Origin of the sequence: Paenibacillus sp. FSL P4-0081 (genome assembly GCF_000758565.1) — a bacterium.
Lineage (GTDB): Bacteria > Bacillota > Bacilli > Paenibacillales > Paenibacillaceae > Paenibacillus_AQ > Paenibacillus_AQ phytohabitans.
On sequence record NZ_CP009280.1, the window covers coordinates 1,730,146 to 1,787,816 of the forward strand.

General features: G+C 52.2%; 47 protein-coding genes and 1 tRNA gene (1 of these 48 running past the window's edge). 36 read left to right on the forward strand and 12 right to left on the reverse strand.

The genetic code is table 11. The annotated features are described in order from the left end of the window. The 5 genes from ilvB to P40081_RS07535 form a co-directional block, all read left to right on the forward strand. Window positions 1–1,305, forward strand: partial view of a biosynthetic-type acetolactate synthase large subunit gene (gene ilvB / locus P40081_RS07515; RefSeq protein WP_042134486.1) — the 3' portion only. It extends 447 nt beyond the left edge of the window; only the last 1,305 of its 1,752 coding nucleotides appear in the window; the start codon falls outside the window, past its left edge; the stop codon is at window positions 1,303–1,305. A 5-nt stretch (window positions 1,306–1,310) separates the two neighbouring features. Then, a complete protein-coding gene (gene ilvN / locus P40081_RS07520) occupies window positions 1,311–1,790 on the forward strand; it encodes an acetolactate synthase small subunit (protein ID WP_039301592.1) in 480 nt (159 codons plus the stop codon). A gap of 182 nt (window positions 1,791–1,972) precedes the next feature. Then, window positions 1,973–2,965: a ketol-acid reductoisomerase gene (ilvC, locus tag P40081_RS07525; RefSeq protein ID WP_039301500.1), complete on the forward strand. Its 993-nt coding sequence runs from the start codon at window positions 1,973–1,975 to the stop codon at window positions 2,963–2,965. Window positions 2,966–3,070: 105 nt separating this feature from the next. Beyond that, entirely contained in the window at window positions 3,071–4,612 is a 1,542-nt protein-coding gene (locus P40081_RS07530) for a 2-isopropylmalate synthase (protein WP_039301498.1), read from the forward strand. 358 nt (window positions 4,613–4,970) lie between these two features. Beyond that, window positions 4,971–11,324, forward strand: a complete 6,354-nt coding sequence (locus tag P40081_RS07535) for a SpaA isopeptide-forming pilin-related protein (RefSeq protein WP_042134487.1) — start codon at window positions 4,971–4,973, stop codon at window positions 11,322–11,324. A 108-nt stretch (window positions 11,325–11,432) separates the two neighbouring features. Here P40081_RS07535 and P40081_RS07540 read toward each other — a convergent pair whose 3' ends face one another. Continuing rightward, window positions 11,433–12,578, reverse strand: a complete 1,146-nt coding sequence (locus P40081_RS07540) for a response regulator (RefSeq protein WP_081969863.1) — start codon at window positions 12,576–12,578, stop codon at window positions 11,433–11,435. A gap of 272 nt (window positions 12,579–12,850) precedes the next feature. On the opposite strand from P40081_RS07540, the gene P40081_RS07545 reads away from it, so the two are divergent. The 4 genes from P40081_RS07545 to P40081_RS07560 all read left to right on the forward strand — a co-directional run bounded on the left by P40081_RS07545 (window position 12,851) and on the right by P40081_RS07560 (window position 15,655). Continuing rightward, entirely contained in the window at window positions 12,851–13,393 is a 543-nt protein-coding gene (locus tag P40081_RS07545) for an RNA polymerase sigma factor (RefSeq protein ID WP_042134488.1), read from the forward strand. Continuing rightward, window positions 13,390–13,854 (forward strand): zf-HC2 domain-containing protein, encoded by a 465-nt coding sequence (locus tag P40081_RS07550; protein ID WP_042134489.1) that lies wholly within the window; start codon window positions 13,390–13,392, stop codon window positions 13,852–13,854. Before P40081_RS07545 ends, P40081_RS07550 begins: the two co-directional genes overlap by 4 nt. A gap of 195 nt (window positions 13,855–14,049) precedes the next feature. Continuing rightward, the gene (locus P40081_RS07555; RefSeq protein ID WP_039301491.1) at window positions 14,050–14,547 is read left to right on the forward strand and encodes a hypothetical protein; all 498 of its coding nucleotides are present in this window, start codon (window positions 14,050–14,052) and stop codon (window positions 14,545–14,547) included. Between the two features lie 19 nt (window positions 14,548–14,566). Beyond that, window positions 14,567–15,655, forward strand: coding sequence for a DUF4097 family beta strand repeat-containing protein (locus P40081_RS07560; protein WP_042134490.1), 1,089 nt, complete (start codon window positions 14,567–14,569; stop codon window positions 15,653–15,655). Window positions 15,656–15,757: 102 nt separating this feature from the next. Here the strand turns inward: P40081_RS07560 and P40081_RS07565 are convergent, their stop codons facing one another. Then, window positions 15,758–16,738, reverse strand: a complete 981-nt coding sequence (locus P40081_RS07565; RefSeq protein ID WP_042134491.1) for an aldo/keto reductase — start codon at window positions 16,736–16,738, stop codon at window positions 15,758–15,760. A 255-nt stretch (window positions 16,739–16,993) separates the two neighbouring features. Here P40081_RS07565 and leuB point away from each other — a divergent pair, with 255 nt between their 5' ends. From leuB to P40081_RS07590, 5 genes are all read left to right on the forward strand, one after another. Further along, window positions 16,994–18,076 carry a 3-isopropylmalate dehydrogenase gene (gene leuB, locus P40081_RS07570; protein WP_042134492.1) on the forward strand — a complete coding sequence of 361 codons (1,083 nt, stop codon included), beginning with the start codon at window positions 16,994–16,996 and terminating at the stop codon, window positions 18,074–18,076. A gap of 238 nt (window positions 18,077–18,314) precedes the next feature. Then, window positions 18,315–18,854 (forward strand): peroxiredoxin, encoded by a 540-nt coding sequence (locus P40081_RS07575; RefSeq protein WP_039301479.1) that lies wholly within the window; start codon window positions 18,315–18,317, stop codon window positions 18,852–18,854. A 229-nt stretch (window positions 18,855–19,083) separates the two neighbouring features. Next, the gene (locus tag P40081_RS07580; protein ID WP_039301477.1) at window positions 19,084–19,491 is read left to right on the forward strand and encodes a hypothetical protein; all 408 of its coding nucleotides are present in this window, start codon (window positions 19,084–19,086) and stop codon (window positions 19,489–19,491) included. A gap of 332 nt (window positions 19,492–19,823) precedes the next feature. Beyond that, a complete protein-coding gene (locus P40081_RS07585; RefSeq protein WP_042134493.1) occupies window positions 19,824–20,927 on the forward strand; it encodes an ATP-binding protein in 1,104 nt (367 codons plus the stop codon). Window positions 20,928–21,071: 144 nt separating this feature from the next. Beyond that, window positions 21,072–22,616 carry a leucyl aminopeptidase gene (locus P40081_RS07590; protein WP_042134494.1) on the forward strand — a complete coding sequence of 515 codons (1,545 nt, stop codon included), beginning with the start codon at window positions 21,072–21,074 and terminating at the stop codon, window positions 22,614–22,616. 112 nt (window positions 22,617–22,728) lie between these two features. Here P40081_RS07590 and P40081_RS39730 read toward each other — a convergent pair whose 3' ends face one another. The 4 genes from P40081_RS39730 to P40081_RS07605 all read right to left on the reverse strand — a co-directional run bounded on the left by P40081_RS39730 (window position 22,729) and on the right by P40081_RS07605 (window position 25,446). Beyond that, a complete protein-coding gene (locus P40081_RS39730; protein ID WP_256704057.1) occupies window positions 22,729–22,860 on the reverse strand; it encodes a hypothetical protein in 132 nt (43 codons plus the stop codon). A gap of 108 nt (window positions 22,861–22,968) precedes the next feature. Then, window positions 22,969–23,151: a FeoB-associated Cys-rich membrane protein gene (locus tag P40081_RS07595; protein ID WP_039301473.1), complete on the reverse strand. Its 183-nt coding sequence runs from the start codon at window positions 23,149–23,151 to the stop codon at window positions 22,969–22,971. 43 nt (window positions 23,152–23,194) lie between these two features. Then, window positions 23,195–25,207 carry a ferrous iron transport protein B gene (gene feoB / locus P40081_RS07600; protein ID WP_042134496.1) on the reverse strand — a complete coding sequence of 671 codons (2,013 nt, stop codon included), beginning with the start codon at window positions 25,205–25,207 and terminating at the stop codon, window positions 23,195–23,197. Continuing rightward, a complete protein-coding gene (locus P40081_RS07605) occupies window positions 25,204–25,446 on the reverse strand; it encodes a FeoA family protein (RefSeq protein ID WP_042134498.1) in 243 nt (80 codons plus the stop codon). The genes feoB and P40081_RS07605 overlap by 4 nt, the downstream gene beginning before the upstream one ends. A gap of 250 nt (window positions 25,447–25,696) precedes the next feature. Here P40081_RS07605 and P40081_RS07610 point away from each other — a divergent pair, with 250 nt between their 5' ends. From P40081_RS07610 to P40081_RS07620, 3 genes are all read left to right on the forward strand, one after another. After that, window positions 25,697–26,656 (forward strand): aldolase catalytic domain-containing protein, encoded by a 960-nt coding sequence (locus P40081_RS07610; protein ID WP_179093653.1) that lies wholly within the window; start codon window positions 25,697–25,699, stop codon window positions 26,654–26,656. Between the two features lie 189 nt (window positions 26,657–26,845). Beyond that, on the forward strand, window positions 26,846–28,969 hold the full coding sequence (locus P40081_RS07615; protein ID WP_042134501.1) for a putative bifunctional diguanylate cyclase/phosphodiesterase: 2,124 nt from the start codon (window positions 26,846–26,848) through the stop codon (window positions 28,967–28,969). A gap of 77 nt (window positions 28,970–29,046) precedes the next feature. Then, window positions 29,047–29,120 (forward strand) — tRNA-Gly (locus P40081_RS07620). A gap of 196 nt (window positions 29,121–29,316) precedes the next feature. Here the strand turns inward: P40081_RS07620 and P40081_RS07625 are convergent. Together P40081_RS07625 and P40081_RS07630 are read right to left on the reverse strand one after the other, a co-directional pair. Further along, the gene (locus tag P40081_RS07625) at window positions 29,317–30,672 is read right to left on the reverse strand and encodes a dipeptidase (RefSeq protein WP_042134502.1); all 1,356 of its coding nucleotides are present in this window, start codon (window positions 30,670–30,672) and stop codon (window positions 29,317–29,319) included. Window positions 30,673–30,829: 157 nt separating this feature from the next. After that, the gene (locus P40081_RS07630; RefSeq protein WP_042134503.1) at window positions 30,830–31,510 is read right to left on the reverse strand and encodes an SDR family NAD(P)-dependent oxidoreductase; all 681 of its coding nucleotides are present in this window, start codon (window positions 31,508–31,510) and stop codon (window positions 30,830–30,832) included. A 114-nt stretch (window positions 31,511–31,624) separates the two neighbouring features. Between P40081_RS07630 and P40081_RS07635 the strand changes: the two genes are divergently transcribed. The 4 genes from P40081_RS07635 (at window position 31,625) to P40081_RS38935 (ending at window position 34,160) form a co-directional block, all read left to right on the forward strand. Beyond that, the gene (locus tag P40081_RS07635; RefSeq protein WP_063779784.1) at window positions 31,625–32,107 is read left to right on the forward strand and encodes a winged helix-turn-helix transcriptional regulator; all 483 of its coding nucleotides are present in this window, start codon (window positions 31,625–31,627) and stop codon (window positions 32,105–32,107) included. Window positions 32,108–32,151: 44 nt separating this feature from the next. Beyond that, window positions 32,152–33,102, forward strand: a complete 951-nt coding sequence (locus P40081_RS07640) for a TRM11 family SAM-dependent methyltransferase (RefSeq protein WP_042140844.1) — start codon at window positions 32,152–32,154, stop codon at window positions 33,100–33,102. A gap of 84 nt (window positions 33,103–33,186) precedes the next feature. Then, window positions 33,187–33,804, forward strand: a complete 618-nt coding sequence (locus P40081_RS07645; protein WP_042134504.1) for an NUDIX hydrolase — start codon at window positions 33,187–33,189, stop codon at window positions 33,802–33,804. Window positions 33,805–34,004: 200 nt separating this feature from the next. After that, on the forward strand, window positions 34,005–34,160 hold the full coding sequence (locus P40081_RS38935; protein WP_179093652.1) for a hypothetical protein: 156 nt from the start codon (window positions 34,005–34,007) through the stop codon (window positions 34,158–34,160). A gap of 98 nt (window positions 34,161–34,258) precedes the next feature. On the opposite strand, the gene P40081_RS07650 is transcribed toward P40081_RS38935, so the two are convergent. After that, window positions 34,259–34,732, reverse strand: coding sequence for an ASCH domain-containing protein (locus P40081_RS07650; RefSeq protein ID WP_231575303.1), 474 nt, complete (start codon window positions 34,730–34,732; stop codon window positions 34,259–34,261). A 70-nt stretch (window positions 34,733–34,802) separates the two neighbouring features. Further along, on the reverse strand, window positions 34,803–36,740 hold the full coding sequence (gene abc-f / locus P40081_RS07655; protein WP_042134505.1) for a ribosomal protection-like ABC-F family protein: 1,938 nt from the start codon (window positions 36,738–36,740) through the stop codon (window positions 34,803–34,805). A 427-nt stretch (window positions 36,741–37,167) separates the two neighbouring features. On the opposite strand from abc-f, the gene P40081_RS07660 reads away from it, so the two are divergent. After that, window positions 37,168–37,545, forward strand: coding sequence for a PH domain-containing protein (locus P40081_RS07660; RefSeq protein ID WP_039301572.1), 378 nt, complete (start codon window positions 37,168–37,170; stop codon window positions 37,543–37,545). A 48-nt stretch (window positions 37,546–37,593) separates the two neighbouring features. On the opposite strand, the gene P40081_RS07665 is transcribed toward P40081_RS07660, so the two are convergent. Together P40081_RS07665 and P40081_RS07670 are read right to left on the reverse strand one after the other, a co-directional pair. After that, window positions 37,594–38,133: a chromate efflux transporter ChrA gene (locus P40081_RS07665; protein ID WP_039301448.1), complete on the reverse strand. Its 540-nt coding sequence runs from the start codon at window positions 38,131–38,133 to the stop codon at window positions 37,594–37,596. Then, the gene (locus tag P40081_RS07670; RefSeq protein ID WP_039301445.1) at window positions 38,133–38,711 is read right to left on the reverse strand and encodes a chromate efflux transporter ChrB; all 579 of its coding nucleotides are present in this window, start codon (window positions 38,709–38,711) and stop codon (window positions 38,133–38,135) included. The genes P40081_RS07665 and P40081_RS07670 overlap by 1 nt, the downstream gene beginning before the upstream one ends. A gap of 239 nt (window positions 38,712–38,950) precedes the next feature. Between P40081_RS07670 and ggt the strand changes: the two genes are divergently transcribed. The 14 genes from ggt to P40081_RS07740 all read left to right on the forward strand — a co-directional run bounded on the left by ggt (window position 38,951) and on the right by P40081_RS07740 (window position 57,528). Beyond that, window positions 38,951–40,537 carry a gamma-glutamyltransferase gene (gene ggt / locus P40081_RS07675; protein WP_042134507.1) on the forward strand — a complete coding sequence of 529 codons (1,587 nt, stop codon included), beginning with the start codon at window positions 38,951–38,953 and terminating at the stop codon, window positions 40,535–40,537. Window positions 40,538–40,603: 66 nt separating this feature from the next. After that, window positions 40,604–41,971, forward strand: coding sequence for an amidase family protein (locus tag P40081_RS39240; protein ID WP_042134509.1), 1,368 nt, complete (start codon window positions 40,604–40,606; stop codon window positions 41,969–41,971). A 696-nt stretch (window positions 41,972–42,667) separates the two neighbouring features. After that, a complete protein-coding gene (locus tag P40081_RS07685; RefSeq protein ID WP_042134510.1) occupies window positions 42,668–44,242 on the forward strand; it encodes a PucR family transcriptional regulator in 1,575 nt (524 codons plus the stop codon). A gap of 41 nt (window positions 44,243–44,283) precedes the next feature. Next, window positions 44,284–44,904 carry an NTP transferase domain-containing protein gene (locus P40081_RS36240; protein WP_052421713.1) on the forward strand — a complete coding sequence of 207 codons (621 nt, stop codon included), beginning with the start codon at window positions 44,284–44,286 and terminating at the stop codon, window positions 44,902–44,904. A 218-nt stretch (window positions 44,905–45,122) separates the two neighbouring features. Then, window positions 45,123–46,298, forward strand: coding sequence for a BMP family ABC transporter substrate-binding protein (locus P40081_RS07695; RefSeq protein WP_042134512.1), 1,176 nt, complete (start codon window positions 45,123–45,125; stop codon window positions 46,296–46,298). Window positions 46,299–46,405: 107 nt separating this feature from the next. Continuing rightward, window positions 46,406–47,938 (forward strand): ABC transporter ATP-binding protein, encoded by a 1,533-nt coding sequence (locus P40081_RS07700; protein ID WP_042134514.1) that lies wholly within the window; start codon window positions 46,406–46,408, stop codon window positions 47,936–47,938. After that, complete coding sequence (locus tag P40081_RS07705; RefSeq protein ID WP_144026223.1) at window positions 47,935–49,050, forward strand: ABC transporter permease; 1,116 nt, start codon at window positions 47,935–47,937, stop codon at window positions 49,048–49,050. The genes P40081_RS07700 and P40081_RS07705 overlap by 4 nt, the downstream gene beginning before the upstream one ends. A 30-nt stretch (window positions 49,051–49,080) precedes the next feature. Next, on the forward strand, window positions 49,081–50,010 hold the full coding sequence (locus tag P40081_RS07710; RefSeq protein WP_042134515.1) for an ABC transporter permease: 930 nt from the start codon (window positions 49,081–49,083) through the stop codon (window positions 50,008–50,010). A gap of 259 nt (window positions 50,011–50,269) precedes the next feature. Then, entirely contained in the window at window positions 50,270–50,788 is a 519-nt protein-coding gene (gene uraD, locus P40081_RS07715) for a 2-oxo-4-hydroxy-4-carboxy-5-ureidoimidazoline decarboxylase (RefSeq protein WP_231575304.1), read from the forward strand. Window positions 50,789–51,029: 241 nt separating this feature from the next. Then, a complete protein-coding gene (gene uraH / locus P40081_RS07720) occupies window positions 51,030–51,404 on the forward strand; it encodes a hydroxyisourate hydrolase (RefSeq protein WP_042134519.1) in 375 nt (124 codons plus the stop codon). Between the two features lie 60 nt (window positions 51,405–51,464). Continuing rightward, entirely contained in the window at window positions 51,465–52,859 is a 1,395-nt protein-coding gene (locus P40081_RS07725) for an allantoinase (RefSeq protein WP_042134520.1), read from the forward strand. Further along, complete coding sequence (locus tag P40081_RS07730; RefSeq protein ID WP_042134521.1) at window positions 52,823–54,157, forward strand: Zn-dependent hydrolase; 1,335 nt, start codon at window positions 52,823–52,825, stop codon at window positions 54,155–54,157. Before P40081_RS07725 ends, P40081_RS07730 begins: the two co-directional genes overlap by 37 nt. Window positions 54,158–54,240: 83 nt before the next feature. Beyond that, window positions 54,241–55,473, forward strand: coding sequence for a pyridoxal-phosphate-dependent aminotransferase family protein (locus P40081_RS07735; RefSeq protein WP_042134523.1), 1,233 nt, complete (start codon window positions 54,241–54,243; stop codon window positions 55,471–55,473). Between the two features lie 246 nt (window positions 55,474–55,719). Next, on the forward strand, window positions 55,720–57,528 hold the full coding sequence (locus tag P40081_RS07740) for an adenine deaminase (RefSeq protein ID WP_042134525.1): 1,809 nt from the start codon (window positions 55,720–55,722) through the stop codon (window positions 57,526–57,528). The last annotated feature ends 143 nt before the right edge of the window (window positions 57,529–57,671 follow it).

Below are 57,671 nucleotides of genomic sequence, written 5' to 3' on the forward strand. Positions count from 1 at the left end.
AGCTATCTGGTACGGGATGTTGAAGACCTGCCGCGAATTATTCATGAGGCCTTCCATATCGCGAATACGGGGCGCAAGGGTCCGGTACTGATTGATATTCCGAAGGATGTATCTGCTGCTAAGACATTGTTCACGCCGGTTCAGCAGCAAGGCGTTAACCTTCGCGGCTACAACCCGCGCACTGTGCCTAACAAGCTTCAGCTTGATAAGCTGGTGAAGGCCATTGCTGCTGCAGAGCGTCCGATCATTATTGCAGGCGGCGGGGTCATTTACTCCGGAGCGCATGAAGCGATGTATGAATTCGTGAAGCGTACAGAAATTCCTATTACTACAACACTGCTGGGTCTGGGCTGTTATCCGAGTGCGGAGGATCTGTGGATGGGAATGCCGGGCATGCACGGTACCTATACAGCGAACAATGCGATTCAACAATGCGATCTGCTAATTAATATTGGTGCCCGGTTTGATGACCGTGTAACCGGTAAGCTGGATGGTTTCGCTCCCAAAGCCAAGATTGTTCATATCGACATCGATCCGGCGGAGATCGGCAAGAATGTATCGCCTGATATTCCAATCGTTGGCGATGTCAAAACCGTGCTGGAAATGCTGAATCCTGATGTTAAGCGGGCCGCGAATGCGGATGCCTGGAGAACGCAAATCGCCCAGTGGAAGCTGGATCAGCCGCTGCGTTATAAAGATTCAGAGTCAGAGCTGAAACCGCAATGGGTAATTCAAATGATTAATGACACCACTAAAGGCGAGGCAATTGTTACTACTGACGTAGGACAGCACCAGATGTGGGCTGCACAATATTACAAATTCAATCACCCGCGCGCATGGATTACTTCAGGTGGTCTTGGTACAATGGGCTTCGGCTTCCCTGCGGCAATCGGAGCGCAAATGGCACATCCGGAGCGGCTGGTAGTCTCCATTAATGGTGACGGCGGCATGCAGATGTGTTCACAGGAACTTGCGATTTGTGCGATTAATAAGATTCCGGTCAAAATCGTTGTAATCAACAATCAGGTACTGGGAATGGTCCGGCAATGGCAGAATCTCATCTATGAGAAGCGTTACAGCTATACCGATCTTGCCGGCAGTCCGGATTTTGTGAAATTGGCTGAAGCTTACGGAGTTAAGGGTCTGCGGGCTACGAATAAAGAGGAAGCCGGAGCTGCGTGGAAAGAAGCCCTGGAAACACCTGGACCCGTCCTGGTAGAATTCGTTGTCCCTAAAGACGAGAATGTCTACCCGATGGTAACCCAAGGGTCAACCATTGATCAAATGCTGATGGGGGATGAATAGCGGTGATGAGACATACGATTTCCGTGCTTGTAAATGACCAGCCAGGTGTGCTGCAGCGGGTATCCGGACTGTTCGGCCGCCGGGGGTTCAATATTGAGAGTATAACTGTAGGCCAGTCTGAAGAGATTGGGCTGTCCCGGATGGTTATCGTTACTCTTGGAGACCAGCATACGCTTGAGCAGATTGAGAAGCAGCTCTACAAGCTGATCGATGTCATCAAGGTTATTGATCTTGGCTCCAAGCCCATGGTTGCCCGTGAGCTGGCGTTGATTAAGGTCAAGGCTGATCCGGCTGAACGGCCTGAGATTATGGGTGTTGTCGAAACCTTCCGGGCCTCGGTAGTGGATATCGGAACAACAAGCTTACTAGTACAGGTGGTTGGAGAGACCCAGAAAATTGATGCTATGATTGAGCTGCTGAAGCCTTATGGCATTAAGGAACTGTCACGAACAGGTGTAACGGCGATGATCCGCGGTAATGCGTGATCGTCACAATTTACAGCTTTAACGAATTACTGCTTGCTTGCATTAATTTATTAAGATATGGTTAGGCTTTCCCGCGAAAGAGCGGGGGCTTGAGGAGCACGGCAATGCATAGGTAAGGAAACACCGCGCTCTTGAAGCACCCGCTCTTTACGATGGGTCCAAATTAAAGGAGGATATTGACAATGGCAGTTACAACGTACTATGAACAGGATGCAGAACTTAGCGTATTAAAAGGAAAGACAATTGCAGTAATCGGGTACGGAAGCCAAGGGCATGCTCAGGCACAGAACTTGCGTGACAGTGGACTTCAGGTTGTCATCGGCCTGCGTGAAGGCAAATCTTTTGAAACTGCCAAGAATGACGGTTTTGAAGTATTGTCTGTAGCAGAAGCAGTATCCCGTGCAGATGTAGTGCAGATTCTCATGCCGGACGAAACACAGGCATCCGTATATAAGAATGAAATTGAACCGAACCTGAAGAACGGCGCGGCTCTGATGTTCTCCCATGGCTTTAACGTACATTTTGGTCAAATCGTTGCTCCTAAGGATGCAGACGTGCTGCTGGTAGCACCTAAGTCTCCGGGCCACATGGTTCGCCGTACTTATGTTGAAGGCTTCGGAGTTCCCGGCCTGATCGCCATTGAACAGGACGCAACCGGTAATGCCAAGGCGATCGGACTTGCATATGCCAAAGGTATCGGCTGTACCCGTGCAGGAGTTATCGAAACTTCCTTCCGCGAAGAAACAGAAACAGATTTGTTCGGTGAACAAGCTGTCCTCTGCGGCGGTGTATCTGCACTGATCAAAGCCGGATTCGAAACACTGACAGAAGCCGGTTATGCTCCTGAGATGGCTTACTTCGAGTGTCTGCATGAAATGAAATTGATCGTGGACCTGGTGTATGAAGGCGGACTTGCCACTATGCGCGATTCCATCAGTAACACAGCTGAATACGGTGATTATGTAACCGGACCACGCATCATCACGGATGAAACCAAAAAAGCAATGAAAGAAGTGCTGTCCGATATTCAACAAGGTAAATTCGCCCGCGACTTTATCCTTGAGAACCAATCCGGCCGTGCCTTCCTGACAGCTACCCGCCGCAACGAAGCCGCTCATCCGGTAGAAGTGGTAGGAAGCCAGCTGCGTGAAATGATGCACTGGATTAAGAAATAGGACATATACTTAAGACTACATGAACCATAGGTGATTCTCAGATGCGGCCGTAATTTTGCGAGCCGCATTTGGGGATTTATGGACAATTTGCAGGAGGTGCTCAGCATGCGGAAAATATATGTGTTCGACACGACGCTGCGTGACGGAGAGCAGTCACCGGGTGTGAACCTCAACACGCGCGAGAAGGTGGAAATCGCCTATCAGCTGGAGAAGCTGGGAATTGACCGGATGGAAGCCGGATTCCCTGCGGCATCGCCCGGAGATCTGGCTGCGGTTAACGCAGTGGCCAGAGCCGTGAAGAACGTCACTTTGATTGGCCTCTCCCGTTCCAGAGAGAGTGATATCGATGCGGTTAAGGAAGCGCTGCAGGGAGCACAGGATCCTTGTATTCATATTTTCCTTGCTACATCACCGATTCACCGCCAGCACAAGCTCCGTATGGATAAAGCACAGGTACTGGAAACTGCGCAGTCGGCTATCCGTTATGCCAAGAAATATTTCCCCAAGCTGGAGTTCTCTTTGGAGGATGCCGGCCGGACAGAACGTGACTTCATGGCTGAAATGGTGTCGATGGCGATCCGTGAAGGGGCCAATGTGGTGAACATTCCTGATACTGTGGGCTATCTGAATCCTTCGGAATACGGAGCGATTTTCAAATTCCTGAAGGATACGGTGCCGGATATCGAACGGGTACAGCTCAGTGCACATTGTCATAATGATCTGGGGATGGCTACCGCCAATACGCTTGCTGCCATTCAGAATGGCGCGGATCAGATCGAAGGGACCATTAACGGCATTGGTGAGCGGGCAGGAAATACGGCTATTGAAGAGGTAGCGCTGGCGCTGGAGACCCGCAGCGAATTTTTTGACGCCAAAACTTCACTGGTCCTGTCGGAAATATCCCGTACCAGCCGCTTGGTCAGCAAGCTGACCGGGATGGTAGTGCCCGGGAATAAGGCCATCGTCGGGGCCAACGCCTTCGCGCATGAATCTGGTATTCATCAGGATGGCATGCTGAAGGAGAAGACCACCTACGAGATCATGACACCTGAAACGATCGGCCTCAAAGAAAGTAAGCTGGTGCTGGGCAAGCACTCCGGACGCCATGCCTTCCGCGACAAGCTCAGTGATCTGGGCTATGACGTCCCGGAGGAAGAGCTGAATGCCGCTTTTGCCAAGTTCAAGGATCTGGCGGACAAGAAGAAGGAAGTCTCGGATGAGGATATTCTGGCTCTTCTGGAAGAGAAGCTGATCGATACACCGGAGACCTTCAGCCTGCAGACAATATATGTGACTTATGGTAATGAAGCTACGCCAACGGCCAAAGTTATTATTAACGGGCAGGAGCCGCAGCCGATTGTGGCAGTTGCCGAGGGTAATGGTTCCGTAGACGCGATCTATAACGCCATTGATCAGGCTACTGGTGAGGAAGTCACCTTGGGCGACTATTCGATTAAGGCAGTCAGCAGAGGTAAAGACGCACAGGGTGAGGTTCATGTTGTGCTGTCCCAAGGCGAGATCGCAGCGCAGGGCCGCGGACTCAGTACCGATATCCTGGAAGCGAGTGCCAGAGCCTATCTGGATGCACTGAACAAGCTGATTGAGAAGCGTAAGACGCTGCTCCCGGCCGACCAAGCCAGCCTGTAAAACGGTATATATAGAAGCTTTCCACTAAAGTAAAACCTGAGTTTAAGCCATTGGGCCAGCAGAACATTCTGCTGGCCCAATGGCTTTTTTGTTTTTCTTAGGGGGATTTATGAGTTTATCAGCCGTTTGTCAGTGATTTATCAGTGACTTTAGTTACAATTTATCTTGTCATAATCACACCTTTTGGCACTTTCTTTGTCAATACTAAGCGGTTTATAGGAAATTGGAGTGAGAAATGGAGAAATTACTTAGCTGTTCAGAAATTGTTCATGTCACTGCTCTAATGTCTTATCTGATCATTCCACGACTGATGTAAGAACAAATTATACATATGAAAGAGGGAGAGGTCTTGAGATTAATGAAAAAGAAAAAATGGGCACTGGGGCTTGGAATAATACTGTTCGTAACATCATTCGCTAATGCAATGGGTTTCTTCACCAATGTCAATGCGGATGCAATGAACACAGAAATTACCGAAGATATTGTTAAAACTGTAACACTCTCGGTATACGAAAATGGGACGCAGGTTACGGATAGTGTGTACAAGCTGGATTCTATGGTTAAGCTGAATTTGACTTATGAGCTTCCGGATGCAAAGTATGACGAAGGCGCTACGTACACGTACACCCTTCCTTCCCAATTAAAAATTAATCAAACGTACTCCGGTACGCTGGTTAATAGTGAATTCGCTAATGGAATTGGTACTTATACTGTAGGTGCAGATAATAAAGTCGTATTTGTTTTTAATGAAAATATTGAAGGGCTAATGGATATAAAAGGCACTTTTTGGGTTGAATCCACCCTAAGCTCAACTACAGTTACCGGCAGCACAACGCAGGTGCTCCATTTTCCGATAGCGGGAAATGCCAATAACTCAATTACACTCCAGGTTCAACCCAGTAACGGCAAAGCTATCACCAAAACCGGAACACCCATGCCGCAAAAATATAATGCCAGCAGTATTGACTGGACGGTTGATGTAAATACGCTTTTGAACAAACTTGATAATGCTGTAATTACGGACCCCATGCAGACAGGCTTGGAGCTGGACCCGGCTTCTATTGCTGTATATGCCTTGACGGTGGATGTTAAAGGAAACTTAACCCTTGGCGGGCAGGTCAGTTCTGCACTCTATGACACGACCGCAAGCGATCTGACCAAATTGGATCTGAGATTCAATAATTCAATAAATGAAGCCTACCGGATAAAGTTTACTACCAAGAACATAAGTACTACAGAGCAAACAAAGTTTAATAATACAGCTACACTGACTGCTAATGGCTCACCTCAAACTGCCTCTGCAGAGGTTAATATTAACTTGGGCAAAACGCTGGAAAAATCATCTTTGGGTTATAATTCAACTTCAGAGGAAATTACTTGGCAAATCAAATATAACTATAATGAAAAGGTAATAACAGCGGATAAAGCTGTTCTAACCGATACTTTCGACATCACTCAGGATTATGTTGCCGGATCAATGGAAATTTATAAAGTAAAGCTGGATCAAAACGGAAACGGTACGGATGATGGCGCAAAGTTGATATTAGGTACGGACTATACCGTAACCCAACTGGCTGACACTACTTCCAAAGCTGGGTTTGAGCTTAAATTCATTAACGACATACAGTCTGCCTACCGGATTGTATACAAAACAAAGGTAGCAGACCGCGTCTATACTACCGGGAATGTTACGAATACAGTCACCTATAACGGGGTGCCCGTAACAGCTACGACTTCGCTTACCCAACGTGTTTTAACTAAACAATCACCGTCAAACATAGATTATTGGAACAAAACCGTTAAATGGACGATTAAAATTAATGAAGACAAAAAAACAATGACCAATCTGGTATTGACTGATAAATTCGGAAATGCCGGATTGCAGCTGATCGGGAAGCCGGTTATTTCTCCTGCGCTGGTTGAGGGTACCGATTATGAGATTACCAATCTGGGAAATAGTGACTTCAAAACAAATGATGGTTTCGAAATTAAATTTTTAAAACCCATCACTCAGGCGTATACGATCACTTACAGTACCAATTTCGATTATTACAAGCTGAAAACTAACGCAACTACTTTCACTAACACTGCCTCGGTTGTATGGCAAGAGAAGGCTGTTGGCACACCAGCACAGACGTCCTCAGCTACTTTTGATCCGAACGTTAAAGTCAAGAATAATGGATTCAAGGAAGGCTCGTACGATACAGCCAGCAAGAGAACCACCTGGAAAGTTGGAGCCAATTATAACAAAAGAGAACTGGCTGCAGGTGCAGAACTAGTTGACACGTTTCCGGCAAGCCAACAGATGGCTGGAGGAGATACTGGGACTGTAGAGGTATATGAGTTAAATTACAATGCAAGTGGAAATCCTGAACAGGGAGATCCTGTGAGTCCTGCTGATTATGATGCAAGTGTAACTGCCGATGGACTTCAGCTGAAGGTTAAATTTAAGAAAGCTATTAATTATGCCTTTTATGTAGTTTTCAAAACAGAATTTATAGCAGGAGATGTTAGCGAGGGGACTCTCACCAATAAAGCCACCTTGTATAATGCGCAGGGCACGGCAGTCTCGGGAGTGCTCCAGAATTCCCCCCTCACTATACCGAATGGTGGACAATATGTAACTAAAACAGGTGTGGTTGATAGTTCAGATCAAACGTTAATAAATTGGACGATGACCATTAACGCTAACCAATCCGCAGTGAGCAATGCAGAGATTGTAGATACTCCGAGTACCAATCAGGTGTTATTGCCTGCAAGTTTTCAGGTCTTTAATACTACAGTTAACGCGGCTGGAACAGTTGCTGAGACTGGCACGAAATTAGTTCAGGGTACAGATTATACGCTCCAATTCACCACAAACCCAAGCGGGGTAGACATCTTTAAGCTGGCGTTTACGAACTCCATTACCAAACCCTATATTCTCAAGTATCAGTCTGTTATTACAGCAGTAGGAACTGTAGCTGTAACCAATAATGTTGCATTTAGCGGAATGGGTGCCAAGCAGGTAAGTAAACCTTTTCCATTCACCCAAAGCTTCACCATTGTTGATACCGGAGGTACGGGCAGCGGTGTGAAAGGCTCGCTTAAGGTGCTGAAAACAAATGCAGACCAAACTAAAAATCTCCAGGGTGCTGAGTTCTCCCTGGGTCGTATTGTAGGTACAGAACTGAAGGATACAGTGAAAGCAACCAGTGATTCAGCTGGCAATCTGGAGTTCACTAATTTGCGGGCCGGTAAATATGTTCTAAAGGAAACAAAGGCACCCACCGGATATGCACTGGATACTACAGCGCGGACAGTAACCATTAATTCTTCTACACCTGTTCTGCTGACCGTTACGAATGATTATAACGGCTCGCTCAAGCTGACTAAGGTTGCCCAGGATGATTCGTCCAAAAAACTTGCAGGTGCAGAGTTTGAACTGTATGATGCAGCAAATAAATTGGTAGGAACGGGAACTACCGATGCAAACGGCGTAGTGATTTTTACGAAATTAATGGGAGGAAGCTACACATACAAAGAAACTAAAGCACCGGCTGGATATAAGCTTAATGGTAATAGTGTTCCCGTAACTATTGATCCGGCTCAACAAAATGCTGTGACGGTTACTAATGAAGCACTTCAAGGTTCGCTTAAACTAATAAAGGTAGATAAAGATGATGCAACGAAGAAGCTTGCAGGAGCAAAGTTTGAGTTATACAATTCCAGCAATACTCTAGTGGCAACATCTACTACCAATGCCAGCGGGGAAATTGTATTCAGTAATTTGAAGTTCGGAACCTACTCCTATCAGGAAACTGCTGCTCCGGCCGGATATGAACTGGATTCAACAAAGCAGAGCGTTACGATCGACTCGGATGTGCAGAAGGCTCTGGAACCGATCAAGAATACAGCAACTCTGGGCTCGCTCAAGCTGGTTAAGGTAGATGCAGCTGACAGTACGAAGAAGCTTGCCGGAGCGAAGTTCGAGTTGTACAATTCCAGCAATGCCATGGTGGCAGCGGCAACTACTAACGCCAGTGGTGAAATTATATTCGATAATCTAAAGGTTGGAGCATATACCCTGGAGGAAACCAAGGCTCCGGCCGGATATGATTTGGATTCCACGGTGCGCAACATCACAATTAGTTCGAAAGTACAGCAGGTGCTGGCTCCAATTACGAATAAAGAAACCTTGGGTTCGCTCAAGCTTGTTAAGGTAGATGCGGCGGACGGAACGAAGAAGCTTGCCGGAGCGAAGTTCGAGCTGTACGATTCCAGCGATGCTCTGGTGGCAACGGCGACTACCAGTGCCAATGGTGAAATAGTATTCAATGATTTGAAGCTTGGAGACTATACACTGAAGGAGACCGGAGCTCCAACCGGGTATGAATTGGATGGAACGGTGCGTAATGTCAAGATTGATTCGAAAGTACAGCAGATTCTGCCGTCAATCCCCAATAAAGCAACCACAGGCTCACTTAAGCTTATAAAGGTGGATGCAGCGGACGGAACGAAGAAGCTCTCAGGAGCAAAGTTCGAATTATACAATTCCAGCAATGCTGTGGTTGCGGCAGGGACTACCAATGCCAATGGTGAAATTGTATTCGATGATTTGAAGCTTGGAACGTACACACTGGAGGAAGTCAAGGCTCCGGCCGGATATGATCTGGATGGAGCGGTGCGTACTATCAAGATTGATTCAAAGGATCAGCTGGTGCTGGACCCAATCAAGAACACCAAAACCTTGGGCTCACTCAAGATAAGTAAGGTAGATTATAATAATGTGAATAAGAGGCTTGCCGGAGCAGAGTTCAGACTCACGAGTACCAGCACAAATGTGGCGGTAACGCGTGTTACGAATAACGATGGTGAAATTGAATTCACAGATCTGAATCTTGGGGACTATACCCTGGTGGAAACCAAGGCCCCCTACGGATATGATTTGGATGCAAGGGTACGCAATGTCAAAATTACTTCGAAGGATCAGCTTGTTCTGACCCCGATTACGAATATAGAAACCATCGGCTCGATTAAGTTTGTTAAGGTCGATGCAACTGACGCGACGAAAAAGCTTGCCGGAGCAGAGTTCAAGCTCACGAATTCCAGCAAGATTGTTGTAGCAACGAAAACTACCAATGCGAACGGTGAAATTGTGTTCGATGATTTGAAGCTGGGCACGTACACGCTGGAAGAAACAAAGGCTCCGGCCGGGTATGAATTGGATTCAACGCCGAAGGACGTCACAATCACTGTGAAGGCCCAGCAGGTGCTGGCACCGATTAAGAACGTGGAAACACTGGGTTCACTTAAGCTCATCAAGGTAGACGCTGCTGACGCGACGAAAAAGCTTGCCGGAGCAGAGTTCAAGCTCACAAATTCCAGCAAGATTGTTGTAGCAACGAAAACTACCAATGCGAATGGTGAAATTGTGTTCGATGATTTGAAGCTGGGTACGTACACACTGGAGGAAACCAAAGCTCCGGCCGGATATGATCTTGATGGGACAGTGCATAACATCACAATCAGCGGGAAGGCCCAGCAGGTGCTGGCACCGATTAAGAACGTGGAAACACTGGGTTCACTTAAGCTCATCAAGGTAGACGCTGCTGATGACACGAAAAAGCTTGCCGGAGCAGAGTTCAAGCTCACAAATTCCAGCAAGATTGTGGTAGCAACGAAAACTACCAATGCGAACGGTGAAATTGTATTCGATGATTTGAAGCTGGGCACGTACACGCTGGAAGAAACCAAGGCACCAGCCGGGTATGAATTAGATTCAACGCCGAAGGACGTCACAATCACTGTGAAAGCCCAGCAGATGCTGGCACCAATCACGAACCAAGAGACCTTGGGTTCAATCAAGCTCGTTAAGATCGCCGAAGGTAACGCAGCGAGAAAGCTCGCCGGGGCTGAGTTTAAGCTTTATGATTCCAGCAAGAGCGTAGTGGCAACTGGGATTACCAACGTGAATGGTGAGATTGAATTTAAGGATTTGAAGCTTGGAGTATACACATTGCAGGAAACCGTGGCTCCAACCGGCTATTATTTGGATTCAACGGAGCGCAGCATCATCATTGATTCGAAGGTACAAAAGGTGCTGGCCCCAATTACGAATAAAGACATACCGGCACCGACAGGAGCACCCGGAACGAACCCGGTGGTTACTCCAACACCTACTCCGGTTAGTACGGTAACGCCAGGTGTAACTAGTACACCAGGTCCTTCCGCAACAGGAGTACCTGGCGTGACGTTTACACCGGGACCTACACCAATAGCGACCTTAAGTCCTACTGCACCTGCAGTAAGCAGCGCACCGACGCCACAGGCTACGTCAGCAACGACTGTTGAGGATATTCCAATCGATGGGGAGATTCCGCTGGGCGGCATTCCAAGCATTAGTGTGGAACCGTCACATGGTACAGTAGTCATTACACCAGACGGCAAATGGACTTATACTCCTGATCCGGGATACACCGGAAAGGATAAGTTCACCATTACTGTAACGGATGAAGACGGCAATGATCAGGATATCATTATTGAGGTGGGTGTTGACGAGGTGCCGACAGGTACGGTAACTGATACAACCTCCGGTGAAGATGGCCTGCCTGGAGATCTCCCTAAGACAGGGGAAGAAAGCCCGCTCCCATTGTATCTGATGGGTGGGGGACTGATCGTTCTGGGGATTATCCTGGCACGCAGATTCAAGACACGCAATAAACCGGAGTAATCAGAGATAGCATAAATAAGGTTATACTGGTATACAGACAACCCGCCCGAAGCAAATGCTACGGGCGGGTTGTCTTGTTCTTATATTCAGCAGAAGAATAAGATTAATTCACAGACTTCTGAAATTATGCTGCTTCCATTCCTCGTACCAGCGGGTTATATTTGCCGGCAGGCCGATTCCCAGTTCCCCGTTCCAAAGAGCTGTCATCGTGTTATATTGCTCCTCGACCCCGGAGCGTTCACCGATGATATCATACGTTTTCATAAGTCCGAAATATCCCTGTTCGAAGTAAGGCTGAAGACGGACAATACGCTGATATATCGTAACAGCCTCCGGGAGTTTGCTGGTCTCTATATAGAACGCTGCCAGACTCAGCGCATGATGCAGCCAGATCGTCCGGAGCCGCTGACGTTCACTCTCAGCCCACAAATAATCGTAGTCGGCCAAATAATCACCAGTGTAGAAATCCAGCAGACGCTGATGCTCTTGAATATTGCCTGCGCTGACCGGCTCCAGAGTAAGAAGGCCTTTCTCCCATTCGTAGCTGTCAATTAAAGCGCCCCCGGTCTCCAGGGTATAGCCTTCTCCGCCGCTGACATTATTGATGGGGAGATCGATTTCTCCCTGCTTCAAGCACTGCCTTACCTGATAAATGGTAGTGTACAGGTGGGTTGAGGCTTTTTTGAGATTGAAATCAGGCCACAGGAGATCGATCAGGCTGTCCTTGCTGACAAACCGGTTACGGTTATGAAAAAGATAAGCAAACAGCTCCTGGGCTTTCGAGGTACGCCAGCGAATATTGCTTAGCGGCTGTCCGCCGCGCTCGAAACGCAGGGACTGGAGGCTGCGGATCATGATTTGATGATCTGTAATTTTATTGTCGGGCTCCAGCTCGATCCGTTCCTCCAGACGCTGAATAGTCTTCACCAGCCTGCTTCTGCTTACCGGCTTCAATACATAATCTAGTGCGTTTAGCTCAAAAGCATCTACAGCGTAGTTATTGTATGCAGTCACAAATATGATTTTGGCACGGGGGCAAAGATTCTGCAGGATTTCACCAGCTTGAACTCCATTCATCTCGGGCATATCAATATCCAGGAAAATAACTTCCGGGTCCAGCTCCGGTGCTGCTTTTACCGCTTCATAAGGGTCTGTAAAGGCGGCAAGGATCTGTACTGACGTTAATTCTTCAAGCATGAGCTGAAGTTTTATAAGTGCAAGACGTTCATCATCCACTAGCATAGCTCGAATCATTTCTGTCCACCGCTTTCCTTATCTTTATCACTGAAACGCATACCATCCTCTTAAGGAGGAGCAGCCGTTTCTATTTGTATGCTGCCTAGCCATGATGATAAATGAATTCGACAAGAAAAAGGAATTCCCTTTCTGTAGAGGATAAGCCCCATGTAGGATATAGTAAAGTAAAATAGACTGCAAAAATTATTTTTTAAAAATTTCGCATGTCCTGCAGGGGGATCAGCCTGCCCGGCGTCTAACGTTATGTAACTGAAGGAGGGAAGAATTACTTGGAAGAGACGGAGTGGATTACTGCTGTGCTCAGCGGAGAGCATCAGGCCTTCGGGCACCTGGTGACACGCTATCAGGGCATGGTATACAGTGTATGCATCAAAATCACAGGAGAAGCCGAGTCGGCCAAGGATATGGCCCAGGAAGTCTTCATCAAGGCCTATAAGGCTCTTCCCTCCTTCAGAGGACAGTCTTCATTCTCCACATGGCTGTACCGGATTGCTTACCGGACCTGTCTGGACTGGAAACGGGCCAATGACCGGGAATGGCGGCACCGGAGCACTGCGGACTACACGGAGAATGATTGGGTGACTTCGCAAACGCCTGAGCAGGCGGCGCTCCGCAAGGAAGCCTCCCAGGAGCTGGGTGAGAATTTGAACAGTCTGACAGAGCCGTACCGGTCGGTTGTGCAGCTGTACTATTTTCAGCGACACTCGTATCAGGAGATTGCCGATCAGAAAGGGATTTCGGTCAAAACGGTTGAATCGCAGCTGTATCGGGCCAGACAGATGATGCGCAAAAGCGGGGAGGAATGGCGATGAATTGTGCAACAGTAAAAGAATGGATGCCGCATTATATCGATGGCCAGCTACCGCCTGAGGCGCAGCAGACAATCCGCCTGCATGCCGAGTCCTGTCCCGACTGCGCGCAATGGCTGGAAGAGGCACGCGGTCTCGCGGCGCTGTGGAATGAGATGGAAGCCGGGCTGGACGGCCTTGGCCAGGAAGCAATGCAGCCTATGGACTTCCCTGATCTTACAGCGGATGTGATGGCTAAGATTGACCGTATGGAGAATGGCCGCAGGGAACGGGTGATTAAAGCAACGATGTCCAGACGGCGTACCGCCCCGGGAACCTCCTGGATGCATTATGGCGTTGCCGTGGGGCTGACTTTTCTCCTGCTGCAGTTCGGTGTGTTCGAACACCTTGCCTACGGCATTACCGAAATTAATGGGCAAATGTCCACTTCAGTCAGCGCCTGGTTCGGCCCTCAAGGCAAATAATCCAACAATCCGCAGGGGCTATTCCGGCTAATTCATACTAATTAAAACCTGCGTACGATAGAAGCAGCTTTGCTGCAAAGAAGATTTCGAAGAAGCGGATGTTCCGCAAAACTCAGCAGATGCTTTCGAAGCAGTTTTGCTGTAAAGAGAGTTCGAAGAAGCGGATGTTCCGCAAAACTTTTAGGAGGGTATTATATGATTAAGAAAAGACGCTGGCTCACTTTTCTCCTGGCGATGGTTCCGGGACTGGGCCATATGTATTTAGGCTTTAAAAAACTGGGTCTTGAGTATATGCTTGGAGCATCGCTGTGTATTATGTTCATTCCGTCGATGCCCACCGTATTTCCGTTCGCGCTGGCAGCACTCTGGTTCTATCAACTATTCGATGCGCTGCAAAAAGCGGCCTGGATGAAGCTCTCTGCGGCTGAGCATGAGCGGATGATGTTCCATCCGGACAGCTTCGGGGCACCTTGGACTATGGGAATGCCGGCACCTCCGGTGTATCCGCATGATGATGTTAATCCGGTATGGGTAGGCATAGGCTGTGTCATAGCGGGTATTATGCTAATGCTCATTACGGTATTTCCAACCCTCTGGAGAATACTCAATGACATGAACATCGGGGCGATCGTGCTGTCTCTTGCCTTGATCGGATATGGACTGAGAATGCTGAAGAACAATTCTAAAGTATAGTGAAATGGGGAAATGAATTATGGGGAGATGGAAAATCGGCAGCTTTACCGCCGCAATAGGCTGCATTGTGATTGGGGTCATTGTAGTACTTGCCCAGTACGATGTAATCACTTACGAGGCGCTGGGCTATATCTGGCCGGCACTGCTTATTCTGTTCGGGCTGGAGATGCTGCTTAGGCTCTTCATTAAATCGGATGTCAAGAGCCGTGTTAGCGGCTGGGCGATTGTGCTGATTATCGTGCTTGTCGCGGCAAGCGGGGCACAGACGGTGCTGGCCGGCGGCTCGCTGAGCAGTATCTTGGGCAATACAACGCTTGTCCCGGTAAGCGGGACGGTAGAAGTGAATCAGGAAATTAAGAATGTACGGATTGAATTGCCTGACGGCAAGGTTAAGATTGAAGGCGTACAAGGAAACACCCTGGAATATGAAGGAAAGCTGGAGCTGCCGGGCAATACGGACAGTGAAGCAGCAAGCGCACTAGAGCGTAAATGGAAAGTGACGACCGAAGGCGACACGCTTGTCATGGAGCTGGAAGGAGATTCCGGCTGGCTCGCGAACATCCAGTTCGGAATTAATGTCAAAGCTCCTTACCTTAATGTTAGCATTCCGCAGAATTTAGCCGCCCAGGTAGAGACCAGCGACGGATCCATCGAAGCTGCCGGTCTGACAGCAGGCATGGATGTGGACACCAGCAACGGGACAATGGATATCCATGATATTACCGGAGGCGTGGAGGCTCACACCAGCAATGGTACAGTAACCGTGCAGAATATACAGGGTAAAGTGGAGCTGGTCAGCTCGAACGGGGCGATTACACTGGGCAATATCGACGGCTCCTTATCTGCCAAGAGCAGCAACGGCAAGATTACGGTCAATTCTGCGGTGACAGGCGACTGGGAGCTGAAATCCAGCAATGGCAAGATTATAGTGGGCCTGCCGGCTGTTACGGATGCGACAATCCATGCGGATACGAGCAATGGTTCGCTTAAAGGGAATGTTACCTGGGACGGCGATGATGACAATGGAACAGCCGTGCTTGGCAGCGGAACCCATGAAGTTACATTGTCCACCAGCAATGGTTCTGTGACGGTGGACACCGCACAATAAATTGCACAAAGAGCTGTTTACCGGATAATTGCCGGTGAACAGCTCTTTCTATGACCTGGTATAGAACAGAATACGAATCAGATATGGCTTCTTAAACTCTGCTTACCAAGCATAAGCCTTCGGAGCAGCACCGCCGGGTCCCGGGAAAATCTCATCCAGACGTTTCAGCACGGACTCGTCCAGGACGATCTCCAGGCTGCGCAGCGCGCTTTCGAATTGCTCCAGCGTACGCGGTCCTATAATCGGAGCCGTCACCGCAGGATTGGCCAGCAGCCAGGCCAGTGCGATATTATCCTGCGGTTCGCCCAGCTCCAGACTCAGCTCCGCAAAGGCTTCCAGCTGGCTCTTATGCTGCTCTACACGTTCTGAATTGCCCCCGCTCCGGCTGCCTTCGATCTTCTTCAAGGCATTGCGGCCGAGGAGTCCCCCGTCAAGCGGGCTCCACGGGATAATTCCAAGACCGAGATGCTGGGCAGCAGGCAGAACCTCCAGCTCCGGCAGACGGCAGGTGAGGCTGTATTTATGCTGCTCCGATACCAGACCCAGGAACCCGCGGGCCTTCGCTTCCTGCTGGGCTACGGCAATATCCCAGCCGGCAAAGTTACTGGAGCCGACATAACCGATCTTGCCCTGGCTGACAGCAAGCTCAAAGGCGCCCCACAGCTCGTCCCACGACACGTTTCGGTCGATATGGTGCATCTGGTAGAGTTCAACATGATCGGTCTGCAGACGCTGCAGAGAGGCTTCCAGGTGCCTGCGGATAATATAGGAAGAGAGGCCGGCCTCATCGTTTGGACCATCCAGCTTGTCACTCATTGCGCCATAGACCTTAGTGGCGAGCACAACCTTTTCACGGCGTCCGCCGCCCTGCTTGAACCAACGCCCGATAATGGTCTCGGTCAGGCCGGAATTCTCACCCCAACCATACACGTTAGCAGTATCAAAAAAGTTGACTCCGGCGTCCAGCGCAGCATCCATGATGCGGAAGGCTTCCTTCTCGTCGGTAATCGGCCCGAAATTCATCGTTCCCAGACAGAGGCGGCTAACCTTCATACCGGACTTGCCAAGCTTAGTATATTGCACCTTAGTATCACTCCCTCATTAAGATGGACTAACGGTTATATACAACAATTGCATACTAATTGTAAACAACTTAAGAATCAAGAGCAAACTGCGGTGCAGTTTTTATCTGTGCAAGATACGGTAACCGTACTCCTATAGGCTTCGCCTATCAGTTCAATAGAATCTATATCTTTGTCCTTTGTCTGTTGTTATGATACAACAATATACAGAAGAACTATGTCTGCGAGCAGCAGGACTACCTAAGGAGTGACAGGAATGAGCGAGGTTAAGAAAATCGCCGTAATTGCCGGGGACGGTATCGGACCTGAAGTTGTGGCAGAAGCGGAAAAAGTATTGAAAAGAACGGAAGAAGTGTTCGGCCTAGCATTTGAAACGGAGCATGCCCTCTTCGGCGGGATTGCCATTGATGAGAGAGGAACACCGCTGCCGGAGGATACGCTGGAAATCTGCCGCAGTGCAGATGCCGTACTCCTGGGAGCCGTTGGCGGACCGAAGTGGGACAACAATCCGAAGGAGCTGCGTCCGGAAACCGGACTGCTGGGTATCCGCAAAGCACTGGGTCTGTTCTCCAATCTGCGTCCTGCAGTTGTCTTCGACTGCCTGAAGGATGCTTCAACGCTGAAACCGGAAGTACTGGAAGGCACGGACCTGATGGTGGTGCGTGAGCTGACAGGCGGTATTTATTTCGGTGAGAAGCTGCGCCGTCAGGGTGAACACGGGGAAGAAGCTGTGGATACCTGCGTATACAACGTAACGGAAGTAGAGCGCATTGTACGCCAGGCGTTCGAGATAGCCGGCAAACGCCGCAATAAGCTGGCCAGTGTCGATAAAGCCAATGTCCTGGAGACCTCGCGCCTCTGGCGTGAGGTAGTGAACAGATTGGCGCCGGAATATCCGCAGGTAGAGCTGGAGCATGTACTGGTGGATAACTGTGCAATGCAGCTGCTGCGCCGTCCTTCAAGCTTCGATGTCATCGTTACTGAGAATATGTTCGGAGATATCCTTAGTGATGAAGCAGCGATGCTGACCGGTTCCATCGGTATGCTGGCTTCGGCTTCACTTGGAGAAGGCAGCTACGGCCTCTATGAGCCAGTACACGGCTCTGCGCCTGATATTGCCGGCCAGGGGCTCGCGAATCCGATCGCGACGATTCTGTCGCTTGCGCTGATGTTCCGCATGACCTTCGGCTACGAAGAGGCAGCGGCTGCCATAGAAGCAGCTGTCGCTGAGGTGCTCGATGCCGGCCACCGGACCAGCGATATCGCTGTAGACAAGAGCAAGGCAATCAGTACTACAGAGATGGGCGATCTGATTGTTGCCGCTATCCGCAAAGCCTAGTTCTACCACATATGCCCTCCTTTGACGCAGAAAGAAGAAAAACTTCACAAAATGTTGCTTATTTATAATAATTATAAAAAAGTAATCAATGTAATATTGACTTTGATTTTGTACGATGATAACATTTGTTCTGTAGCAGCAACAATGTAACCATCCCATCAAAATCAAGAAAAGCATATTGCACCGGCTAACGGCACCGTAGTTGTTTTTCTTACATAATCAAAGGAGGATTTAAGCAATGGCAGAACGTTTGGTAGGTAAACCAGCCCCTGATTTCTTCATGGAGACAGTAACGGGCGACGGTAAGGATTTCGGTAAGGTTAGCTTGTCCGACTATCGCGGCAAATGGCTTGTATTCTTCTTTTATCCGCTTGATTTCACATTTGTATGTCCGACCGAAATTACAGCACTGAGTGATGCTGCGGCTGATTTCGCAGAACTCGATACAGAAATTCTTGGTGTGAGCATCGACTCCATCCACAGCCACAAAGCCTGGTTGACAACCCCTAAGGATATGAATGGCCTTGGTCCGGTTAACTTCCCGCTGGCGTCTGATATCACGAAGAAGGTTGCCAGCGATTACGGCGTCCTGATCGAAGAAGAAGGTATCGCACTCCGCGGATTGTTCATTATCGATCCTGACGGCGAACTGAAATATCAAGTGGTTAACCACAATGATGTAGGCCGCAGTGTGGAAGAAACTCTGCGTGTACTGCAGGCCCTGCAATCCGGCGGGCTGTGCGCTATGAACTGGAAACCGGGCGACAAGAATCTGTAAGCTGCCGGTCCTCATCAGCTGCGATCTTTGATATACGAAGAGAACCTCCTTGCGGGAGTATTTCCCGGCAAGGGGGTTTTTTGCACCAAAACGGCCCATCCTTAGCGGACAAGCCGTTTGAAAATGGGCGTAAAGGTTAATATATAGCTTCAAGGAGAGGAATCTCTCCTGCCATTGTGTAATATAATAATAGGAATTCAACGGAAAAAATCAAGGAGGGTGAACAAAAATGAGCTTTTGCTGTGGAGCGAGTATGGTTGGAACTAAGGGGACCCTAAAGCATTATCGCACGCAAGTCCATAATGTTCCCCTGCTTTTTTGTCCGGTATGCCACCGGGTAGAGGTACATTATAAAGTCGAAAATGAATATGAAATCCTGGCAGAATATGCCCATGGCGACGGAGTTACGGATGTTGATTTCCAGGATTATGTAATGGAAGATGAGGAAGCAATCTTCGAGAATGTGATAAATATGGAGAGTGAGGATCCGCTCGCTATTGTGCGCAGCCAAATCGACATGTCGCTTGACCTGCTGGCCGTAGCCAAACAAATTGGCGATACCAAATGGGAACGTGAACTGAAGAAGCGTCTGGCGGTTATGAGTCAGCGGCGCCACCGGCTGCAGCAGAAAGCCTGAATACCAAGCTTATTGCTTCCACGGAATGTCATAAAAGAGGAGAGTCTTCGCGAAATGCGGAGGCTCTTTTCATTGTATTTGCAGGAAACGAAACATTCTAACGATATTTAATGTGTCTTAAGAATCATTTTAAGAATATTTTTATCATTCGACAGTTTCTCCGATTGCGTTGTCTTCTTCTCTTGGATATGATTGGAATATAGTTGAAACGGTTGGATAATATAATACGATTTCCGAATGTTCTGGCGGCTTCGTCATATACTCATATACATAGTAATTTGATGTCGCTTAAGCGTCTTCGTCAATTGCAGTAAAAGGGGGAACTTCGTATCGTGATAAGCCAATATCAGGAAAGCTTGCTTTTACCGGCAAGAACGTTTCAATCCGGACCGATGGATACTACATATGAGGATGTACTGGAGCATATCGACAGCGGGATTCTGCTTTTTGATGAAGAGGGAGTTCTGACGTTTGTAAACAAGCAGATGTACGGCATATTGGAGCTGGGCCGTCATTCTCTGCTTGGCTGCACCCTGACTCATTTGATAAGCCATATTCAACTAAGCCGTTTTAAGAAGAAGCTCGTTTTGCGGAGCTACCGTGAAATGGTGGTCAAAGGTAAGCCAAGCTATGAATTTGTAGATGAATATGGCCGTTACTGGCGCGCCTCTCTCTGCAGCGGTGAGCAGATGAAGGGCTGCTACCTGTTCACGCTCAAAGAGATCTCAGACTTCAAGCTGATTGAACAGACAGCATACCAGAACGACAGTCTGGCGATGCTCGGCAGATTATCGGCTTCAATTGCTCATGAGATCCGCAACCCGCTGACTGCGATCCGGGGTTTTATTCAATTGCTGCATCCCCATCTTCACCTGCTCGGCAAGGAGGAGTATGCGAAGATTATATTGGCTGAGATTGATCGTGCCAATGACATTATTCATGAATTTCTGACTTCCTCCAAGCCTTCGGTGCCACAGGTCAGTATGATTCCTGTCTCGGCGCTCCTTAAGGAAGTCGTTCTGCTTACGGAGAGTGAAGCTCTGATGAAGGGCTGCCAGATTAATCTGCAGGTGCTTCAGGAAGATCTGTTCATCTCCGGAGACACGAAACAAATGAAGCAGGTCGTCTTAAACATGATTCGGAATGCTATGGAAGCGATCTCGGAGAGAGCGGATGATTCCATGGGCAGAATAGAGGTCGGAGCGCGCAAAGAAGGAACAGAGGTGCGGATTTTTATCTCTGACAATGGCAAGGGCATGGATATCTGCACACTGGATAGGCTGTTCAATCCTTTCTTTACCACGAAGGAGAATGGTACGGGATTAGGACTCTCGGTCAGTGACCGTATCATCAAGAATCATGGAGGCTGCATCTCTGTCAGCAGCCGGCTGAATGAGGGAACCCGGTTCGTGATTTCGCTTCCACTCATTCATTAATCTCACAATAGACTCGGTATTTTCAGGCTTCCGGGTTATAATCAATATATTAAGGGCTGATTCCTGCAGTGCACGGTCATGTGCGGGAGATCGGCCTGTCTGCGTTATTTGGAATAATACAGTGAGTCAGTGGAGGGGTGCAGCATGAATATTGAATGGAGCAGCGGTTCAGAGGCAGCTTCGCTGCAAGGCGATGCCTTATGTTTCATAGTCTCGGAGGCACAGGCGCAGGGAGAAGGACTTTCGGCGGAATGGGCGGAGAGGATCAGCCTGTTGTCCAGGGCAGGGCTGTTTAGCGGCAAGCTGGGGCAAATTCACCTGCTGCCGGTGACTGGCCGTCCGGAGCTGCCGGTTGTGATTCTGGCCGGAAGCGGCAATGGCAGCGCATCAGCCCATGACCTGCGGCTGCTGATGGCACAGGCCGCCAGGGCGGCTCACAGACTGAAGGCTGCTACCCTGATCGTGCAGATCCCCGATCAGCTGAACCAGCTGCCTGAGGCCCTGAAGGCAGAGACAGCAGGCCAGGTCCTTGCAGAAGGCCTGGTCCTTGGGGCCTACCGCCGCAGACAATACAAGCTGGAGCAGCCGGGCTACGCCGGCTTAAGCGCCGTAAGGCTGCATATGGAGCGTCAGACCGAAGAGTCAGAGGATGAGCGCTGGAAATCAGGCGTGTTGCGGGGGCAGGCTTTTGGGGAAGCGACGAATCTGGCCAGGGACTTAACCAATCTCCCGGGTAATCTGCTGACCCCTTCAGAGCTTGCGGCAGCAGCCATAAAAGTAGCCGAACGCCACGGCCTTCCTGCTGAGGTGCTGGATGAACGTGAGATTGAGCTTAAGGGAATGGGCGGATTACAGGCCGTAGGCAAAGGCAGTGTGAATCCGCCGCGTATGATAGCCATTCGCTATCAGGGAACCAATCAGTGGGAGAATGTGGTGGGGATTGTCGGCAAGGGCATCACCTTCGACACTGGAGGTATTTCGCTCAAAAGAGCTCCTGGGATGGAGGATATGATCAGTGACATGGGCGGTGCAGCCGCAGTACTCGGAGTCATGGAGGCCTTGGGGCGTTTGCGCCCCCGGATCAACGTGGTCATGCTTATTCCGTCGGCGGAGAATATGCCGGCAGGCAATGCTTTTAAACCTGGTGATATTATAACCTCCCTCAGCGGAAGAACGATTGAAGTGCTGAATACCGATGCGGAAGGCAGAGTGGTTCTGGGAGATGCAATCACGTACGCGCGGGAGTGGGGAGCGGAACGGATTATTGATGTCGCCACGCTAACCGGGGCCGTCTTGTCCATTCTGGGCGATGTGGCTACGGGCGCTGTAACGAATGATGAAGAGTTCCTGGCGGAGCTTCTGGAGGCCTCCAGGCTGTCAGGCGAGCAGATATGGGCCCTGCCCGTCTATCCAGAATTCCGCGAGATGCTAAAAAGCGAGGTCGCCGATATCCGCAATGCTGCCGGAAGATACGGCGGAGCTACTACAGCCGGATTATTCATCGGCGAATTTGCCGAAGGTCTGCCATGGATTCATCTGGACATTGCCGGAACGGCATTTTTGTCGAAAGAGCGGGGAGTGAACCCCAAGGGGGCAACGGGTGTGATGGTGCGTACGCTGCTGGAATATCTGCTCCGCTTAGCTCCTGGCTCTGGATTCGAGGCAGATACTGCACAGTTCTCTTCATAAACTTGTTATGACCCGTATGTAGCTAAACAGCCGCAGTCTCCGGATTCCCGGGACTGCGGCTGTTTAAGCTTGGACTATTATTGAAAGAAGCGAGTTTAGTTTGAGTTACATCCTATTTTCTGGCTTTCATCTGTGCAGTAAAGGACTGGACCCCATTCATGATCTTGTCCCGCGTATTCTTATTCTTCAGCAAGTAGGCTGCTCCCAATGCTACCGTAGTAAACAATGTCTTTTTGGTGTTCATGGTAATTCCTCCTTGGTATGGTCTGGCTGTAATTGCTTATAACTAACATACCCGCATGCCAAGGATTCTAAACGAATTGTATTCTTTTCTCTAGAGACGCAGACGGATCTAGTGTTTGGGATCGGCTGTAGTTCCGCAGCAGGACAAAGGTGAATCCAGCGATGCGGCCGAACAGGTTTTGCTTTTGTCACAGCCGGCACAGGCGCCTTCTTTGCCCTTTTGAACATGACGGTACAGCATCCAGCCGGAGTACCCGAAGATAAGCGCTACAATCAGAATATTGACTATCATTGCTGCTCTCGCTTCCTCTCAGTAAATCTTGGACTTGCTGCCTCTACGACCATCCCAACAGCCGGCCGCCCTGGAAAATAACCAGTGACACGGCATACGCCAGTACCAGTGAATATCCCATGGAGAAGAAGGTCCATTTCCAGGATGCCGTCTCTTTCCTGATTACTCCGACCGTGGCCAGGCAAGGAATATAGAGCAGGATGAAGGCCATGAAGCTGATCGAACTAAGCGGTGTGAAGACTGAAGCAATTTGTCCTTCCAGCCCTGCGCTATCCGGCGCATGGTAGATGATATTCATGGTGGAGACCACAACCTCTTTGGCGAGGAAGCCGGGAACCAGTGTGGAACCGGCCTGCCAGGTGCCGAAGCCGAGCGGCTGCAGCAGCGGTGCGATCAGCCCGCCGAATTTGGCCAGGAACGAGTGGTCCATCTCTACATTGAATCCGGCAGGACCCGCGTAGGACATCAGCCAGATAATGACCGAACCGGCAAGAATGATGGTTCCTGCTTTACGCAGGAAGCCTTTGCCCTTCTCCCAGGTGCTGCGGCCTAGTGTCTTGAACTGCGGCATCCGGTAAGGCGGCAGCTCGATGATGAAGATGGAGGATTCATTCTTGAACAGATGTTTGGAGAATAATTTACACAGAATCAGGGCGAAGACTACTCCCATCACATACATCGCCAGCACCGCAGTTGCTTGCCGGGCCGGGAAGAAGACCGCTGCAAACAGCAGGTACACCGGCAGCCGGGCTGAACAGGACATCAGCGGCATAAGCAGTGTTGTCAGCATCCGGTCTTTGGGCTGTTCGATACTGCGCGCAGCCATAATCGCCGGCACGTTACAGCCGAAGCCGATAATGAAAGGGATAAAGGCTTTGCCGTTCAGGCCCATCCGTTCCATCGTGCTGTCCATCAGCAGGCAGACGCGTGCCATGTAACCGGAATCCTCCAGGAAGGAGATCATCAGGAACAGAATGAAAATCTGGGGAACGAAGACAAGCACGCCGCCGACACCGCCGATAATACCATCGACAATCAAAGCATGAGTAAAGCCTGATGCACCGATCGCCTGCAGCAATGAGTTGGCTCCGTCACTGAGAGGGCCCCCAATAAAGCCGTCCAGAAGATCCGATAAAGGTCCGCCTGCCCAGTCAAAGGTCGTTTTGAACATAGCATACATAAAGACGATAAACAGAGGCAATCCCAGAAAACGGTGAGTCAGGATGGAATCCAGCCGCTCCGTCAGATTATGCGGCTTCTGCTTCGTCGCATCGATGGCCGCCGCGCATACACTGCGGATGTAGTCCATGCGGATGGAGCGGATCCATTGCGGGAGGGTAAGCGCCAGCTTCTGCTTTTGCAGCTGGGTCTGGCAGGCATCGCAGAGGAGCATCAGCTCAGAAGTATCCATACGTTTCTTGAGCAGCTCCAGTACTACCGGATTCTGCTCCATCAGCTGCAGGGAAACCCAGCGCAGGTTAGGCAGCCCGGAGATCTGCTGCAGTTGATTTGAAATAGAAGCTATCGTCGCTTCAACGAGTTCACCATAATTCAGATGGAAGCTCACAGGCGGAATATTAGCCGGCTTCTCCAGAACGCTGAGCACCTGGCTGCTGCCTTTGCCTGTTCTGGCAATCAGCGGTAACACGGTTATCCCAAGCTGTGCCTGCAGTACTTCAGGGTTGACCTGAATTCCGCGGGCATTGGCAACATCGATCATGTTCAATCCGAGTACAATCGGCTTGCCGTATTCGAGCAGCTGCAGGGTAAGCAGCAGATTTCGTTCCAATTGTGATGCATCGACAATATTGATGAGTGCTTCGGGTGATTCTTCGATCAGATATTGGGCGGCTACGCCCTCATCGCGGGAGAGCGGATGAAGTGAATAGATTCCGGGTAAGTCGATCAGCTTGCCGGCTCCGTTCTTCAGGCTGCCGACCTTCTTCTCAACAGTAACGCCTGCCCAGTTCCCGACATATTCATACGAAGATGTGAGTGTATTGAAAAGCGAGGTCTTTCCGGTGTTTGGGTTCCCTACAAGGGCGATGGAGCTCATGAAACTTTCACCTCAATCATCGAAGCTTCCTTCCGGCGGATAGCGAATAATTGACCGTTGCATTCCAGCGTAATGGGGCCCATAAAAGGACCTTTACCCTTCAGGCGGATCATTACACCTTCGGATACTCCCAGATCGGCAAGGCGGCGGCGCAAGATGGGGTTCATGCCTTCGATTCTATAAATAGAGCCGGTAGTGCCCGGTTGTAAACGCAGCAAGGAGCAGGATGCAGAAGCCATTGTAATCCCTCCGAGAGAGATTGATAATCAATCTCAATTATTTCTTGTACTGTAGCATTTTGTTAGGAACTTTACTGTGACTAATATCATTGTATTGATCTCCTGAAATCTATATGGAAATTACTGAAATTTTCTTTACAATTTATTCTTCATTAAAGTATGATTGAACGATAATGTAAGCATAGTAAGTTTGTGGCCTTGTTTATTATGAGGATATAATATGAAGCTAAGCCCGAAGGGAGAACAGATTGTGAAGACTAATCATAGCAAAATTGTCGATTGTACCATCCGTGACGGGGGATTGGTGAATAACTGGGATTTCAGTATTGAATTTGTTCAGAAATTATACGCTGGTTTGAATGAAGCCGGTGTTGATTATATGGAAATCGGATATAAAAACTCACCGAAGCTGCTGAAAGGATCGGAGGGTGCCGGTCCGTGGCGTTTTCTGAATGATGATTTCCTGCGCAAGGTTATTCCGCAAAAAGGCCACACCAAGCTGTCGGCACTGGTCGATATCGGCCGTGTAGACGTGAATGATATCCTGCCCCGCAGTGAGAGTATGCTGGATCTGATTCGTGTAGCCTGCTACAGCAAAGATGTGGACAAGGCGCTTGAGCTGGTGCAGACCTTCCACGATCTGGGGTATGAGACTACGATTAATATTATGGCTCTATCCAATGTCATGGAGAATGAACTGCTGGAAGCGTTCGAACAAATCCGCGAAAGCGTTGTTGATGTTGTATATATCGTAGATTCCTACGGCAGTCTGGATCACAATGACATCCATTACCTGGTAGAGAAGTTCAGAACACATTTGCCGGATAAGCGCCTGGGTGTACATACGCATAACAATTTGCAGCTGGCCTTCTCCAACACACTGATTGCAGCGGAAAAAGGTGTCGAACTGCTGGACGCTTCCTGCTACGGCATGGGTCGTGCTGCCGGCAATTGTCCTACAGAGCTGCTGGTTACCCATTTGAAGAACACCAGATACACCCTCCGTCCCGTTCTGGATATTGTTGAGAACCTGATGATTCCGTTGCGCGAGAAGGAAGAGTGGGGATATATCATCCCATACATGATTACGGGAACACTGGACGAGCATCCGCGCTCGGCGATGGCGCTGCGTTCTTCAGCCGATAAAGACAAGGCGGTTGACTTCTATGACAAGCTGACTACACCTGAGGTTAATTTCGGGGATAAATAAACGTCCGGAAGAAGAAAGCACTGACCTCTATTTAGAGGAAGGTGCTTTTTTTCTGCCAGAGATGGCTTCTTTATAATATTGTAGGATGAACGATGTAACTTTACGGGGGTATTCAACCGATATTTATACATAGGACATAATACACATCGACTAGTTATTATAGATATCATTTTTAGACGCGAGGGACTTATGAGACAAGAAGAGAGAAAGACCATTCATGCGGCGGTTATAGGGGCTGCGCTGTTCCTTCTGATCCAGATTTTTCGTACACCGCTGGGCCATATAGAGGATAAAGATTTACTGCTGGCATTCTATCTTATTTCGGGCTGCTGCACTGTGGCTTTCGGCTTTGCGATTTTTGCCCAGGGCAGGTTGTTATTCTCCAATAAATTATCCAAAGCAAGACTTTATACATCCGCGCTGTTTTTGGGTGTAAGCATCTTTGATTTCCTGCATGTTCTCAGTTTTGTAGGCATTCCCGGAGTTGCCTCTTATATTAGTCCCGGACAGTCCCTATGGCTGCTGACCTTCTCGCGGCTTGCCAGTGCGCTGGGGATCGTACTTATCTTCTGCAGGGCAGATCGGCCGGTGTCGGTTGACAGCAAGCACAAGGTATTCCGGAATTCATTTATGTTAATTCTGCTATCTGCGGCAGCGTTTGGCGCCGGCAACCTGATTATCCCTGGACTGGCGGGTTATCCGTGGGTGGAGACCGTAAGAGATCTGGTGAATATGGCCGTGCTTTTCGTTTATCTGCTTGGAGTGGGAATTATTGTATATCCGGGCAAAATTGAGAAGTCGGCTTCGTTGCTGATTATTATCCGCTCCCTTGTATTCTTTGCACTGGGCCAGGTCTTCTTCATGAATCTGTTCAGTGTCGGAGATATGGATTATCTGTTCGGGATGCTCAGCAGCGGAGTGGCTTATTATCTTCTGCTCACAGGTGTCTACAGGTTGACGATAGAGGAGCCCTTTGAGGAGAACCAGCAGGCAGAGGCCCGGATTAATTATCTGGCCTTCCACGATGATCTTACAGGTCTTCCGAACAGACGCCGCCTGATGCAGCGTATGGAAGAGATCGTGATCCAGAGTGAGAAGGACAAAAGCCGCGGATTCTCGGGCCTGGTCATCATGAACATCAATCATTTCAAGAATATTAATGACTCCCTCGGACATTATGCAGGAGATTTGCTGCTGCAGCTGGTCGCCCAGCGGATCGGGAATCAGGTTAGAGTGAATGAAGAGCTCTATAGTATGGGAGCGGATGAGTTTGCTTTTCTGATGACAGAACGGACCGGTCTTGAGAACTGTCTGGTCCGGGCGAATGAGCTGCTGCGGCTGTTCGAGACACCCGTAAGCCTCGAGTCCGGAGAATATCACATTTCGCTTAGTCTGGGGATGAGCATCTTCCCCGGAGACGGTGATACGGCAGAGCAGCTAATTCAGAACGCGGATACTGCTGTGCACAATGCCAAGGAGCAAGGGGTGGATATCCGCCGCTATATTCCGGCTATGCAGATGAAGGCGAAGGAACGCCTCAAGCTGGAGAATGATCTGCGCAGAGCCCTGGAGCGTAACGAATTCTATCTCGTCTATCAGCCTCAAGTACTGCTCGAGACTGAAGAGATTGTCGGCATGGAGGCGCTGCTGCGCTGGAATCATCCCAAACGCGGACTCGTCTCTCCCGTTGATTTCATTCCAATCGCAGAAGAGAGCGGGCTGATTGTTCCAATCGGGGAATGGGTGCTCAGAACGGCCTGCCAGCAGAATAAAACATGGCAAAATGCCGGTTATCGGCCCATTTGTGTCTCTATTAATCTATCGATGCGTCAGTTCCTGCAGCCGAATCTGGCTGGTAAGATTGGGGCAATTCTGCAGGAGATCGGTCTCGATCCCAGCTATGTTGATCTGGAGATTACAGAGAGCATGACACTGGATAAGGAGACTGCCTTTGACCAGTTGAACCGCCTGAAGAGACTTGGCGTATGCATCAGTATTGATGACTTCGGCACAGGCTACAGCTCATTGCATTATCTCAAGAACATGCCGATTGACCGGCTCAAGATTGACCGCTCCTTTGTCTCGGAAGTGATGGAGGACAGCAACAATGCGGCGATTGTCTCCACGATAACGTCCATGGCTCACCACCTGAAGCTTAAGGTAACTGCGGAAGGCGTTGAGAATAAGGAACAGCTGCAATTCCTGCGCCAGCAGCATTGCCATGAAGCCCAGGGGTTTCTGTTCAGCAAGCCGGTCAAGGCAGAGGAGTTCGAACTGTCTTTTCTGAAGCCGCTGCTGGAAATGCCATCGTAATGTGATCTTGGAGATCCTGCTAGGGTTGCAATTTATTCGTAGTAATGCTACAATGTTTCTTGTACTCAATTTGAGTTGCGGGTGTAGTTCAATGGTAGAACTTCAGCCTTCCAAGCTGATAGCGTGGGTTCGATTCCCATCACCCGCTCCATATTTATATTTCAAATCCTTGTCCGCAAGGGTTTTTTTGTTGTTTGTTTTCGTTATACAACAGGCGAGAATAGGATTATAGGGCAGTCATACGTATCACGTATTATGATCCTCAAAAAGCCAGGGTCCCGATTCTCCGGGAGCCTGGCTTTGCTGTTGCAGCTATTGTGGATCAGCTTGGAAATTGCTGTGCCGGATTATACGGTCTTCAGGAACTCCACAATCGTCAGCAGGCCTTTATCGAAATTCTCCAGATTGAAATGCTCATCCGGAGCATGCAGGTTCTCGTCGTCGAGGCCAAAGCCCATCAGAACCACTGGAGCCTTAAGGATGCGGGAGAAGCTCTCCATGATCGGGATCGAGCCGCCGTCTTTGGTGAAGAGGGCGCGGGTGCCGTACACTTTGCCGTAAGCATCTGCAGCAGTCTGCAGAATTGGATGAGAAGGATCGATGTTGAAGGCGCGGGCTTTCTCCATCTGCTTCACATGCACTTTCGCGCCGCTCTGGATATTAGCCTGCAGATGCGCTTCTACAGCATCCAGGATATGCTGCGGATCCTGGTCGCCGACAAGACGGCAGGTAATTTTGGCATGGGCTTCCTTCGGAATAACGGTCTTGCTGCCTTCGCCCTGGAAGCCGCCGTACACGCCGTTCAATTCAAGCGTCGGACGTGCGCCAACCCGTTCTACGAAGCTGTAGCCTTCCTCGCCGTATAATTGCTCCAGGCCAAGGCCTGCTCTGATTTTGTCTTCATCTACGCCCTGCTTGGCGAATTCCTCACGCAGCAGCGGAGAGAGCGTAGGCACGCCTTCATAGAAGCCTTCAACGGACACACGGCCCTTGTCATCATGAAGCGAGCTGAGCAGCGACACCAGGGCATGCAGCGCATTGGGAACGCCGCCGCCGTAAGAGCCGGAGTGAAGATCTGTCAGTGCGGTATTCACAGTGACTTCAAGTGAGCACAGTCCGCGCAGTCCGGTGCAGATTGCAGGGCGTCCGCGTTCCAGCAGGGAGGTATCCGAGACAAGTACGGCATCTGCCGCAAGTTTGTCCTGGTTGGCTTCCAGGAATGGAGGCAGGTTCACGCTGCCTATCTCTTCCTCGCCTTCGATGCACAGCTTGATGTTGACCGGAAGTGTACCTTCCTGCTTGAGAATGGCTTCGATGGCTTTGATGTGCATAAACACCTGGCCTTTGTCATCAGTGGCTCCGCGCGCGTACAGCTTGCCGTCACGGATCTCCGGTTCAAACGGAGGGGTAGTCCACAGATTCAGCGGATCAACCGGCTGTACATCGTAATGTCCGTACACCAGAATCGTCGGCTTGCCCGGGGCATGAAGATAGTCTGCATATATAACAGGATGGCCTGCAGTGGGATGCAGCTCAATATTGTCCAGTCCGGCACGCTTCAGGGTCTCTACCAGCCAGCCTGCGGCGGCGTTCACATCTTCCTTGTGGGTAGAGATAGCCGAGATGCTGGGAATTGCCAGCCATTGCTTGAGTTCGGTTAGCTGAGCCTCGCGCTCAGTCTGAAAATAAGTTTCGTAAGACATAGTAATTATGTACCTCCTTGGAATCGCTGCATAATGCCGCCAAGACCCGTATCATGCCAGGGCAAGATAACAGGTCCGGACGGCTTAGGTTCGGCAGTGTAATGCATCCATTATACTGGAGATATCAAATGGGATCAAAAAGGATTGTTCAAGCCCCTTACCAGAGGATGGTGGCCGGTGTAACACCTTGGGGGAATGTACCTTCGGCCTCGGTTCCGGCAGCGTACAGATTGTACCATGCATCGGCAATCAGATCCGGATCGGCCGCAGTTCCCGGCCTGATAAATGCGCCGATAGCCAGATGGGCTACATAAATGCCCTGCGGGGCCAGATCCGAGTGCAAATTCATCGCATAGTTGCGCAGCCCGCTGAGTGCGATTCCCATATTGCCCATCATAGGGATCGGGTACAGGGAAGACAGGCCGGTTGTGAATAAAAGAGCGCCGGTTTTCTTCTCCAGCATCTCCGGCAGTACCTGCTCCACACTGCGGATCGCGCCGATGACTTGTGACTGGAACGCGTCAAGGGCAATTTGTTCCGTAACCTGCGTTGCCGGAGTCGGCGGATAGCTGCCGCTGGTTGGACTGAACTCCAGGACATCAATGAAGCCGTAGTTGTCTTTGATGTCCTGGAAGGCAGCGGTCAGCTGCTCTTTATTGTAGATGTCCGCCGGAAAGGCAGCAGCTTCAATGCCCAGTGCTGCGAGTTTCTCTACTAAATTATTTAATTTGTCCGCGTTGCGGGCGATCAAAGCGGCACGGAAGCCGTGTGCGCCAAACTTCTTGGCAATGGATAACCCCAGACCCGGTCCTGCGCCTACGATAGCGATTGTTTTCATGGTTCACCAGTTCCTTTCAGGTTGTTGATTACTAACAGTAACCATGATAGACTTAGTTAGCTTAAGCGGCAAGAAGGCACTATTAGCTGCTTAGGTTACATGGAGGTAACTACCTTGAACAATCAATCGAATGATGGATTACAAGCAGTCTCTCAACTGACTATGCTGGAGGATTGCACGGTTACCCGGCAGATCCTAGACCGTGTTGGCGATAAATGGAGTATGCTGATTATTGTGAACCTTGGTGTGCAGTCTTTGCGTTTCAAGGAACTGCAGCGCCGTTCGAGCGGTATCTCTCAGCGTATGCTGACCCAGACGCTCCGCCATCTGGAACGTGATGGGCTGGTCTGGCGCAAGGCCACACCCACAGTCCCTTTAACTGTAGAGTACGGTCTTACAGCGCTAGGTGAATCTCTTCTTGGCCCGCTGACTTTACTGGTAGAATGGGTGAATGGAAACCGTGGCGAAATCGCCAAGGCAAGGATCAACTATGATAGCGGGCATGAGGATGTTGAACCGGCCGATAACCCGGAAAAGTTGAGTATAGAATCAGAAACAGAAGCGCCGCCAGCGGCGGAAGCGATAGGAGCGGAATAACAGTGTCAGCGAATGTACCAGCAAGTCTTGAATATGAAGCACAAATGCCCCAGTCCGGAAACAGGTCTTATATCTATACGTACGCCCATTCTGAGGATGAGACATCCCTATGCGGTATGGAGCTGCGCTGCCTGTTTGGACGGGAGATCCCGCCGGCTATATTCTCAAGCGGGACCCGGGTGGACGTCAGCCGCAGCCCTTTTATCAAAGAGCGGATTGATGTGATGTATGAAGGGGACACGCTCCCGGAAATCTACCGGCAGACGGAGCAGGTGGAGCTGGAGGGGAAGACCTTTAAGGTTATTTTTGTGAAGACGAATGATCTAACGCCGGAGCATAAAATTGAATACGACGAGCGCAGAGTGATTGAACGGGAAATCGGCATGCGGATTGAAGGCGAGGCGGATGTGAATCATCCGGAGCTGGTGTATGGAATTGTTACGGTGGGCGGACGCTGGTACTTCGGCGCTTATCATAAGAATAAAGCAACCTGGTTCCGGCAGATGAAAAAGCCGCGCAGCTACTCCATAGCACTCAGCACACGGGTGGCCCGGGCGGCGGTCAATATGGCGGTTCCCCGCATAGCCGGAGTGAAGATGATAGATCCCTGCTGCGGGATTGGTACAGTAATGGTTGAGGCACTGTCTATGGGGATTGATATTGTAGGACGTGATATTAACCCGCTTATTGCTGCCGGAGCGCGGACGAATATCGCCCATTTCGGCTTCGAGAGTGAAGTCACGCTCGGGGATATTGCCGACATTACGGAGCATTACGATGTTGCTATTGTGGATATGCCTTATAATCTGTATTCGCGGATTACCCCTGAGGAGCAGTTTGCCATTCTCACCCATACCCGCCGGATTGCTGACCGGGTTGTGATTGTGGCGATTGAAGCGATGGATGAAATGATTCACTCCGCCGGCTTCACGATCATCGACCGTTGTATTGCGAAGAAGGGCGCGTTCTCCCGTCATCTGATGCTGTGTGAGTAGCTCTAATATTAATATAATGAATGGAGCTGCTGGAGTTCTGTAAAAGTATGTTCTATCCCATATCTGATTAAAGGCGGTGTACTTATGGAACAGAAATGGTTAACCTGGGCCAAAGAAATACAGGGGATTGCCCAGACCGGTCTGACCTATGCCAAGGATGTATATGATATCGAACGTTACCAGGCGCTGCGGGAGCTGAGTGTAGATATTCTGGCTAACTATACGTATGAGAGCAAAGAACGCATCCGGCTCTCCTTCGCGGGAGAGGGCGGATACAGCACACCAAAAGTGGATATCCGCGGAGTGATTTTTCAGGATAACCAAATTCTGCTGGTACACGAGAAGCTGGACGGTAAATGGGCATTGCCCGGAGGCTGGGCGGACATCGGCTTGTCTCCGAGCGAAGTGGTTGTGAAAGAGATTGCCGAGGAATCCGGCTATCAGGCGGAAGCCGTACGTCTGCTCGCTGTGCTGGACAAGAAGTTTCACCAGCATCCTCCGGAGCCTTATCATGTCTACAAAATGTTCATCCTGTGCCGGATTACCGGCGGGGAAGCGGAAGCGGGTGTGGAGACAAGCGGGGGAGGCTTTTTTGCCGAGGATGCCTTGCCTGAACTGTCTGAGGAGCGCAATACGGCGGAGCAGCTGCACACACTGTTCCAATATCTACATAATCCTGAAAAGGCAGTACTATTGGACTAAAGTACTGCATATAATAGATGACCAGGAATTTATAAGTTTTAAAGTAGACAAAAATTGGTTAATATTATTTATGTAAGCCTTTGCATTAACAATCCGCTGAGCCTTTATATCTAAAAATTTTTCAGAAACACAACTTTTTGGGCCAGGCGGTCTACATTTTTTCCTCTGCTGTGTCGATAACAATTTTAGGAGGGGATCGCATGGAACAAGAAGAGTTAAGACTTCCGCTGACGCAGGAAGGTGTAACACGTCCTGCAGAAGGTAATATTGCCACAGGCCTGGTATGGGGCATCCTAATCAGTATTCCATTATGGATCTCGGTTATCGGCTGGATTACGGGCATCTGGAAATTTTAAGATTCAACGCTAAAGCTCTAACCTTATACTAACGTGCAACTATACAATGAAGGCTGCCTCTTCGGTTACGAAGAAGCAGCCTTTTTAAGTGCTAGGATTTACAGTTCTTTATTGATATGCACCAGTCGAAAGGTCTCGCAGATGACCCGCATACCCGGGTCGAATGGCTTACCTTCACCCTCAAGCTCTCTGGTGAAGAACACTTCATGGTTATAGCGCCACGATTCGAGGCTGCGGTCATCCTCCCCTTCAGAATACGCGAACTCAGCCGTTACATCCGCAAACGGAACAATCTCAACCTTCGTAGTCTCGATGATTCCGCGCGGCTGCCCCGTACTGTCCAGCAGCACGGATAGCCCGCCCGCAAAGGGCAGAGGCGTACCGCGTGCTTCATTTAACTCATAATTTTGTGCCGTTCCGGTCTTGATTCCAGCCAGGACCAGCTCAAGCAGTTCATCGGCCAGCCGGGGGTTGTCGCCAAAAGCCCAGGCGCTGTCGAAATTCTCCGCTGCCTCAGGATGGTCTTGCAGATAAGACTCCCAGTACTTTGCTATCGCCGGGGTTAATGTCACCTTGCTCACCTCTGTTATGGGATTAGAAATCAGTCTAAAGAATAAATGCAAAAGAATTAACATAAACGAATTAAGAGTTATCCGCTTCGCTTAACCAGCTGCTGTACAAGTCATCCAGCTTCTGCTGCGCGGCATCCCGTGCCGTCATAAGCTCAGCCAGCTTCCCGGAATCGCTGGCAAACTGCGGGTTCAGCATCTCGCCGTCGATAACACTGAGCTGAGCCTCTGCAGCAGCAATGTCCTGTTCCCAGGAGATGGCTGGACGGGGCTTGCGGGAAGGAGCGGCGGATGCGGCACCACCGGATGGGCGGGGCTTAATGACGGCAGCAGCCATACTACCTGCTGCAGCTGCAGCCTGCCGTTCGGCAGCCGCGGCTTTCTCAGCCTGCTTCTCCTTGTAATATTCATAATTCCCGGAGAAGGATGAGAATTGTCCGCCATCAATATTCCATAGCTTTCCGAAGCAGCGGTTAATGAAATAACGGTCATGCGATACAGCCAGCACGGTCCCGGGGAACTCCTCCAGCGCCTCTTCCAGCGCTTCGCGGGAATCGATATCGAGATGGTTGGTCGGCTCATCCAGAATGAGCAGATTCGGACGGCGGTGCATCAGCACCGCGAAGCGCAGCCGTGTCCATTCTCCGCCGGAGAGATTGGTGATGTTCTTGAATACATCACTGCCGTAGAAGAGAAACCGGGCCAGCTGCCCGCGGGCCTCGCCTTCTTCAAGTCCTGCTTCCTCGCGGAAATAACGGAGCACGGATTGGCCGTTCTCCTCCGGTACAGCTTCCTGGGCCAGGTAGCCGACAACGGCTCTGGAAGCCAGCGTACAGCTGCCGCTGTCCGGGGCTTCCTGCCCGAGAATAATCCGCAGCAGCGTGCTTTTGCCTGCGCCGTTGCCGCCGATCAGTGCCGTAGTCTCTCCATATCTGAGAATGTCACTGGCTGCCGAGAAGAGCTTGCGCTCTCCGAAGGCTTTGCTAATCTGGTCAAGGATTACGACCTGATTGCCGGTCCGGTCATCCTGCTCCAGCTGCAGATCCATGGACTTGCGCTCCAGAACCGGACGTTTGACTCTGACCATCCGGTCCAGCGCCTTCTGCATGGAGGCTGCGCGGCGGGGGAACGAAACGTTCTGCGGATTCAGCTTTCCCCATTCAATCAGCCGCTTGATGCTCTCCTGCATCTGCTTAATCTTCTTCTGCTGCTCCTGATAGTCAGCGAACTGCTGCAGGAGTCTGGCCTCCTTCTCGACCTGATAGCCGCTGTAATTCGTATGGAAGGTGAAAGCTTCCCCGTCTTCGATCTCAATGACCTTTTTAACGACGGCATCGAGGAAATAGCGGTCATGGGAAATGGCCAGCACAGTGCCGTCATAGCTCTGCAGGAACTGCTCCAGCCATTCGATAGCATCCATATCGAGGTGGTTGGTCGGCTCATCGAGCAGCAGAATATCTGGACGGCGCAGCAGCAGCTCGGCGAGGCCAACCTTGGTTTTCTCCCCGCCGGAGAGGGAAGAGAACCGGCGGTCATACTGGCCGCTTCCAATGCCAAGGCCGGTGGCAATACGGCTGATGGAGGATTCAATTTCATATCCGCCAGCGGCTTCGAATTTCTCCTGCAGGTTGCCGTATTCCTTAAGCAGCCGGTTCCAGGCCTGTTCATCTTCACTTGCACCGGAAGCGGACATTGCCTGCTCCAGCTCCCGCAGGCGGCGCTGCCACTGCAAGGGCTCCGCGAAGCTGCGCTGCAGAACCGCATATACGGTTTCATCGTCACTCGCCTCCTGGATCTGCGCGAGCAGTCCGATGACGCTGTTCCGGCGGATGGAGATCTGTCCCTGATCGGGACGTTCTTCCCCGCTCAGCAGATGGAAAAGGGTGGTCTTACCGCAGCCGTTGCGGCCGATCAGGCCGATTTTTTCGCCTTGGCGGATATCGAAGGTGATGTTCTCCAGAACAAGCTGGGCACCGTGGTATTTTTGGACATTTTGGCATGAGATGATCATAGATATTCTCCTTTTATAGGAACGCCCTGACTACTACAAAACAACATAAAAAGGCCGCAGGGAAATTTCCCCGCGGCCTGAGTATTCTCCGGTTTATGAGATCCGTTGAAGTGTAGGCGAGAAAGGCATTTCACAATGTTGTAGTGTTATTAAGTTCGTGTAAATGGACAGAGTTCTCCCGTTGTGGGCATTTACATGAACGATGCCAGCCATAATATTAATCAGCCGGCTGCTAACACTATTGGTCCGATTGTGATCCATTCTCCTACACCTCCTTTTCTAAATTTAAAGTCATTTTAACCAATAAGCCGGGAATAAGCAAGGGGGAAATCCCCTTACTCTGGTATAAATCCATAAATCCGCAAGTAGTATGGACTATGGCGGAGGAGGAATTGCTGCCAATCTATTATAGGAAAAGGGGATTATGATGGCGATTTTTAACGGATTGCTGGGCAATGCTTCCCAGGTCCCGCTGGAAGATGTGAAGCGGGAATATGCGCAGATTCTGGCCCCGCAGGAAACGATCGAACGCGCCTACAAGCTGATCCGGGATATGTTCATTTTTACGGACAAACGCCTGATCCTCGTAGATAAGCAGGGGGTGACCGGCAAGAAAACGGAATATCATTCGATTCCCTACAAAAGCATCACCCATTACTCGGTGGAAACGGCCGGACATTTCGACCTCGATGCGGAGCTGTGCCTCTATGTGTCCGGTGCGGCGGTCCCGCTGAAGAAAACCTTCAACAAGTCCGTCAATATCTATGAGGTGCAGGCGGTGCTGTCGCAATATATTCTGAAGTGAGCGTCGGCTGCGGAGAAGGTTGTCAGCCAGGGGGAACGTGAGAGTCAGCTAGACCGTGTACTGCAGCACCAGCCCGCCATAGGCAAAAGCAGCGAGAATAACCAGCGCGGGGTGGAGCTTTAAGTGCTTCAGCGCCCAGAAGGCTATTGCGGCAATGATCAGGGTCTGCCAGATGCCGATGGAATCTGCCGGGCCTTTGGCCATTTTGAAGGTAAGCACAACCATCATAATGGCGATAACCGGCTGGACAAGCAGCGTCATGCCTTTGACGACAGGCGACTGCTTGTATTTCTGCATCACGTTCAGCAGGATGATCAGCGCAGCAGCGGAAGGGACAATCGTCGCCAGCAGTGCAGCGGCCAGTCCGGGCCAGCCATAGACATCGTAGCCTACATAAGCAGCGATTTTGGTGGCAATCGGCCCAGGCAGCGCATTGCCGAGCGCCAGCATATTGGAGAATTCTTCATCGGTCAGCCAGCCGTAATGCGGCACAATCTCTTCGTACATTAGCGGAATGGAGGAGGGGCCGCCGCCGTAGCCGAGCAGGTTGGCCATGAAAAAACCGTAGATCAGCTTGAGCCATTCCATTAGGCGGTCCCCCCTTTGTTCTGTTTCGCGAGTATCCGGTAATGGACCGTTCCATAACCGAGGTATAGCACGATGACTATGGCTGGATGCAGATGCAGCACTTCAAGCAGCACCAGGGCAAGCAGCAGGAAGCCAGCCCCGATCATTACACCAAGGCCCTTAAAAGCCTTACGGGCAAACTCATAAGCCATCATTCCCAGCATAACCGCAATCACAGGGGAAACCGCAGCAATCATTCCGGCTACAACCTTGGAACCGCTTAAGTAATTTACGGCAGATAACAACGCGATCATCGCAATTCCGCTGGGAAAGATATGTGCCAGCACGGAGAGGATGGCTCCCCGGACGCCTTTTAGCTTATAGCCGAGGTAAGCGGCCATTTTGGTAGCGATCGGACCCGGCAGCGCATTGGCAATGGCAAGCGTCTCGCCGAACTCCTCATCGCTCAGCCAGCCATAGCGGGTTACGGCATCATGCCGGATCAGCGGGATGACGGACGGTCCGCCGCCATAGCCGAGGATGCCTGTTCTGGACATAGCCATAGCAATCTGGATGTATTCGTTACCGGTAGTTTTCATTAGAGGATAGGCCCCATTTCGTAAGTGGATTCCGCAGCGCGGAATGGTGCTTGGCCGCTTGATCAGCTTATTCTATACAATTCATATGCCCGGTTCTATATTACAGGCTCTTATAGACGTAAATTTTGTGCATGGCTCACAAAAATAACAGCGTGAATTTACGGTTTCCCGGAACCGATTGACAAAGGTTTCGAGCGTACTGTTAAATGACACTAACTTGAACGACATCGGAATGGGAGATGGTCAGCTTGACGACAGGACCTGTAATCGGCACGAAAACGATGGTGGTCAGTCCCCATTATCTGGCATCCGCCGCCGGAGCACGGATGCTGGAAAAAGGCGGCAACGCCTATGATGCGGCGGTTGCAGTCAGCGCCGCGCTGGCTGTAGTCTATCCACATATGACCGGGCTCGGCGGCGACGCCTTCTGGCTGGGCTACAGCGCCGGTGAAGGGCGCGTCCGGGCCTACAACGGCAGCGGACGATCCGGCTACGCCGTCCGCAGGGACTGTTACGCGGGGGAGATGGCCATCCCGCGGCGGGGTGTACGCAGCGCCATTACGGTACCCGGAATGGCGGACAGCTGGGAGGCCGTCCAGCGTGAGTATGGACGGCTGACCCTGGCTGAGGTGCTGGAGCCGGCAATCGGCTACTGCGCCGATGGATTTCCGCTGTCACCGGACCAGCACGGTGGCAGCGTTCTGGCCGGAGCCGCGCTGTCTCCTGAGGCAGCGGCGATCTATCTTCCCGGCGGCCGGATTCCGGCGGCGGGCGGGAGGTTTGTGCAGCGGCAGCTGGCCGGGACGCTGCGGGCCTTGGCCGCCGGAGGCCGGGATGCTTTTTATAAGGGAAAGATCGCGGAAGAGATAAGTGAGTATATGCAGGCGTCGGGCGGATATCTCACCCGGGATGATTTCGCCGATCACCGGGGGAACTGGGAAGAGCCGCTGTCTACGGACTACCACGGGCACAAGGTCTATCAGGTTCCGCCCAACTCGCAGGGCTTCACAGCACTTATGGCACTCAATATACTGGAGCGTTATAACTTTGCCGACATCGGGCACGGCTCGTATGAGTATTATCATCTGCTGGCGGAGGCGCTGAAGCTGAGCTTCCGTGACCGGGACCGGGTGCTGACCGATCCGGCCTTCAGCAGGATTCCGCTGGATCAGCTGCTGGATAAGGGGTATGCAGCACAGCTGGCGGCATCCATCTCCCCGCAGCAGGCGCTGGCTATCGGCAGTGAGCCGGTCGGCCGGGATACGGCCTACGCAGCAGTCGTGGACGGGGAAGGCAACGCGGTTTCGTTCATCCAGAGCCTGTACTTCGAATTCGGCTCCGGGGTTGTGGCCGGAGATACGGGGATTCTGCTGCAGAACAGAGGCTCTTTCTTCTCGCTTGATCCCGGTCATATTAATACGCTGGAGCCGCATAAGCGCACGTTCCATACACTGATGCCGGCGATGGCCTGCCGGGACGGCAAGCCTGCCTATCTCTATGGCACGCAGGGCGGCGAGGGTCAGCCACAGACCCAGACGCTGCTGCTGACCCGGATGCTTCATTACGGTATGGACCCGCAGACGGCAGTGAATGAACCCCGCTTCGTCTGGGGCAGAACCTGGGGAGAGCCCACCCAGGAGCTGAAGATAGAGAGCCGGGTGGCAGCAGGCGTGCAGGCCGAATTGGCAGAAGCGGGGCATCTGGTCCGTGCGGTCGGAAGCTATGATGGTGTTATGGGCCATGCCCACGCCATCTCGATTGACGGCAACGGCTACCGCAGCGGCGGTACGGACCCGCGTTGTGACGGTTCAGCCATCGGCTGGTAGCGGATTAACGGTAGCTGTAAGGAAACAGAGGCACCCGGTCCGTCCGGGAAGAAAGGTGGGAACAGCATGGCTCTACATAATCATCACGGTGCGTTCAGAGTTCCGGAGCTTGCGGTTCCCGGCAGCGGACACGGAACTCTGTATGGCTTAAGCTTCACCGTTAAAGATGTATTCGCGGTAGCCGGACACCGTTCATCCGCCGGCAACCCGGACTGGCTGCGCACCCATGAACCGGCGGCTGCCCATGCTCCGGCTGTGAGCAGGCTGCTGCAAGCCGGAGCTGCGCTGCGCGGGGCGGCCCATACGGATGAGCTGATGTACAGCTTGGGCGGGGAGAATTATCACTACGGCACCCCGGTGAATCCGCACGGGGAGGGCCGGATACCCGGCGGCTCGTCTAGCGGTTCAGCGGTGGCGGTGGCCTCCGGCAGTGTGGATTTTGCTTTAGGCACAGATACCGGAGGCTCTGTCCGTGTCCCTTCTGCCTATTGCGGTGTATACGGCTTTCGGCCAACGCATGGAGCGGTTGATATAGAGGGTGTAATCCCGCTGGCCCCGGGGTTTGATACGGTAGGCTGGATTGCAGGCAGCGCGGAGTTGCTGCTGAAGGCTGGTGAGGTGCTCTTGGGACAGCCCGTGAGCGTGGAGGATCAGCCTGGTGAGATCCAAATGGGCAAGCAGACGGATGCTCAAACCGGTGAGCCAGCCGATATGAGGAACGGTATGAGGAACGATATGAGGAACGGTAGGCAAGCCGAGCCGCACAACATTAAGCCAAGCGGTACGCAAACCGGCAAGCAAACCGGCAAGCAAACCGACAAGCAAACCAATACGCACAGGCTGTCCCGGATGTTCATCCCGCCGGAATGCTGGTCATTAGCCGGTCAGGAGTGCGGCGGCTATCTGAAGCTGGGACTGAATAGGCTTCAGACAGGTTCCGCATTGCAGACTGCCGTGATGGAGATTGCCCCGGAAGGCTTGAAGACATGGATGGATGTCTTCCGTGAACTTCAGGGCGCCGAGATATGGGCAACGCATGGCGCGTGGATTGAGCGGGAGCGGCCGGTCTTCGGACCGGATATTGCCGCCCGGTTCACTTGGGCGGCGGGGCTGGCCGGAGCGGACCACAGCGGGGCCCGCTCCTTGCGCAGGGAGTTCACGGAGCGGCTGCGGGGGCTGCTCGGGAATGACGGCTGCATCGTCATCCCGACCGTGCCCGGCCCGGCGCCGCTGCGCGGCGGAGATCCCGCGCAGCTGGAGCTGAACCGCAGCGGCGCCATGATGCTCAGCTGCATTGCCGGACTGGCCGGGCTGCCGCAGGTTACACTGCCGGTGGCGGGACCCGGCGGCCTGCCGCTTGGACTGTCCATTATCGGCGGGTATGGGCAGGATCTCGAACTCCTGTCATGGGTGCAGGAGGAATGGGAGCGGTGATACTCTGAGTACTGGGAGAGTAAGAGAGTAATAGAGGAATAAGAAGAATGTGCTGACCATGTGGACGATACTTAAGCAAACGGGCAGCCGCAGAGTGAACCGGACTCAGAAGACCCTATTTTTCCCAAAAACCTGTTATTCTGCCGGTTGCGGACTCAGGAGCCCTTATACTCTGATTTGGAGCTCAAAATGAGGAGAAAGTGGTTACTTAAGGGCATCTGTGTCCGCATAACCTGTGAAATGCTGTAATCCGTCCCGATAAAGGCTCTCCAGTCCGTAACGCTTCACGGCTATCGGTTTCAGACCTTTAGCTAATTGGCCAAACCGGTGTTATTGCCGCCGGATCATCCTGGAGGCAGCGCCAGCGGCTGCGTACAGCCCAAACATAAGCCATATTAATATGGCACTACACATAGAGCAAGCTCTAGTTCTCCCTGACGGAGAATCAGGGCTTTTTTCATATTGAACATCCTATCAAAATCTTTACTGAGGCCTTACAGATGGCCATTCACCGATAATTTGGTTTTTTACCAGCAACCCAATCGTTAAAATTCTGTGACTTACGTGATATTACCTAACATTCATGGTTTATATTTTCACTTTCCTCTTTCCATGAAGGGTCATTTTATCTATAATGTTACATAAAGTAACATAAAGAAGAATTGAAGAAGATGAACCTATAGAAGGAGGGATGGCATGCATCTTACGGTTGAAGAAGCGTTGTCCATTTATCCTTTATCTGAAGCGAAACTCATTGCAGGCTCCAAAGGGAAACACAGGATTGTCAAATCCATCAACGTGATGGATGCCCCGGATATCTCGGATTGGATCAAAGAAGGGGAAATGCTGCTGACTACCGCCTATCTGATCAAAGACAGTCTCGAGGATGCCTCGGCACTGCTGCAGACGCTGAACCGCCGCGGATCGGCGGGTCTTGGCATCAAGCTGGGCCGTTTCTGGGATGCGGTGCCGGAGAAGCTGATTGCCGAAGCGGAAACGCTGAATTTCCCGCTGATTGAGCTGCCGTTCCAGTTCACCTTCTCCGATCAGATGAACGGCTTGTTCCGCGCCGAACTCTCGCGCAGCACAAGTGTGCTGCAGGCCATTATGGAGAAGCAGCGCAAGCTCATGCGCTTCGCCCTGCGTTCCGGGCGCAGCCGTCCGCTGCTCGAATCGGTCTCTGAGGTTATCGGCTATCCGCTGGCGGTGATCAGCGTCCGGGGCGCTACGGTCTTCAATAACTCCGGTTATTCCGACAGCCAGCTGCTGGAGGGCTGGCCCTGGCAGAACCGGAATCAGCGCTTCCGCATGGGTGAGTGCTCGGGATACCGGATTCCTCTGATGCAAGGCGAGAAATGCTCGGGTTATCTTCTGTACTGCAGGATTGATCCATTGCTGCTGCCGGTCGAGGAAAGCCTGTTCATCCAGGGTGCTGAACTTATTTCATATCATATCCATGCCGGGTTTGAGGATTATTTCGAGCATGCCGAGCACCGGGAATTCAGCGGGCTGCTGCGGCGTTGTCTGAACGGCGGGCTGTCGTGTGCGGAGCTGTCCCAGGCGGCGCTTAAGCTGGATGTGCAGCTGCTGCAAGCCCCGTTCCAGCTTCTGCTGACCGACGTAGCCGCTGCTGGGGAAGCAAGGCAGGCTGAGCTGCTGCGGCTGAAAGAGGAATATCTGGAGCATCCGGTGCTGCATGGGCTGCAGGCGGTTCATTTGATAATGGAAGAGGGATTGCTCTCCCTCTATCCGGCAGGCCCGCTAGCCCCGGAGCAGTTCCGGGAGCTGATTAATGAATGTTTTCACAATCTGAAGTTTGATAAAGGCTATTATCCGCGGGCTGCCGTCAGCGGGGTGAAGGTGAAGCCGGAAGGGCTGAAGGAAGCTTTTGCCGAGATTAAGGAATGTATGGGGGTGGTCCAGCAGTGGGGGGCACACGGAAATGTGGTGCATTACCGGCAGCTTGAGCTCCATCTGTTGCTGAACCAGATCCCGGCGGAGACGATGGAGAGATACTGCAGCGGCAGTCTGCGCGGTCTGCTCAGCCGTGAACCGGAATACGTCAAGGAAATGCTCCATACGCTGGAGGTCTATCTGGATAATGACGGCCATGTGAATGAAACTGCGAAGAAGCTGTTTATCCACCGCAATACCGCCACTTACCGGATTGAGAAGCTTAGTGAGCTGCTGGATGTCGATTTCAAAAAAATCAATGATCTCATGAGGCTGAAGCTGGTATTCCTGTTCCGCAGAATGCTGGAACGTGAATAGCTGTAGTATGCCTACAAATTAACGGAAGGAGTGGAGTGCACTTGAAAGTAGCCGGAATCTATCTGGCGGCAAGCCGGAGCAAGGAAGCAGTTGCCGGGAGTGGTTCTCTGAAGCAGCCGGGTGGAATAACGCTTGGAGCAGCCACGCTAAGTGAGCTGGAGCGGTGCGGTCTTGATCCGCTGATTGTGGTGGTCCGGGCAGATGATCCTCTGAAATGGATGCCTCCCGCCAGTTCCCGGAGCAGCAGACGTACGGAGACCTGCCTGACGGCTCATTTAGGGCTGTCCTTCTCTCTCCGTTGCGGCCTGAATGCCATTTCATCGCTGCAGCCTGATGCCGTTGTCATCGCTCACGCGGATCAGCCGTTTATTCCTGCGGCGCTGGTGAACCGGCTGACGGATGCCTTTGAGCAGAATCCCGGACTCGACTATGTGGCAAGCATAAATGAAGGTGTGGTGAATCCCCCTGTGCTGTTCGCACAATCTGTGTTTCCGGAGCTTCAGGCACTGGACGGCGATAGGGGGTTATCGGCTATTTTTCATTCTCCCGGCTACAAGGGAATGATGCTGCAGAGTGATTCCGAACGGGATTTCACGGATGCGGAGCTGCCGGTCAGCTTTGGGGAGATTCGCAGAGAATGGAGTGTGCCAAGGGACAACTGACAGCAAAATCGCCATTTTCCAAAATTATGTTAGGGAATATCACATATTTTAAGCATAATTCAAGGTATCCTAGTGCACAAAACACAAAAACGACAGCGATTCTTATAAAATGACACAAAGCTATGTTATATAAATTTACGTAACTGCTGTGTCTCAGTATAGTAGAGATACATTAATGGCTGGAGCCATTAGGAGAGATATCCTGGAGGAGGAGAATTATGAAAAGAAGGGGTCAGGGATTTAAATTCAGCCTGGTAACCATGTTCCTGTTAGCGGTGGTTCTGACGGGGTGCGGCAACAACAATACGGCGCCCGACACGAATGGGGCGGCTACTGAGGCGCCTGCGGCAACGAATGCGGCAGCAGCCACAGAGGCAGCGGCAACAACAGAGCCGGCAGCAGAGAAGCCGACGGTTGCTTTTGTATACATCGGGCCTCCGGGTGACGGCGGGTATACGTATCAGCATGATCAAGGCCGCCTATACATGGAGAAGGAATTGGGCATTAAAGCGGATTTCGTGGAAAATGTACCGGAAAGCGCCGATGCGGAACGCATCATCACTGAACTCGCCCAGAATCATGACATTGTCTTCACCACAAGCTTCGGATATATGGATTTCACCTTGAACGTAGCCGGTAAATTCCCTAACGTGAAGTTCCTTCATGCCTCCGGTTACAAAACAGCCGATAACATGGGTACTTACTTCGGCAAAAACTATCAGGCAAGTTATCTGTCCGGTATCGCGGCAGGCAAAATGACGACAAAAAATCATCTTGGTTATGTTGGAGCCTTCCCGATCAGCGAAGTTATTTATAACCTAAATGCTTTTACCCTGGGAGCACAAAGTGTAAACCCTGATGTCAAAGTGGATGTAGTATGGACCAACACCTGGTATGACCCTGCTACTGAACGTCAGGCGGCAATCAGCCTGCTGGATAAAGGCGCAGATGTTCTGCTGGCTTACCAGGATTCACCGGCTACGCTGCAGGCTGCTGCAGAACGCGGAGCTTTTGCCGGAGGAAATGACTCTGACATGAGCAAATATGCACCGGACAACTATTTGACCAACCCTGTATGGAACTGGGGCCCTTATTACGTAAAAGCCGTTCAATCCGTTATGGATGGAACCTGGAAGAGCGAGCAGTACTCCGGTGATATGGCCGATGGTATGGTTGAGCTTGCGCCGTTCGGCAGCAAGGTTCCGGATGATGTGAAGCAACTGGTGGAAGATGCCAAAGCCAAAATCATCAGCGGAGAGCTGGATGTATTCACCGGCCCGATCTCGGACAACAAAGGAAATGTAGTGGTTCAAGACGGCCAAAAGCTGACGCTTGAAGAAGTGCTTTCCATGAACTGGCTGGTTAAGGGTGTAGAAGGTACCATCCCGCAATAACAGCAGCTTTGAATTGAATACAGCACGGCCTTATGGGTGGGGCGGGTTCCGTATGTCGGAATCTTCCCCACCCGTACTACAACTATAAAGGAAAGGAGCTTCCCACAATGCAGGACCATTCGGTTGAAATGCGCGGGATAGTGAAGAAGTTCGGTTCTGTAACGGCCAGCGATCAAGTCGATTTTTCGGCAAATGCGGGTGAGATTCACGCGCTGCTTGGTGAGAACGGAGCAGGAAAAAGCACAGTCATGAGTATGCTGTCAGGTGTGTACAGGGCGGATGCGGGGGAGATCCTCATTCACGGCAAACCAGCCAAAATCCGTTCTCCGAAAGATGCGGCACTCCTCGGGGTAGGCATGGTATTTCAGAACTTCAGACTGGTGCAAAGTCTCACGGCAGCGGAGAACATCGTGCTTGGCGAAAAGTCGTCTTTCTGGCGTGGCAGCAAGTGGATCAAGCATAAACATGAAGAGATTGAGGCGCTTGGAGAACGGTTTGGCCTCAAATTTCCGGTTGACCGGCCGATCTGGCAGTTGTCTGTCGGTGAACAGCAGCGTGTTGAAATCGTCAAAACCCTGTACCGGGGTGCAGATATTATTATTCTTGATGAGCCGACCTCGGTGCTGACACCGGGAGAGGCGGAGCAGCTGTTTGAAACCCTCAAGGTGATGAAGCAGACGGGGAAGACGGTAATCATGACGACCCATAAAATGAAGGAGGTCATGGCTTCCTCCGACCGGATCTCGGTGATGCGCAAAGGGAAAATGATTGCTACTCTGGAGACGGCCAAGACGGATGAGCTGGAGCTGGCCCGGCTGATGGTGGGCAGAGAAGTCACGATCAGCCGTCAGGAGCGCGAGGCTACAGCAGGGGAACCGTTGCTGGTTGTTAAGGACCTGGATGTTGCTGCCGATCACGGGCGCAAAGCGCTGGATGCTCTGTCGCTCACCGTACGTGAAGGCGAGATCGTAGGGGTGGCCGGTGTCGCCGGCAACGGTCAGAAGGAGCTGGCCGAGGTACTGACCGGGCTTAGAACGTGGAAGACGGGCGAGATTATTTTTGACGGCAGTCCTGTAAAAACAGCCTCGGTAAGAGGCGCCATCGATTCGGGAATCTCGCATGTGCCGGAGAACCGGATGAAGAGCGGTCTGGCCGGACGCCTGGGCTCCGTCGATAATCTGCTGTTCAAGTCCTACCGCAGTAATGAGCATTCGAAATTCGGCTTCCTGAAGGCTGCGAAGAACCGTTCCTGGTCACAGGAGCTGGTCCGCCGCTTCAATGTGAAGACACCGGAGCTGGATACCCCGGTGCAGCAGATGTCGGGCGGAAACCAGCAGAAGCTGCTGTTCGCCCGCGAGGTCAGCCACCAGCCGAAGCTGATGGTTGCCGTTCATCCGACCCAGGGGCTGGATGTCGGCGCTACAGCCGGTGTCCACGAGCTGCTGATGGAGCTGCGGAGCTCCGGCAGCGGCGTGCTGCTGATCTCTGAGGATCTCGATGAGCTGCTGCAATTGTCTGACCGCATTCTGGTCATATACAACGGTTCAATTATAGGTGAAAGCGATCATGAGCATGCGGACCGGGAACAAATCGGACTGATGATGGCCGGAATCCGGAACATGGAGGGGAGCGCCGTATGAGTCCGGATACTGGAAGCAATACTGCAGTGCTGGAGCCCTCACCGGGGAAAAGCGGGAAATGGTACTCCCTCAGGCTGGAATACGATTCAAGCCGTACCCGTTCACCGTGGTGGACGCCTGTTCTGTCAGTTATTCTGGCGCTGCTGCTCTGTGCGGTGTTCATTGCCGCCAATGGCATGAGCCCGCTTGTGGTATACGAAAAAATGTTCCGCGGAGCCTTCGGAACCTCCTACGGCTTCACAGAAACCATGGTAAAAGCTATTCCGCTATTGCTATGCGGACTTGGTATCGCGGTGGCCTACCGGATTTCCGTCTGGAATATCGGGGCGGAAGGCCAGCTGACTGTAGGTGCTATGGCGGCTACAGCGGTAACGATTTATTTCCCTGATCTGTCTTCGTTCTGGTCAATCACACTAATGCTGGTCTTCGGTACGGCGGCCGGGGCATTGTGGGGTCTGATGACCGCCGTTCCGCGGACGCATTTCGGTGTCAACGAGCTGATTACGTCGCTGATGCTGAACTATGTGGCTCTGCTGGCTCTGGACTATGTGGTCTTCGGACCGTGGAAGGACCCGAAGGGCTTCAACTTCCCGGGTTCACCTATGTTCACCGCTGCACAGTCGCTGCCGGTTCTGGGAAGCACGCGGCTGCATATCGGGCTGATCTTCGGGCTGGTGGCCGTCCTTATCTATTATCTGATGATCAAATTCACCCGCTGGGGTTATGAGCTGCGCCTGATCGGTGCCAACCCAACAGCTGCCCGCTACGCGGGGATTCATATCAAGAAGCATATCATTATCGTCATGCTGATCAGCGGCGGCCTGGCCGGTATTGCCGGCATGGCTGAGGTCTCGGGGGTTACACATAAGCTGATGCAGGGGATATCACCCGGTTATGGCTATACGGCAATCATCGTGGCTTGGCTTGCCAAGCTGAACCCGCTGGGTCTGATTGTCACCTCCGTTCTGTTCGGCGGCCTGATCGTCGGCGGGTATAGTGTACAGACCATCGGACTGCCTTCGTCCATATCGGAAATGCTGCAGGGTGCGATCCTGTTCTTCCTGATTGCCGGCGACATGATTCACCGTTTCCGCATCCGCCGGAGCGCATAACAGCATTCGCTTAGAGAAGGGAGTTTACCCATGGATTTCACTACACAGTTATTAATAGCCGCCATATCCGCCGGAACACCGCTGCTGCTGGCTACACTGGGAGGCATTCTGACCGAACGGGCCGGAATCATTCAGCTCGGTGCGGAAGGGCTGATGCTGATGGGGGCGGTGACGACCTGTATCGTCTACATACGCAGCGGGAATCTGATCCTTGCCCTGCTCGCAGCTGTGGCCATTACTGCGCTTCTGGGTATGGTACATTCCTTCCTTACAGTTACCCTCCGGGCGAACCAGACAATGTCAGGTCTTGCCATGACGCTGTTCGGCAGCGGACTCAGCGCCTATCTCGGCAAGTCTATCAGCGGTATTCCGCTTCCGGGCACTTCACCCAAGCTGGATCTGGGGGCGTTGAAGTCGGTTCCGGTGATCGGGGATATTTTCGGCCGGATGGATTATCTGACCTGGTTCAGCCTGCTGCTTGTGCTGGTGCTGCATCTGCTGATCCACCATACCTCATGGGGGCTGCATCTGCGGGCAGTCGGAGACAATCCGGCTACAGCGGATGTCATGGGCATCCGTGTACAGCTGATCCGCTATGGCTACGTTACAGCCGGAGCTGCACTGATTGGTCTTGCCGGGGCAGACATGGTGCTGGCCTATGCACCGACCTGGAATGAAGGCCTTACGGCCGGCCGGGGCTGGATCGCCGTCGGGCTGGTGATTTTTGCCAGATGGAATCCGCTGCGTGCGCTCTTCTGCGCATATTTCTTCGGGGCACTCGATTCCCTGGGCTTCCGGATACAGCTGCTGGGCAGTGTGGTGCCGTCTTATTTCCTCAAAATGATTCCTTATGTCGTTACGATTCTGGTTCTGATGTATCTGGGATACCGCAACCGCAACAAGCCTTCCGGCACGCCGGAATCGCTGGGAACACCTTATGTCCGTGAACAGCGGTTCTGAGTTGCTGAATGCTGCATAGAAGGTACAATATAAGATAGTAAGTTTACGCGAGCAGGAAGTACTATAACTATCACGCGGATTTATGGAGTAACACAGGTATGGTCCATTTCATGCAGTTCGAACATCTTAAATCACTGAGAGATCGGTACTTCAGGTGCTGATGGCAAAGTAGATGGCTTGAATGCGGAAATGGGCTTTTTTTACCCTAAAGAATGTTTGAATTTAAACTATGCAAATTAGATGGATGGAGGATGAGCCATTGAATACACCTGCGGATATTGTGACACTGGAACAGATCAACAGCATGGGACAACCGGAATTTGTAGAGAGCCTTGGAGGTATATTCGAACATTCGCCCTGGGTTGCGGAAGGCGCCTATAGTGAGCGTCCGTTTGAATCCGTGCAGCAGCTGCATGACACTATGGTTGAAACGGTGCGTAAGGCGGATCGTAGCCAGGTACTTGCGCTGCTTAGAGCCCACCCTGATCTGGCAACAAGGCTGCAGGTCACTCCGCTATCGGCGGCAGAGCAGCAGGGGGCCGGTCTGGACCGGCTGACACCGGAGGAATTCAAGCAGCTTACGGAGCTGAATGCCGCCTATACCGAGAAATTCCAGTTCCCGTTCATTCTGGCTGTGCGCGGCAAAAATAAAGATGACATCATTAACGCCATCCGTGATCGGGTGGACCGCAGCCTGCAGGAAGAATGGGATCAGGCGCTGCAGGAGATCGGCAAGATTACCCGTTTCCGGCTGGAGGATCTGCTGGCGGAGGCATAGGACATAGTGCAAGAGGCCTCATATCCGATCCGCACTCTACAGCATACTTGCTTCTAACAAATCAGCAGGAGGTGTCGTTCATGACCGGAACCAGCGGCTTAATCCTTAGTATGGAGAGAAGAATGAACAAAAAAATAAGCAAAAGGCACAGCAGTCAGTATGCGGGAAAAAACGCAGAAATGCTTCTGCCGGAATCGGAAATCCGCTGCTTCAATAGATGCAGGCTTGGAGGATACCTGTCATGAGCGGGCGGTTAACGACTCATGTGCTGGACCTGTCGCTAGGGAAGCCTGCAGCGGGCATGTCGCTTCAGCTATGGAGATTCGGTGAGGTAATGCCCGCGCTGATATGTGAGGCTGTCACGAACAGTGACGGCAGATTGGACGCTCCCCTGCTGGCAGGGGAAGAGCTGCTGGCCGGAAGCTACGAGCTGGTCTTCATGGCCGGCGACTACTTCAGGAGTGCTCAGGCGGGTGCTGGCGGTGAACCGGTAGGGAGTGGCAGCATGTTCCTTGAGCATATCCCGATCCGCTTCAACATTCCGGACCCGGCAGAGCATTATCATGTGCCGCTGCTGGTTGCACCGGGAGGATACAGCACATACCGCGGCAGTTAAATGTAACGATACAAATACGAATACCATTACGAATACCACTAGACTGGAGGTGGCCGTTTCATGGAGGAATCCTATGAGCTTATTATCAGGAATGGGGATGTTGTACTCCCCGGAGAAGTCCGTAAGCTGGATATCGGTGTGAAGGACGGCAGAATCGCTGCCCTGGGCGAAGCGCTGCACGGCTCACCTGCCACTACAATTATTGATGCAGCAGGACAATATGTGCTCCCCGGCATGATTGATATGCACGTTCATTTCAATGAGCCGGCGTTCGGCCATTGGGAAGGCTTCCGCAGCGGATCGGCTTCCCTTGCCGCTGGAGGCTGTACCTGTTATGCGGATATGCCGCTGAATGGTAATCCGCCGACTGTAAATATAGAAGCACTCCGCTTGAAGACAGAAGCTGCAGCCGGGAATTCGGCGGTGGATTATGTGCTGTGGGGCGGACTCGTGCCCGGCAATCTGGAGGACCTGGAGGAGCTGGCGGCGGCAGGTGTTACCGGCTTCAAGGCGTTTATCTCGAATCCCGGCGGTGAAGGCGAAGGCCGGTTCCGCGAGGTGGATGACAATACCCTGTATCAGGGAATGGTCCGCATCGCCGCAATCGGCGGCATTCTCGCCCTGCATGCGGAGAGTGAAGAGATGACCTCGGCGCTCGGAGCAGCTGCACTCCGCGAGGGGCGGAGCACTGCGCGTGATTTCGCCGCCTCCCGCCCGCCCGAAGCGGAGCTTGAGGCTGTTGCCCGGGCACTCCTATATAGTGAACGGACCGGCTGCCGGCTGCATTTCGTGCACATTAGCACCTCCGCAGCCTTGGAGCTGATTCACGAGGCCAAGCAGCGGGGGCTGGATGTGACAGCGGAGACCTGCCCTCATTATCTGATTCTGAACGAGGACAGCATGGAGGAGCTGGGGCCGCTGGCGAAATGTGCTCCGCCGCTGCGCAGCAGCGGGGAGCGGGAACGGCTGTGGCATGCGGTGGCTGCGGGCCTGGTGGATCTGATTGCTTCGGATCATTCCCCTTGTCCGGCGGAATTGAAGCTGGCGCCCGGCTTGTCTTTTTTTGAAGCCTGGGGAGGGATATCGGGGGCGCAGAGCAGTCTGGAGCTGATGTTCCACGAGGGTGTCCAGGTGCGCGGCCTGCCGGTCACACAGATCTCTGCGCTATTGTCGGAGCTGCCTGCCCGGCGTTTCGGGCTGGAGCAGTGCAAAGGCTCCATCGCTCCGGGGCTGGATGCCGATCTGGTGCTGCTTGACCCGAATGCGAATTATACCCTGCAGGCGGAAGATTTATATTACCGCCACAAGCATAGTCCTTATGCCGGTATGACCTTATCCTGCAAGGTAACGGCAACCCTCTCCCGCGGCAATGTGGTTTATACCGCCGGAGAAGGCCTTGTTGCAGCGGATGGCGGTGAATGGCTGCGGATCTCCAGCCGCCAGCCGGCCCGGTGAAGCTGCCGGTCCGGCATGTCCCGGCCGGAGAGATGCTGAAGCTGCTGGATGAACTCGCAGCCTTCAGTGCTCCCGGCCCGGGGGTTACCCGGCTGCTGTACACGCCGGAGTGGTACCGGGTCCAGCATTTTTTGCAGGAGAGAATGTCTGGATTCGGACTTGAGGTCAGAACGGATGAGGTCGGAAATGTATACGGCAAGCTGGCCGGATCAGTGGTAACGGATAAAGTAATTCTAACCGGCTCACATATCGATACGGTGGTGAACGGCGGACGTTATGACGGTGCTTACGGAGTAGCTGCTGCTGTAACTGCACTGCATTATCTGCAGATGACCTTTGGCCAGCCGCTGCGGACGCTGGAGGTGGTGTCCTTTTGCGAGGAGGAGGGCAGCCGCTTTCCGCTGACGTTCTGGGGTTCCGGCAATGTTACAGGGCTCTACGACGGGAGTGAGCGCGAGAATTGTGCAGACGGCGAAGGGGTAACGCTCGGAGCGGCGATGGCTGCCTGCGGTCTGGGCGGCAGCATTGAAGCCTCCGGAGCTAGCCATTATAATACTTCAGAGAGTGGCGGCACTGCCTTCGGACACAGTCCGGTCCGCAGTGATATTGCCGCCTACGTTGAACTGCATATTGAACAGGGGATTATTCTGGAACGGTCGTTCCAGGAGATCGGGGTGGTGCAGGCGATCGCCGGTCAGCGGAGATACAAGGTCAAGGTGTGCGGCACAGCCAATCATGCCGGAACAACGCCGATGGGATTGAGGCAGGATGCACTGGCAGGCAGCGCAGAAATGCTGCTGGCACTGGAGCGTTCCGCTGTGGCAGAAGGGGACCCGCTGGTGGCAACAACGGGCAGGCTGGAAGTCTATCCGGGGACGCCGAATGTCATTCCGGGCGAAGTGCAGTTCACGCTGGATATCCGGCATAGCGAAGCCGTGACACTGGAGCGCTTTTGCTTAGGGATGCTTGATAAGTTCACAGCGATTGCCGGCAGGCGCGGTCTGATTCTGGAGGTGCTGCCTCTGCTGGCTACAACTCCTGCACCTATGGATACGGAGCTATGCCTGTCGCTGGAACAAATCTGTGTGGAGCAGGGGCGGTCGTACCGGAGCATGGTCAGCGGGGCGGGGCATGATGCCCAGCTGTTCGCACCGCGCTGCCCGTCGGCAATGATATTCGTGCCCAGCCGGGGAGGGGTCAGCCATTCTCCTGATGAATATACGTCACCGGAAGAGCTGGCTGCGGGACTCGAAGTACTGACGGCAATCTTATATAAAATGGCTTATACAGAGAACTGAAGCTCAGGGGGTTCATAAGAGGGTGGAATTCCGGAGATTCAGGAGATTCAGGAGATTCAGAGAGACGAGAGGGGGAGAGAGTGATGAAGCGCTACGAAGATTTGTCGCCGTCCTTGCGGTGTATTATGACTCCGGGACCGGTAGAGGTTGATCCGCGTGTGCTGCGGGCCATGTCTTATCCGGTACTGGGTCAATTCGATCCCGAGTTTACAGATATTATGAACGAGACGATGGAGATGCTCCGGGAGCTGTTTGCCACAGGCAATAAGTGGGCCTATCCGGTGGACGGTACATCACGCTCCGGGATTGAAGCGGTAATGGTCAGTCTGATTGCTCCGGGAGACCGGGTGCTGATTCCGGTCTTCGGACGGTTTGGACATCTGCTGCATGAGATTGCCGAGCGCTGCGGTGCTGAGGTGTTCACTATAGAGCAGACCTGGGGCAGCGTGTTTCCGCCGGAGGATGTGATCGCGGCGATCCGCAGCTTCAAGCCGGATGTGGTGGCGATTGTCCACGGGGAGACCTCTACGGGACGTGTGCAGCCGCTGGCCGAGATCGGGCGGGCGTGCCGTGAGCAGGATGCCCTGCTGATTGTGGACGCGGTGGCGACCATTGGCGGGGTGCCTGTGGAGACGGATGCCTGGATGCTTGATGCCGTGGTCGGTGGAACGCAGAAATGTCTGTCTGTCCCTTCGGGCATGTCCCCGGTCACCTATAACGAGCGTGCCGAAGCAAAGCTGCTGAAGCGCAAACAGGTGGAGCGGGGGCTTAGAACCGGCGGCGATGAGGCAAGCGAGCTGCCGGTTGTCCGCAGCAACTACTTTGACCTCGGCATGCTGCAGGACTACTGGAGTCCCCAGCGGTTGAATCACCACACGGAGATGACCTCCATGCTGTACGCATTGCGTGAGGGGCTGCGGCTGGTGCTGGAAGAAGGGCTGGAGGCCCGTCATGCCCGTCATAAGCATCATGAGCGAGCCCTTGTAGCTGGCCTGACCGCAATGGGTCTGGAGCTGTACGGTGATCCGGAGAGCAAGCTGACGGTAGTCACCTGTGTGCTGATTCCGGAGGGAGTGGACGGGGAAGCGGTGCGTTTCATGCTGCTGAACCATTTCGGGATAGAGATTGCCAGCTCGTTCGGTCCGTTAAAAGGCCAGATCTGGCGCATCGGCACGATGGGCTTCAGCTGCCGGGAGAATAATGTGCTGCGTCTGCTTGGAGCACTGGAGGCGGCGCTTGTACGCCACGGATTCTCCGTTCCGGCCGGCCAGGGCGTTCAGGCGGCACTTGACGTATACGAGTCAAAAGTAAGATAATCATAAAAATGCGCTAAGTGGTGAAAGGTAAGCAGCACAAGTTGCGATCCGGAGCAGCCGGACGGCTTGTATTTTAGCTAAGTACCTCTGTATAAGCATCGTTAAGCTCCGCTTAGATTAGCAGTCAGGTCTATCCTCCTGGCGGTAGTTCAAACAACGGCTTGCGACCCGTGAGGGGCGTCAGGGCCGTTTTTGCTAAATAGAATATAAATATAGGAAATCATTAACCGGAAGGGAGTGTGTATTATGACTTATACAAGAAAACCACTCGCGGACTGCGTGCCCGGGCTTGTGGCTACAGCCCGCGGCGACCAGCTGGCGACACTGGTGATTACTGGCGGCAAACTGGTCAATGTATGCTCCGGAGAGATTCTGGAGGGTATGTCTGTAGCAGTACAGGGTGGACGCATTGCCTACGTTGGCAAGGATGTCTCGCATACGATCGGTGAGGGGACACAGATCATTGATGCGGCGGGCAAATACATTGCCCCGGGTCTGCTTGACGGGCACTGTCACATCGAGAGTACACAGTTGACGGCGACTGAGTTTGCCCGTGCAGTGCTGCCTATGGGCACGACCGGCGGATTCTTTGATGCCCATGAGATCGCCAATGTATTCGGGCTGAAGGGCATTAAGCTGATGCTGGATGAGATGCGTGAAACTCCGCTGGCGGCTTATATGCAGGTTGCCTCCTGCGTGCCTTCAGCAGGAGCGGAATTCGAAACGACCGGCGCATCGATCGGACCGGAGGAAGTAGCCGAGGCTTTTACCTGGGGCGAGGATGTCATTGCGCTGGGCGAAGTGATGAATTTCCCAGGCGTGGTGTACGGCGATGAGAAAATGCTCGGGGAAATTCAGGCGACCCTGCGTGCGGGGCGCTATGTGGACGGTCATTTCACCTGGCCGGCGGATGACTGGAGACTCCCGGTCTATGCCGCCGCAGGAGTAACCGGCGATCATGAGTGTGTGACGGCGGAGGATGTAATCGAACGCGTCCGTCTTGGGATGTATGCCAAAATGCGCCGCGGCTCCGCCTGGCATGATGTGGCGAAGACCATCACCGCGCACACCGAGCATGGGCTCGACCCGCGCCGGATGATGCTGGTGACCGACGACCGCAGCTCAGAATCGCTGCGGGATGAAGGTCATATGGATTTTGTCGTGCGGCACGCCATCTCCCAGGGCCTTAAGCCAGTCACGGCTTTTCAAATGGCAACGATCAATACCGCCGAACGGTTCGGGGTAGCCCGTGATATCGGCTCAATTACTCCGGGCTCCTGTGCAGATATCATTCTGCTGGACGGAAATCTGGCTGATGTTCATGTTGTCATGACGATTGCGGCCGGAGTGGTCGTAGCGGAGAACGGGATCATGACCGCTGAGCTGAGTCCGTACACCTACCCGGAGGAAGTGCTGGCTTCCGTGCATCTGCTGCAGCCTCCGACTCCGGAGGACTTCGTGATCCATGCGCCAATTGCTGAAGGTACTCTGGCCACACGGGTCATCAAAGTGATCGAGAATCATGTGGAGACCGGGGAATTGATCATCAATCTGCCGGTGGCTGAGTCCAGGCTGCTGGTTCAGGAGGGCTTGTGCAAAATCGCCGTCCTGGAGCGGCATAAGGGAACCGGCAACAAATCGGTTGGTGTGGTTGAGGGGATCGGCTTCCATGAGCCTGCTGCGATTGCCATGACTGTAGCCCATGACAGCCATAATGTGCTGGTCATCGGTAATGATGATAACCTCATGGCTAAAGCTGCGGGTGCAGTAGCTGAAGCTCAGGGCGGTGTTGCGGTTATTACCGCTTCCGGAACAACTCTGTTCCCGCTGGCAATTGCCGGACTGATGTCGGCAGAGCCGTTCGAGATTGCGGCAGCCCAGTCTGCGGCCATCAGCAAAGCGCTGTATGATGCAGGCTGCACATTGAATTATGCTTTTATGACCTTGTCGCTGCTTGCACTGGCTGTCATTCCGACGTTGCGGATCTCGGATAAAGGGCTGGTGCGGATTTCGCCGGAAGAGGGGATTCAGCTGGTTCCATTGTTTGTGAGCTAAATCCTGCGATCAGAAGCCGGCAAAAGTCTTGCCGGATCATACAGACATCACCGAAAAGGGATGCTGCCCGCTCATTACAGAGCCTGGGCAGGATCTCTTTTTTGCATGTGATTTCTCTTGTCAGAATAGCCTTTACTGCTAAA

What these genes read in the sequence shown, in the direction of transcription:
- P40081_RS07665 (WP_039301448.1), bottom strand. Translation starts at nt 38,133, where the DNA reads ATGGAATGGCTCAAGCTGATCTACGGTTTTTTCATGGCCAACCTGCTC.
- P40081_RS07630 (WP_042134503.1), bottom strand. Translation starts at nt 31,510, where the DNA reads ATGAAAACAATCGCTATCGTAGGCGCAGGACCGGGTCTGGGGTTATCC.
- feoB (WP_042134496.1), bottom strand. Translation starts at nt 25,207, where the DNA reads ATGAGCTCCATCGCCCTTGTAGGGAACCCAAACACCGGAAAGACCTCG.
- P40081_RS07640 (WP_042140844.1), top strand. Translation starts at nt 32,152, where the DNA reads ATGCCCCAGTCCGGAAACAGGTCTTATATCTATACGTACGCCCATTCT.
- P40081_RS07595 (WP_039301473.1), bottom strand. Translation starts at nt 23,151, where the DNA reads ATGATAGTCAATATTCTGATTGTAGCGCTTATCTTCGGGTACTCCGGC.
- P40081_RS07705 (WP_144026223.1), top strand. Translation starts at nt 47,935, where the DNA reads ATGAGTCCGGATACTGGAAGCAATACTGCAGTGCTGGAGCCCTCACCG.
- P40081_RS07550 (WP_042134489.1), top strand. Translation starts at nt 13,390, where the DNA reads ATGAATTGTGCAACAGTAAAAGAATGGATGCCGCATTATATCGATGGC.
- P40081_RS07730 (WP_042134521.1), top strand. Translation starts at nt 52,823, where the DNA reads ATGGCTGCGGATCTCCAGCCGCCAGCCGGCCCGGTGAAGCTGCCGGTC.
- P40081_RS07735 (WP_042134523.1), top strand. Translation starts at nt 54,241, where the DNA reads ATGAAGCGCTACGAAGATTTGTCGCCGTCCTTGCGGTGTATTATGACT.
- ilvN (WP_039301592.1), top strand. Translation starts at nt 1,311, where the DNA reads ATGAGACATACGATTTCCGTGCTTGTAAATGACCAGCCAGGTGTGCTG.
- P40081_RS07685 (WP_042134510.1), top strand. Translation starts at nt 42,668, where the DNA reads ATGCATCTTACGGTTGAAGAAGCGTTGTCCATTTATCCTTTATCTGAA.
- P40081_RS39240 (WP_042134509.1), top strand. Translation starts at nt 40,604, where the DNA reads ATGGCTCTACATAATCATCACGGTGCGTTCAGAGTTCCGGAGCTTGCG.
- P40081_RS07540 (WP_081969863.1), bottom strand. Translation starts at nt 12,578, where the DNA reads ATGATTCGAGCTATGCTAGTGGATGATGAACGTCTTGCACTTATAAAA.
- P40081_RS07660 (WP_039301572.1), top strand. Translation starts at nt 37,168, where the DNA reads ATGGCGATTTTTAACGGATTGCTGGGCAATGCTTCCCAGGTCCCGCTG.
- P40081_RS07555 (WP_039301491.1), top strand. Translation starts at nt 14,050, where the DNA reads ATGATTAAGAAAAGACGCTGGCTCACTTTTCTCCTGGCGATGGTTCCG.
- P40081_RS07580 (WP_039301477.1), top strand. Translation starts at nt 19,084, where the DNA reads ATGAGCTTTTGCTGTGGAGCGAGTATGGTTGGAACTAAGGGGACCCTA.
- P40081_RS07535 (WP_042134487.1), top strand. Translation starts at nt 4,971, where the DNA reads ATGAAAAAGAAAAAATGGGCACTGGGGCTTGGAATAATACTGTTCGTA.
- P40081_RS07695 (WP_042134512.1), top strand. Translation starts at nt 45,123, where the DNA reads ATGAAAAGAAGGGGTCAGGGATTTAAATTCAGCCTGGTAACCATGTTC.
- P40081_RS07530 (WP_039301498.1), top strand. Translation starts at nt 3,071, where the DNA reads ATGCGGAAAATATATGTGTTCGACACGACGCTGCGTGACGGAGAGCAG.
- P40081_RS07590 (WP_042134494.1), top strand. Translation starts at nt 21,072, where the DNA reads ATGAATATTGAATGGAGCAGCGGTTCAGAGGCAGCTTCGCTGCAAGGC.
- P40081_RS07710 (WP_042134515.1), top strand. Translation starts at nt 49,081, where the DNA reads ATGGATTTCACTACACAGTTATTAATAGCCGCCATATCCGCCGGAACA.
- P40081_RS07615 (WP_042134501.1), top strand. Translation starts at nt 26,846, where the DNA reads ATGAGACAAGAAGAGAGAAAGACCATTCATGCGGCGGTTATAGGGGCT.
- P40081_RS38935 (WP_179093652.1), top strand. Translation starts at nt 34,005, where the DNA reads ATGGAACAAGAAGAGTTAAGACTTCCGCTGACGCAGGAAGGTGTAACA.
- uraH (WP_042134519.1), top strand. Translation starts at nt 51,030, where the DNA reads ATGAGCGGGCGGTTAACGACTCATGTGCTGGACCTGTCGCTAGGGAAG.
- ggt (WP_042134507.1), top strand. Translation starts at nt 38,951, where the DNA reads ATGGTCAGCTTGACGACAGGACCTGTAATCGGCACGAAAACGATGGTG.
- P40081_RS07560 (WP_042134490.1), top strand. Translation starts at nt 14,567, where the DNA reads ATGGGGAGATGGAAAATCGGCAGCTTTACCGCCGCAATAGGCTGCATT.
- P40081_RS39730 (WP_256704057.1), bottom strand. Translation starts at nt 22,860, where the DNA reads ATGAACACCAAAAAGACATTGTTTACTACGGTAGCATTGGGAGCAGCC.
- P40081_RS07725 (WP_042134520.1), top strand. Translation starts at nt 51,465, where the DNA reads ATGGAGGAATCCTATGAGCTTATTATCAGGAATGGGGATGTTGTACTC.
- P40081_RS07575 (WP_039301479.1), top strand. Translation starts at nt 18,315, where the DNA reads ATGGCAGAACGTTTGGTAGGTAAACCAGCCCCTGATTTCTTCATGGAG.
- P40081_RS07605 (WP_042134498.1), bottom strand. Translation starts at nt 25,446, where the DNA reads ATGGCTTCTGCATCCTGCTCCTTGCTGCGTTTACAACCGGGCACTACC.
- P40081_RS07700 (WP_042134514.1), top strand. Translation starts at nt 46,406, where the DNA reads ATGCAGGACCATTCGGTTGAAATGCGCGGGATAGTGAAGAAGTTCGGT.
- P40081_RS07645 (WP_042134504.1), top strand. Translation starts at nt 33,187, where the DNA reads ATGGAACAGAAATGGTTAACCTGGGCCAAAGAAATACAGGGGATTGCC.
- P40081_RS07625 (WP_042134502.1), bottom strand. Translation starts at nt 30,672, where the DNA reads ATGTCTTACGAAACTTATTTTCAGACTGAGCGCGAGGCTCAGCTAACC.
- ilvC (WP_039301500.1), top strand. Translation starts at nt 1,973, where the DNA reads ATGGCAGTTACAACGTACTATGAACAGGATGCAGAACTTAGCGTATTA.
- P40081_RS07740 (WP_042134525.1), top strand. Translation starts at nt 55,720, where the DNA reads ATGACTTATACAAGAAAACCACTCGCGGACTGCGTGCCCGGGCTTGTG.
- P40081_RS07670 (WP_039301445.1), bottom strand. Translation starts at nt 38,711, where the DNA reads ATGAAAACTACCGGTAACGAATACATCCAGATTGCTATGGCTATGTCC.
- leuB (WP_042134492.1), top strand. Translation starts at nt 16,994, where the DNA reads ATGAGCGAGGTTAAGAAAATCGCCGTAATTGCCGGGGACGGTATCGGA.
- abc-f (WP_042134505.1), bottom strand. Translation starts at nt 36,740, where the DNA reads ATGATCATCTCATGCCAAAATGTCCAAAAATACCACGGTGCCCAGCTT.